The organism is Pseudomonas sp. BN606 (assembly GCF_029873115.1).
In the GTDB taxonomy this organism is placed as follows: Bacteria; Pseudomonadota; Gammaproteobacteria; order Pseudomonadales; family Pseudomonadaceae; genus Metapseudomonas.
In genome coordinates this window covers 112729-170399 of sequence record NZ_SSOF01000078.1, presented here as the reverse complement: position 1 = coordinate 170399, position 57671 = coordinate 112729, and the positions used below count along the sequence as shown (strand labels likewise).

Below are 57671 nucleotides of genomic sequence, written 5' to 3'. Positions count from 1 at the left end.
TGCTCCAACTCGCCGCCGCGTAGCCGGGCACCGGCTCCATGTCGATGTCGTCGGCCAGCAGGTAGTTGCAGCAGTGGGTTTCTTCGTATGCGCTGTCGACGAAGAACTCAGCCTGGAAGCGCTTGCCAACCAATCGTCCCTGCATGTCCACCATGCAGGCCAGCACCGTATCGATCTCGCCGCTGGCTACGGCTTTCTTGAGTTCGTCGAAGCTGAGGAGTGGTTCGCTCATCTGGCGGTCCTTCGATGGGGGGACTGCCGAAAGCTTAGTTCAGGAATGGAAAGTGCAAGGATTACCCGCACCAGGACGGTGCGAACGGTGCAGATCGGGGAACTTATGGGGGTTTTAGCGGCCGTCTCGGACTCGTCACATCACTGTGGGAGCGAATTCATTCGCAAATGCGGACCGAAGGTCTGCCAATCGATTTTGCAGGGGGCGACCGCGTCGCTCTTCGCGAATGAATTCGCTCCTACAGGGGAACGGTTCGGCGCCACTCAAAAAAAACCGGCAGGCGTGAAGGCGCCCGCCGGAAATCGAGGGTTTGGATCAGTGGGAGATGCAGACCGACTTCAGCTCGGTGTACGCCTCGATCACTGCGCGGCCGAACTCGCGGCCCATGCCGGACTGCTTGACGCCGCCGAAGGGCATGTTCGGGTCCAGCAGCACGTGGGCGTTGACCCACACGGTGCCGGCTTCGATACGCGGTACCAGGTTCATCGCCTTGGACAGATCGTTGGTCCAAAGGCTGGCCGCCAGGCCGTAAACGCTGTCGTTGGCCAGTTCGATCATGGCGTCCTCATCGGTGAAGGGGATCACCGACAGCACCGGGCCGAAGACCTCTTCGCGAGACACGGTCATGTCGTGGTTCACGTCAGCCAGCACGGTGGGCTGGACGAAGAAACCCTCGCCTTCCAGGCGCTCGCCGCCGGCCACCACGCGGGCACCTTCCTGGCGGGCCAAGTCGATGTGCTTGAGCACGTTCTGCTGCTGCTTGAACGACACCAGCGGGTTGATCGCCGCTTCCTGGTCCATGCCCGGGCCGATGGAGAGACCTTTCACCGCAGCGGCCAGGCCCTGGACGAATTCCTCGTAGATGGACTGGTGCACGTAGAAGCGCGAGGCCGCGGCGCAAACCTGGCCGTTATTCAGCAGACCGCCGAGCAGCGCGCCCTGCACCGCCTTCTCCACGTCGGCATCGGCCAGCAGGATCATCGGGTTCTTGCCGCCCAGCTCCAGAGCGAAGCGGGTCATGTTCTCCATGCAGGCCACGCCAACGCTCTTGCCTACAGCGGTGGAACCGGTGAAGGACACCTTGCTGATCAGCGGGTGCGACGCCAGGGCGTTGCCCACGGTGCTGCCGCCGCCGGTGACGACGTTGAACACGCCCGCCGGGATGCCCGCCTCGAAGGCCAGTTCGGCCAGGCGCAGGGCGGTCAGCGGGGTTTCGCTGGCGGGCTTGATGACCACGGTGCAGCCGGTGGCGAGCGCCGGCATTGCCTTCCAGGTGGTGATCATCAGCGGGAAGTTCCACGGCACGATGCCGGCGACCACACCCACCGGCTCACGACGAGCGAAGGCCGTGAAACGCGAGCCCGGCGGGATCGGGATCGACACGTCCATGGTCTGGCCTTCGATCTTGGTCGCCCAACCGGCCATGTAGCGCATGAACTCGACGGTAGCGCCGACATCCAGCATGCGCGACATGTTGATCGACTTGCCCTGGCTCAGGGTTTCCAGCTGGGCCAGCTCTTCCGCATTCTCTTCCACGAGGGCGGCAAAACGCAGCAGGATGCGCTCGCGATCGGCCGGACGCAGGCCGGACCAGACGCGAGACTTGAACGCCTTGTGGGCGGACTGCACGGCACGATCCAGGTACTCCAGCGGCACGTCCGGCACGTGGGAGATGGCTTCGCCGGTAGCAGGGTTCAGCACCGGGGTAGTCGGGCCTTCCGGCAGCACCCACTGGCCATCGATGAAGCAACCGTGGCGGCGCTCCAGGAATGCCGCCACCTGCGGCAGGATTTCAACCTTGCTCATGCTCGATCCTCTTTAACCGTGGGCCGGGCGCCTGCCCGGCACCATCATTTCTGTGCACCCAGGAAGCAGCCGACCGCGCGACGATCGTCAGCGCTGGCCATACCGGCATAGGGCATGTAGGTACCGGCGACGAAGCCCTGGGGTTGGGCAATGAACTGCTCCAGGCTGTCCAGCTTCCATTCCACCGCTTTGGTCTTCATCGCCTGGGAGTAGCTGAAACCAGCCAGACTGCCGGACGTGCGTCCGTACAGGCCATGAAGGTTCGGGCCCATCATGGCCGGGCCACCCTGCTTGGCCGAATGGCATACCGAGCAGTCGCTGCCGAATAGCGTCTCGCCCTTCTGCACCTGTTCCGGCGCGCAGTCCGCTGCCAGCACCGATTGGGCCATCAGCAGCGACAGCACGCCGAACAGTAGCCCCTCATTGCGTTTGTGCATCTACTCACCACCTCGATCATCTACAAGCCCGCCCGCGCTGCCACTACGGCACACGCGGAAACAGGGCCGATGTCCGGATTCTCGGCGCTGACGGGATTCGAGGTTTTTTTGTGTGTGCCAGACGTGTTGGCAGGGCTGCCAGGTGTTGGCGGCAGGGAAACCTGTAGATGGGGCGAATTCGTTCGCTATGTCTGCGTTAGCTGTTGCGAGAGATTTACCATCGAGCCAAGAGCGTTGTAGGAACTGGCTTGCCGGCGAAACGCGGCCATTCGCTGGCAAGCCAGCTCCTACGGGCAGTGCAGTTGCTTGCAACACGTCATGCAGACAGAGCCAATTCATTCGCCAGGTAGGACGCAGTCCTGCCCTGCAACCTCTCTGGGGGCAGCTGCGCCGCCCTTGGCGATTGAAATCGCCCCTACAGGGCCACTGCCTCCCCTACAACAACGTTCAAGCCTGGCTGTACTGCTTGCGGTACTCGCTGGGCGACACGCCGAAACGCGCCTTGAAGGCGGTGGAGAAGTAGCTGGAGTCAGTGAAACCCCAGGCGTAGCCAAGGGCGGAGAGTTTCTGCTCGCCACCAGAGTGGCGGAGGCTTTCGGCGCAGAAGTCCAGGCGACGGTTCTTGATGTACTGCGCCACCACCAGGCCCTTCTTGGCGAACATGCGGTAGAGGCCACGTACCGAAACCCCCACTTCGCGAGCGATGGTTTCCGGGCAAAGCTCTTCGGCGCAGATGTTCTCGTCGATGAAGCGCAGGGTCTTGCGGAACAGGCGCTCGTGGGCATCCTGCTCGGCTTCGGCTGAGCTCAGGGCCGGGCGCAGCAGACTGATCATTGCCTCCAGGGTGGCTTCGCTCTCGGGCAGGCTGAGGCTGTCCTGACGGGTCGATTCGATGATCAGCCGATTGGCCATCACCGCCACGGGCGAGCTGGCCGGAATGCGCTGGGCACAGCGCACGCCGGAGAAGCGCAGGCCCTGCTCCACGATGTGGCGCGGCACGATCAGCGACAACTGGCGAGAGTTCTCGTGATAGACGAAGTCACTCGGCAGCGTGGAGTCGATCAGGGTGATGTCGCCGGGTGCCAGCTCGATGCTGTTACCGGCCTGTTCCATACCGGCGCGGCCGGCGAGCTGGAAGGCCAGGTAGAAGTGCTTGCCTTCGCTCTGCGCCACTTCCTTGGGCGTGCGGAACAGGCGCGCTTGGGCCACGTCCACGAAGCTCAGCTTGATGGCGCCGGCCTTGTGCTCGCGGATCGCCCCGGAAAATTCCGAGCCAAGCAACTTGGCCCCGAAACGGCCGCAGACCTGGTTGATGCCTTGCAGCCACTCGTCGAAGCGGTCTGCCCTTACTGATTGTGCACTCATCATGGCTTTCTCAGCCTCACGCTAGGCGTTGTTCTTGTCGTTATCCGGCAGTGCCGGGTTCACCTCGTCCGTGACTGCCGCCCTCCCGGGCGGCTGCTTTACCTCAATCCACCGAATCGCTGATAGAAGCTCTCCCCGGCGTCGGGCAACGGACCATCCGCGGTTTCCAGCGCCGCGTTCAGCCATTCCTCTGCCTTGGCAAAGATGAGTCGGTAGATATTGCGGCACAGTTGGCGCGCCGCGCGGCCTTCCCAATCGCCCGGAAGGAGTTCGTCGGGCAGTTGCGGGTCACGCAGCAGCAATTTGCGGTATTCGTGGATCAGCAAGGTTCGGGCCACAAAGCAGTCGGCCGGCTGCAGGTTCTCCTGCTCCCGCAGGGCTTGCCAGAGCGGGCGGAACAGCTGGATGAACTCGCTGTAGTGCGCGCCCAGCTCATCGATGTTCCAACTCTCGCGAACCTGCATGCGCAGGGCCTTGGAGGCCAGCACGTCCTGGGAGCGGGTTTCGAAAATGATGCTGTCTTCAACGGCGTCCAGTTCCTGCAGGGTCGCAGTCAGATCCACCCGGTCGCAACGCGGATTGGCCAGCACGGTGGGTGAAATCGCACCAAAACCTTGCCATTCCAGCTCTTCGCGCACCTGTTTGCGCTTGTCCTGGGGCAATTGCGACAGCATCACCAGCGACCAGGCACCATCCCAGGCCGGAACACTGGAGCTGTACACCCGCTTGAAGGCCTTCTCGAACCGCCGCCGACCGGTGCCGGTCAGGCTGTAGTAGCTGCGTCGGCCAACCTTTTCTGCACTCAGCCAGCCTTCCTTGGTCAGGCGGAAGATCGAGGTACGGATCAGCCGTTCGTTGATACCCATGGGCTCCAGCAACTGGATCAGGCTGCCCAGCCAGACAGTACCGCCGTGGGGCTCGATGGCATCGCCGTAGAGGGTGATGATCAGCGAGCTGGCACGAATGGGCGTCTGCTGCTGGAAGCGGGTGACGAGTTGGTCCAAGGGCACGAGCGAAGTCATGGGCATACTGGAAACGGAAAAGATGCCGAATATACCCGCAGGCTCATCGGCATGACCATCGGGGAACACCCCCGGTGTGCGAAGACCGCACTCATTGCGACGAAGTACCTTTCGGACGCAGGCCACGATCGGTTATGCGGGCGCGATCAGCCTCCACCTCGGACAACGGCTCGCAAGCCACCATATTCTCCAGGCAACGCCGGGCCAGCAGCTGGTACTCCCGGGTACCGGCCTGCTTCCAGGTCACTTCCTCGTCGCTGAGGCTGCGCTTGACCTGCGCCGGCGCGCCCATCACCAGCGACTGAGCCTCACAGCTGAAACCGGCCTTGACGAAGGCGGTGGCGGAAACGAAGGAGCGCGCACCAATCCGCGCGCCGTCCATCACTACCGCGTTCATCCCCACCAGGGCGTCTTCACCGATGCGGCAACCGTGCAGCACGGCACCGTGGCCGATATGGCCATTGCGCTCGACCACCGTGTCGCTCTCGGGGAAGCCATGCATCACGCAGGTGTCCTGGATGTTGGCGCCCTCCTCCAGGATGATCCGGCCGAAATCGCCACGCAGGCTGGCCAGGGGCCCGACGTAGCAACCCGGGCCGATGATCACATCGCCGATCAGCACCGCGCTGGGATGCACGTAGGCGGTGGGATGCACCACCGGGGTCAATCCGTCGAGGCTGTAGCAAGTCATCGCAGGGCTCCTTCTTCCTATAGGCTCACGCCGCACCGTGGCGACGGCTCTGCACGGTAACGAAGCGACGGGAAACGAAAGCACCGTCGGTGATAGAGGCGTTGGCCGCCGGATTGCCACCGCTGGCATGGAAATCGCTGAAGGCCGCGGACTGGTTGACGAACACGCCGCCATCGAAGTTGACCGACAGGGCTACGGCAACCTCCTGGGACAGCTGCTCTGCCTGGTCCAGAACGTCCTCGTCGGTGGAGTACACACCCAGGGTCAGGGCGCCCTTCTCGGCGATCACCTCACCGGCCAGACGCAGACTGTGCGCGGTGTCGTCGGTGGCGATGACAAAGGCGATGGGGCCGAAACGCTCCTCGGAATAGGCTTCGCGGTCAGCGGCCTCCACCTTCAGCAGCAGCGGCGTGTGGATGCGCGCGCCAGGGAACTGCGGATGCTCGCGAGATTCGCTATCGAGCAGCACCTCGCCCAGTTGGCGGCAAGCCTGTATGCGCTGGGCGGTGGCTTGGGACTGGATGGCACCGATCACCGCGCAAGCACGCTCGTTGTCGGCGAGGAAGCTCTTCACAGCACCGGCCAGTGCCTGGGCGACCTCATCGAAGCTCAGTTGCTCGTCACCGTTACGGATACCGCCCCGGGGTACATAGATAGCCTGGGTGGTGGTGCACATCTGCCCGGAATAGAGGCTGAGGGAGAAAGCCAGGTTGCGCGCCACGGCCTTGATGTCGCGCACGCTATCGATGATCACGCTGTTGATGCCAGCCTTCTCGGTGAACACCTGGGCCTGGCGGGCGTTATCTTCCAGCCAGTTGCCGAAAGTGATGGAACCGGTGAAGTCCACCAGTTTCACGCGCGGGTCCAGGGCCAGTTTCTGACTGACCGGAGCGTCAGGCGTATCCACCACCAGGCTCACCAACGCGGGATCGAAGCCCAGTTCGGCCAGCACGTCCTGGGCGACCTTGACGCTCATGGCCACCGGCAGGATGGAACCGGGGTGTGCCTTCACCAGCACCGGATTGCCGGTGGCAAGGCTGGCGAACAGGCCAGGATAGGTGTTCCAGGTGGGGAATGTCGAGCAGGCGATCACCAGCGACAGGCCGCGCGGGACGATGTGCCAGCGCTTGTCGAGCACCAGCGGGTCCTGCTTGCCCTGAGGTTTGGTCCAACGCGCTGCTTCCGGCACCTCGGCCATGGCTCGCCAGGCGTAGGCCAGCACTTCCAGACCACGGTCCTGGGCGTGAGGGCCGCCAGCCTGGAAGGCCATCATGTAGGCCTGGCCGCTGGTGTGCATGACGGCATGGGCCAGTGTCGGGCTGAGGGCGTTCAGCCGCTGGAGGATTTCCAGGCAAGCGCCAACCCGCGCCTTCGGCCCGGTATCACGCCAAGCCGGCAGCGCCGCCTGCAGCCGCGACAGCAGCTCGTCCGCGTCGTACTGGTCGTAAGTCACACCCAGGTCGAAGCCATAGGGCGAACGCTCGGCGCCTGCTCGACCAACCGATTGCGGACCTGCCAGGACGAAATGCTGGCCAAGCAGTGACTCGAAGGCAGCCTGGGCATCTTTTACCGACTCTTCCGGGTACTGCTTGAGGCTTTCCGGGAAGGGCGACCAGTAGCCGCGCTCGCTGATGGCCTGGACGGCGCGCTCAAGGGTGCCGCGATGATGCTCGAACAGCTCGAGGGCGGCGGCGCGGGCGGTGGTCGACATAGAAAAACTCCTCAACTGGGCAGATGAAGCCACAAGGTGGCGCAAAGCGATTCGCTAGATACTGAATTTTGTATCACATCACTCTGCAACATAGAAGCTCAAGCACCTGTATCAGATGACGACCGGTAATCGGTACGTATCACGCGCCCTTAAACAATGATAAACCCGAGTAACCACGGCCTTTCCATGCACATGACCGGGCCTTTCAATCTGTTCTTTTGTAGTAAAGACAGAAGATATGAGACACATAAATCATATCTCCAATTCTTGTTTTGTATCGCTTTGTGGTTATACTCCGGCCAAAGTCGCCCCGCCCTCAGCGCGGCAGACACAGGAAGGGACCCCACCCGAACCCACTAATAAGAGCGGCTCGCCAAAGGGCCGCGCGTGCACCTGAGGAAGAGTCGAAATGCCTCGTACCCTTGCTGTCCTGCCGCCTGAGCAGGGTGTCCGCCTGATCACCCTGCAGCGCCCGGAAGCGCTCAACGCGCTCAACACCGAGCTGTTGGGTGAGCTGGCCGCCGAACTGGATGCCGCCGAGCAGGACGCCGAGACCCGCGTCGTGGTCATCACCGGCAGCCGCAAGGCCTTTGCCGCCGGCGCCGATATCAAGGAAATGGCCGAGCGCGACCTGGTGGGCATCCTCAATGACCCGCGCCTGGCCTACTGGCAACGCATCACCCGTTTCAGCAAGCCGCTGATCGCCGCCATCAATGGCTTCTGCCTGGGCGGCGGCTGCGAACTGGCCATGCACGCAGACATCCTGATCGCCGGCGAAGACGCCCGCTTCGGCCAGCCGGAAATCAACCTGGGGATCATGCCCGGCGCCGGTGGCACCCAGCGCCTGCTGCGCGCGGTCGGCAAATCCCTGGCCATGCAGATGGTGCTCACCGGCGAAGCCATCGACGCCCGGCATGCCCAGCGCGCCGGCCTGGTCAGCGAAGTGACCCAACCCGAATTCACCGTCGAGCGCGCCATCGCCATCGGCCGCGTCATCGCTCAGAAGGCGCCTCTGGCGGTGCGTCTCGCCAAGGAAGCGCTGCTCAAGGCCGAAGACACCGACCTCGCCAGCGGCCTGCGCTTCGAGCGCCACGCCTTCACCCTGCTGGCCGGCACCCGCGACCGCGACGAAGGCATCCGTGCCTTCCAGGAAAAGCGCCGCCCCGAATTCACCGGCCAGTAAGCACTGACCGTCCGCCCCTTCGAACTCCGTAGAGCGCCAAAGCCATGAACTTAGAGCACATCCTGTTTTCCATCGAGGCTGGCGTCGCCACCCTCAGCCTCAACCGCCCGGAGCAACTGAACAGCTTCAACGCCAAGATGCATGGCGAAGTCCGCGAAGCCCTCAAGCAGGTGCGCCAGAACCCCGAGGTCCGCGTCCTCCTGCTGACTGGCGAAGGCCGCGGTTTCTGCGCCGGCCAGGACCTGGGCGACCGCAATGTGGCCCCCGGTGCTGCCGCACCGGACCTGGGCGAGTCCATCGAGAAGTTCTACAACCCGCTGATCCGCGCCCTGCGCGACCTGCCGCTGCCGGTAATCTGCGCCGTCAACGGCGTGGCCGCCGGTGCTGGCGCCAACATTCCGCTGGCCTGCGACCTGGTCCTGGCTGGCCGTTCCGCCAGCTTCATCCAGGCCTTCTGCAAGATCGGCCTGATTCCGGATTCCGGCGGTACCTGGACCCTCCCGCGCCTGGTCGGCATGGCCCGCGCCAAGGCCCTGACCCTGCTGGGCGACCGCCTGACCGCCGAGCAGGCCGAACAGTGGGGCCTGATCTACCGCGTGGTGGACGACGCCGCCCTGCGCGAGGAAGCCCAGAAGCTCGCCCGTCACCTGGCCACCCAGCCGACCTACGGCCTGGCCCTGATCAAGCGCAGCCTCAACGCGAGCCTGAACAACAGCTTCGACGAGCAACTGGACCTCGAACGCGACCTGCAGCGCCTTGCTGGCCGCAGCGAGGACTACCGCGAAGGCGTCAGCGCCTTCATGGAAAAGCGCACCCCGGCCTTCAAAGGACGCTGAGCCCATGCCCGCCCTTCATACTTCCGCCACCGTCGCCGTGATCGGCGCCGGCGCCATGGGTGCCGGTATCGCCCAGGTCGCCGCCCAGGCTGGCCATCCGGTCAAGCTCTATGACAACCGCCCTGGCGCTTCCGCCCAGGCCATCGACGGCATCGACCGCCAGCTCGGCCGCCTGGTGGAGAAGAACAAGCTCTCTGCCGAAAATCGCGCCGCTATCGTCGCCCGCCTGCAACCGGTGGAAGCCATCGAGGCCCTGGCCGATTCCAGCCTGGTGATCGAGGCGATCGTAGAGAACCTGGAGGTCAAGCGTGGCCTGCTGCGCCAGCTCGAAGCGCTGTGCAGCAGCGACTGCATCCTCGCAAGCAACACTTCTTCCCTGTCCATCACCAGCCTGGCCGCCGGCCTCAAGCATCCGGGCCGGGTCGTCGGCATGCATTTCTTCAACCCGGCACCGCTGATGGCGCTGGTGGAGATCGTCTCTGGCCTGGCCAGCGACCGCGACCTCGCCGAAGGCCTGTACGAAACCGCCAGGGCCTGGGGCAAGCAGCCGGTACATACCCGCTCCACCCCCGGGTTCATCGTCAACCGCGTGGCGCGTCCCTTCTATGCCGAAAGCCTGCGCCTTTTGCAGGAAGGCGCCGCCGACTGCGCCACACTCGACGCATTGATGCGTGACGCGGGCGGCTTCCGCATGGGCGCCTTCGAACTGACCGACCTGATCGGCCATGACGTCAACTACGCCGTCACCTGCTCGGTGTTCGACGCCTACTACGGCGACTTCCGCTTCCAGCCCTCGCTGATCCAGAAGGAACTGGTGGACGCCGGCCGTCTGGGCCGCAAGAGCGGTCACGGTTTCTACAGCTATGCCGAAGGCGCCGAACGTCCGCAGCCGGCCGAGCTGACCAGCGACGCCAGCGTGGAGTCCTGCGTGGTGGAAGGCAGCCTGGGGGTTGCCGAGCCCCTGGTACAGCGCCTGGTGGACGCCGGCGTGAAGGTGGTCCGCCGCGACGGCAAGGGCCTGCTGCGGGTAGGTGACGCAGTAATCGCCCTGTCCGACGGCCGTCTCGCCAGCCAGCGTTCCCGTGAAGACGGCCTCATCAACCTGGTGCTGATCGACCTCGCGCTGGATTACAGCAAGGCCAGCCGCCTTGGCATCGCCTGCGCCACGAGCACGTCCGGAGAGGCTCGCGACCAGGCGGTCGCGCTGCTGCAGCGCGCCGGCCTGAAGGTCAGCCAACTCAACGACATTCCGGGCCTCGCCGTGCTGCGCACCGTGGCCATGCTCGCCAACGAAGGTGCCGATGCCGTGCTGCAGGGCGTGGGTTCGGCTGGCGACATCGACCTGGCCATGCGTGCCGGCGTGAACTATCCGCAAGGGCCGCTGGCCTGGGCCGATGCCATCGGCCTGACGGAAGTCCTGCGCACCCTGGAAAACCTCCAGACCGCCTATGGCGAAGAGCGCTACCGCCCTTCCCTGCTGCTGCGTCGCCAGGTTGCCGAAGGGAGGAACTTCCGTGACTAACCACGAAGCCCTTTCCCTTGCCGAAGCCTGCGGCAGCGCACTGTTCGAGCGCGATTCTGCCAGCCAGGCCATGGGCATGCGCCTGCTCTCGGTCGCACCGGGCCAGGCCCGCGTCGGCATGAGCGTGCGCGACGACATGGTCCAGGGCCACGGCACCTGCCACGGCGGCTACCTGTTTGCCCTGGCCGACTCGGCCTTCGCGTTCGCCTGCAACACCTATAACGAAGCCACCGTGGCCATCGGTTGCAGCATCGACTACGTAGCCCCGGCGCGCCTCGGCGACACCCTCACCGCCCAGGCCGTCGAGCAAAGCCGCAGCGGCCGCACCGGCAACTACGACGTACGCATCGAAAACCAGAACGGACAACTGATCGCCCTCTTCCACGGCAAGTCCTACAAAGTGCGCGGCTCGGTACTCGCGCAGGAGACCCCTGATGAATGACGCCCTGATTATCGACGCCGTACGTACGCCTATCGGCCGCTACGCCGGTGCCCTGTCCGCGGTGCGTGCCGATGACCTCGGCGCCGTGCCCATGCGCGCGCTGATGCAGCGCCATCCCGAACTGGACTGGAGCGCCATCGACGACGTGATCTACGGCTGCGCCAACCAGGCCGGCGAAGACAACCGCAACGTCGCACGCATGTCCGCCCTGCTCGCCGGCCTGCCGGTGACCGTACCCGGCACCACCCTGAACCGCCTCTGCGGCTCCGGCCTGGACGCCATCGGCAACGCCGCCCGTGCCCTGCGCTGCGGTGAAACCGGCCTGATGATCGCCGGCGGCGTGGAATCCATGTCGCGTGCACCCTTCGTGATGGGCAAGGCGGAAAGTGCCTTCTCTCGCCAGGCGGACATCTTCGACACCACCATCGGCTGGCGCTTCGTCAACCCGTTGATGAAGAGCCAGTTCGGCATCGACTCCATGCCGGAGACCGCCGAGAACGTGGCCGAGCAATTCAACGTTTCCCGCGAGGACCAGGACGCTTTCGCCCTGCGTAGCCAGCAGCGCGCCGCCGCAGCCCAGGCCAATGGTCGACTGGCGAAAGAAATCGTCCCGGTGGAAATTCCCCAGCGCAAAGGCCCGCCGAAGATCGTCGAGCAGGATGAGCATCCGCGCGGCGACACCACCCTGGAACAGCTGGCCAAGCTGGGCACGCCGTTCCGTCAGGGCGGCAGCATCACCGCCGGCAATGCCTCGGGTGTGAACGACGGCGCCTGCGCCCTGCTGCTGGCCAGCAGTGCCGCGGCCGAACGCCACGGCCTCAAGGCCCGCGCCCGCGTGGTGGGCATGGCGACCGCCGGCGTCGAGCCGCGCATCATGGGCATCGGCCCGGTACCGGCGACCCGCAAGGTGCTGGAACTGACTGGCCTGTCGCTGGCCGAAATGGACGTGATCGAGCTCAACGAAGCCTTCGCAGCCCAGGGCCTCGCCGTTCTGCGTGAGCTGGGCGTGGCCGACAACGATCCGCGCGTGAACCCCAACGGCGGCGCCATCGCACTCGGCCACCCGCTGGGCATGAGCGGCGCACGCCTGGTCACCACCGCCCTGCACGAACTGGAAGAACGCCAGGGCCGCTACGCCCTCTGCACCATGTGCATCGGCGTGGGTCAGGGCATCGCCCTGATCATTGAAAGGCTCTGAAACGCAAGAACCGAGATCTGAAAAACGGGTGAGGAGTATCCTCTTCCTCAGCACTCAGAAGCCTACGGCTTCGCGCACAAAAATAATTCGAGTGAACCATGAACATGATTGCCAATACCGCCTTGCTTGACCCGATGGAAACCGCCAGCGTCGACCAGTTGCGCCAGCACCAGCTGGAACGCCTGCGCTGGAGCCTCAAGCACGCCTACGAAAACGTTCCGCTGTACCGCCAACGCTTCGATGAGAAAGGCGTACACCCGGACGACCTGAAATCCCTGGAAGACCTGGCGAAATTCCCCTTCACCGGCAAGAACGACCTGCGCGACAACTACCCCTACGGCATGTTCGCCGTGCCGCAGAGCGAGATCGTGCGCATCCACGCTTCCAGCGGCACCACTGGCAAGCCCACGGTGGTCGGCTACACCCAGAACGACATCGACACCTGGGCCAACGTGGTCGCGCGCTCGATCCGCGCGGCCGGCGGTCGCAAGGGTGACAAGGTGCATATTTCCTACGGCTACGGCCTGTTCACCGGCGGCCTGGGCGCCCACTACGGCGCCGAGCGCCTGGGCTGCACTGTGATCCCGATGTCCGGTGGCCAGACCGAGAAGCAGGTCCAGCTGATCCGTGACTTCCAACCGGACATCATCATGGTCACCCCGTCGTACATGCTGAACCTGGCCGACGAGATCGAGCGCCAGGGCATCGACCCGCACAAGCTGGCCCTGCGCCTCGGCATCTTCGGCGCCGAACCCTGGACCGCCGAACTGCGCCGCGCCATCGAAGAACGCATGGGCATTACCGCCCTGGACATCTACGGCCTGTCGGAAATCATGGGCCCCGGGGTCGCCATGGAATGCGCGGAAACCAAAGACGGCCCGACCATCTGGGAAGACCACTTCTACCCCGAGATCATCGACCCGGTGACCGGAGAAGTAGTGCCGGACGGCCAGATGGGCGAGCTGGTGTTCACCTCGCTGTCCAAGGAAGCGCTGCCGATGATCCGTTATCGCACCCGCGACCTGACCCGCCTGCTGCCGGGCACCGCCCGCCCCATGCGGCGCATGGACAAGATCACCGGCCGCAGCGACGACATGCTGATCATCCGCGGCGTGAACGTGTTCCCGACCCAGATCGAAGAACAGGTGCTGAAGGTCAAGCAACTCTCCGAGAACTACGAGATCCACCTGTTCCGCAACGGCAACCTGGACAGCATCGAGGTGCATGTCGAGCTCAAGCACGAGCACGAGCACCTCGGCGAGTCGCAACAGCAGGTGCTGTGCAACGAGCTCTCCAAGTACATCAAGACCTACATCGGCATCAGCTCGCGCATCGTCCTGCGCCCCTGCTATTCACTGAAACGCTCCGAAGGCAAGGCCTGCCACGTGTACGACAATCGCAACAAGTAACCCTCGCGAAATGAAAAAGCCCCGCTTCGGCGGGGCTTTTTCATGGGCAGGAACAATCGGCGAAAGACGCATTTCTTTCCGCCAGCCCAAAGACATCACAGCGCATTGACCGCTGGTCGGCGCAAGCACCACTCGATTGGCGAGTCTGTCGAACCGGCACTATCTAGATCGACTCATTAGTGAATCGGGCGCGTGATCCCTGCGTGTACCGGATGCGACAGACAACTTTTTTTCACACCATCCAGAAAGGAGAATGGATATGAGCTACGTAGATGGGTTCCTGGTACGCGTTCCCACCGCCAGCCGTGAGGCCTACCGCAAGGTGGCCGAGATGGCTGCTGGCGTCTTCAAGGAATGCGGCGCCCTCAGCGTCGTCGAGTGCTGGGGTAACGACGTACCCGAGGGCAAGGTGACCTCCTTCCCCATGGCAGTGAAATTGAAGGAAGGTGAAACCGTGGTCTTCTCCTGGATCAACTGGCCGTCCAAGCAGGTCAGGGACGAAGGCATGAAGAAAGCGATGGAAGACCCGCGCATGAAACCCGACCCGAGCACCATGCCTTTCGATGGGCAGCGGATGATCTTTGGCGGTTTCGAGGTGTTGGTAAGCGCGTGATGAGCTGTTGGACGGGGGCAGCTGTGCTGCCCTTTCGCGAATGAATTCGCTCCCACAAAAAACAGCGGCGACGTGCTTGAACTGTGGGAGCGATTTCAATCGCGATGCAGGTCGAAGACCTGCCTGATAGCTCAGGCCAAACCCCGTGCACGAACCTTGTAGGGGCTATTTCAATCGCCAGGCGCCACTTGCCCCTACTTGAGTACACCCAGGAGCTTCCACAGGCGGCGGGATTCGGCATCGGCCGTGATCAACTCATCCAGCAGAGTGCTCAGCGGCTGGTTGCCCCATTCCACCGCGCGGCGGATCACATAGGGCACCGGGCTGTGTGGCTCTGTGCGGGCGAGGTAGTCGGCGATCAGAGCCAATTGGCGGTAGGCCTCTTCGCGGCTACCCGGTGTGCCGCTGAAGCTGGGCGCGACCTCCGCGGCGGCGGCAATCGGAGCTGCCGAGGATTCGGAGGCTGGCTCCATGGCAGGCGGCGTCTGGGATTGCATGGGGGCGAACTCCTGCATGAGCGAGCGGATGGCGTTCAGGGTCTGGTGCAAAGGAGCGAAGCTGGGAGCCAGGTCACCCAGCCAGCCGTCGCTCCAGGCATCCAGGCGACCGAGTTCCGCCAGGCTCGCCTCCGCGCCCTGACGCACGCGCAGGAAACTCGCCGGTGACATCTGCCTGAGCGTTTCATCGAGCTTGCGCTGCTCCAGCCGTGCCGCCTCGGCGGCGACCTTATCCGCCTTGCTGTCGCTGGCCTGCACCTGCCGTTGCTGGAGTTGCTGCCAGCCGTGCAGAGTCAGGTGGGCGAGATCGGAATGCTCGGCACCGAACAGCGCGCATCGGGTCAGTACGATTTCGCTGTAGCGACGCACCATCCACTCCAGCGGCGCCACGCGCCAGGAACGGTCGCCGTCCTCCGGTTGCGGGTGCAGATCGTCGGGGTAGCGCTCACAGAGTCCGGCGAGCAACCCCAGCGCCGGCGCCAGGCCGTCGAGTCCGCTGCGCAGGAGCCAGGCCTCGCCCAACCAGGCAGCCAGCATCAGGTCCTTGCTGCGTTCACGGAGCAGCTCGCTGGCCAGGTGCTCCACAGCAGCCCAGTCACCTCGCTTGAGGTCCGCTTGCCAGACTCCCGCGGGCAGGCTGGCGTCGTCCTCCCGGCGCAGCTCTCGCAGACGGTCCCAGGCGGGGTCGTAGCGCAGGCTGGGACCGCAGGGTTCGGTATCGGAAATGGGGTCCAGCAGCTCGCTGGCCGGGCTATCGGTCATCGGCAGGTTCATGGCGTCGCCTCGGTGCTGACCAGGGAAGCGCTGTGGCTATTGATGAAGGGCGAGCGCGGAGCCTTCACCGGCAGGGGCTGAATCGACAGCGGCAGCTTGCCCCCCTGCGTCATCAGCGACAGGCGCATGAACATCAACGCCTGCTGGTTGCCGCTCGGAGTACCGCGCACCGGCACCTGAAGGGTCAGCGGAAAGTCGGTGTAATCCATGCTCGGCTGCCGTTGCAGCACCACATGGGAGCGCATCAGGCGCAACAACGCCCACGGCCCGCGGTACTCCCACCCGGCCTCCAGATCGGACACCGCCATGCTCGGCTGCAACGGGTCGATGCTCGGTCTCTGGCTGCCGTCCTTGGCCCAGCGCAGCAACAGCTGCACGGGATCGCCGACGTTCCAGTGCAGACGCTGCACTTCGCCGGGGAAGCCGATCTGCTTGTCGCCAGCATGCAGACCCCAGGCGATTACCTGGTCCGCTCCGCGCTCGTCATCGCGGTCGGTGCGCCAGCGCACGTCCAGCTCGACGCCCAGGGAGCCAGAAGGGTCGCGCAGGAACAGCGGGCCAAGCCAGCTACGCGCCTGTTTCAGACGGGCGAGGAAGTCCTCCGCTGCAGGGCGATCGCTGGCGTTGCTCCATTTCAGGCCTTCTTCAGCCTGCGCCAGCCGGCTGTCGATCAGTTCCACCAGGTGCTGCACCCGTGCCGGGTCGGCATCATCGGCCTGAAGGCTGTAGGCGAAGGGGAAGCGGTCAGCGAGGTACTGGTTGAAGTAGTCCGCCAGGTCATTCCAGGCCTGGGCGGCACGCTGCTGCTGCAACTGGCTGCAGCGCTGCGACGCCTGTTCGCGCAGGACATGGGTACGCCGGGACAGATCGCCGACACCGGCGGAAAGGGTGGCGGTGGCCAGCACCTGGGTGCAGGAACCCATGTCCATTTCGACGAAGTCGCGGCTGACCAGTTGCTCGAACAGCGCCGGTGAGCTGGCAGGGTTCTGGGCCTTGTACTTGATCATTTCCTCGCTCAGGGCAGCCAGGCGCGCCACCCGGTCCCGCTCGGAGGAAGACAACCCTGCCTGCTCCTGGAGCCACGTCAGCGCTGGCGCCGCGCCCTCACTGGTGGAAAGGATGACTGCGAACTGCTGGCCCAGGCTGTTCTTCAGGTCCTGCACATCGCTGGAGCGGAAGAGTTGCAGACCGAGATTGCGGCCACCGTCCCATTGGTAGATGTCGAAGCGCTGGGTAAATACCGGTAAGGCATCGATGCTGCCCAAAGCTGAATCGACATCGGCCATGGCCATGCGGGTCAGCTGGCTGCGCAATGCGCCAGCAAGGTCGGTCCGATCGAGCTCGACCAGTGCGTTCAGAACCTGGCCGGCCTGTTCCACCGGAACATCGAAGGCCTTGCTGGCCCCGCCTGGCGGGCGCGGATCGGAAGCGCTGAGGCTGGCCCAGATGGCTCGCGTCGCCGCTTCACCAGCCGCCTTGAGCATGCCTTCGCGATAATCCGGCGGAATCAGTGCCAGCTCCTGGCCGACGAAGGCGCGATAGCTGTCGACGAAGCCCTGCGCCTGGGCCAATGCCCGCGAATCGACGTAGCGCAGTGTCCGCGGATCGGGCTCGGCGGCGTCCCGACGCAGGGCAACCACGACGAAATCGCGCTTGAGCAGCCCTTTGATCGCCTTTGCCAGCGCGCTGATGTGCTCTTGCATCGTCAGCGTGCCGCCCGCCTGACGCTGCAACAGGTTGGAGCGAGTGCCGATGCTGGCGATCCACTGCCCGTGGAAGCCTTTGCGCAGGCGGGCCGCTTCGGCCTCGAGGTTTTGCTCCACCGCGGGGCCCAGCAAACTGTTCTGACGCACAGTTTCCATGTGATTGCGATAACCCGGAACCAGCTCCTCGCCATTGCTGTGGCTCCAGGCGGAGTTGGTCAGGGCGATCAGGTCTTCGAGGGTATCGATCAGGCTGTTGATCTCTTCCAGCTCGGGCAGTGTATTGCCCTGCCCGCCTTGCAGGCTCTCGAGGTGCACCTTGAGGTACCCGGCCGGACGAACGAAGTTGTCGGCCAGGAAGTACTGCGTCAGCCAGAGCTTCATCAGCGCCTGATATTGCTGGCTCAGGGCCTGGCGCTGGGGCTGCAGGTCGAGCGGCGCCAGTCCCGGGCCGCCCAGCCCTCGCAAAACGCGCTCGTAATAGGCGCGGCGGCGCAGGTCGGCCGTGTTCAAGTCCAGCCCGAGCGCGGTGTTGCCCAGTTGCGCCAATGGTTCCAGTACGCCCTTGTCACCGGACAGGATGTCGGCGAACAGCCGGTTCTGTTGCGCCAGGCTGGACACGCCGTAGGCCAGCTTGCGCGCCTTGACATAGTTCGGCCAATCCTCGGGCTGCTCGCCTTCGACGCTGGTGCGTCGATCACCCACGCGGATCGCCAACAGCTTGTCCAGCTCCACTCGCTGCAGCTGTCCCAGGGGGTGCATCGCCTCGCTGCGCGCCATGGACCGGAGGACGTTGTCCATGCGTCCATCGAGGGAGGAAAACCAGGAGGTGGGATAGACCAGCGAGGCGAAATGCCAGCGCGGAGCATCCTGCAGCAGGCGCCAGAAGCCCAGCAGGTTACGCCGCGCCTGCTCCGCGCTGCGCGCCGGGTCCTTCAGCGTCACATGATTGTTCTGCGCAACCTGCAGCACACGCGTCAGCTCGCGGGCGTCACGCTGGCCGTCATGCCACACCCAGAGCATCCCGAGGAGCCAGAAGGCGCCGATGACCGCCGCCGTACCGGCAACTACCTGCTGCCAGCGCTGACGCAGGCGCAAGATGCGCGGCACCGCCTGGGCCAGGCCCTGTTCAGCGAGGAATCGTTGGCGCCAGAGCGAGCGCGTGAACACGCCGCGCGCCGGAGCCAGTTCGCGGGCGGTCAGCTCCCACGATTCGGGATCGCTGGCGAACGCTTGAGCCGAGCTGAGATAGAGCCCCCGCAGCCGCGGTGCCTCGCCCTGGGCATTACCCTGGAATACCGGCTCGAGCAGCGCGCGCAGGTTGCCCCGCAAGCCATCCAGCTGACCCGGCAGACGGTAGAGGTCTTCTCCCAGCTCACCCTTGATAGCCGCTACTTCGAGGATCGCCGCTTGCACGCCCTGGATCACCAGGTCGATGGCGTCATCCAGCCAGTAGCCCTGCCAGCCCGCCTCCAGGGCATAGGGTGATGCCCAACCCAGGGCGCGCTCACGGCCTTCTTCCGGCAATGCGGCTACCAATTCCTGAAACCCCGGCATTTCCTCGAGGCCAGTGACCAGCACATGTACCGGTAGGCTCAGGCCCAGACGCTGCAGCATTTCGCCGAAGCGGCGACGCGCGGCGATGGCATCGGCTGCCAACTGCGCATCGTCCAGCAGGCGCGCCAGCGGGATGGTCCAGATCACACCATCCAGGGGCCGCTGGCCACGCAAGCGCAGCAACATGCCGAGCAGTCGACGCCATGCGAAGGCCGGAACGGTTCCACCCTCCTCCGGCAGAAACAGGCCTTGGGGCACTACCAGCAGACAGCCGTCGGGGTCGAGCCACCAGCGACCAAACCAGGCAGCCCGCCCAGCCGGCGCCAATTGCCAGTCCAGGCACAACTGGCCGCCTTCACGCGGGTCGCCCACCAGCAATAGCCAGGGAGTCTGATAACGATCCTGGCTGCCCTGGTCGTGTTCCATCTTGCGCACGGCGGCATAGAAGCTGCGGATGGCCGCGCCGGACTGGGTGCGCAACCACCACCAAAGCGCCGCGAGGGCGGCCAGCAGCAGGAGCAGCGCCAGGACTATCAGGGCAATGGCGAAGCCGCTCATTCCGACTGCTCCCCGTCATCCAGCGTGGCGGCCAGGTGCAGGACGGGTTCCAGTTCGGACTGGATGTCGCTCCACAGCCACTGCCCAAGGGCTGTCAGCAGCAGCGCAAAACCTGCAATCGCCAATCCCAGGCGCAGGCCATCCGGCAAAGCCCGACGCAGGGGCCGGCTCAGCGGCTCGGCGCGCAGTGGGCGCTCGAGGCTCTGCAGTGCGCCTTGAGCGACGGGCTCGCGCTGCCAGGCGAAGGTGAACAACGCCTGCCGCCAGCGTTCGTGCATGGCCTGACCACGCTCACCGCGCAGCTGGCCGTGGAAGCCCAGCACCAGGCATTGCAGGTAGACATTGGCCAGGTCGCGGGTGGCCGGAATACGCTCCTTGAGCAGGTTGCGAATGGCCGTGGGCACGCGCTCGCCGGCATTGCGCGACCCATAGAGCCGCGCCTCCAGCGGGCGTTCCTGCCAGGCGATCTGGCCAGCCCAACTGCCGAACAACAGGGTTTCATCCAGCAGCGCCACGAAGGCGTAGACCATCGCCTTGACCTGGGCCGCCGCCGGCTCGCCGACACTGGCAAACGCGCTGCGCCAGAGGCGGCGAACGATGCGCGTGGCAGTCTCGGCCGTGCGCTCCACCAGTTGGCCGTCGCTGTCGTCGGCATCTTCCAGCTCGTCCCAGGCATCACGCCATTCCAACCAGGCCTGGCGAAAAGCGAGGCTCAGGGGTGCCTCGCCGAACTCCGGCGGATACAGGGCCACACTCCTTTCCGGCATTTGCGCGTCCTTGGCTGGTCAGGCGAATTCGTGTGCGTTGGCGACGAACAGCACCACTTGCCAGGGCCCTACCAGCGCAGCCTGGCCGGGCACCACGATGCAGAGTTTCTGCTCGGGATCGAACCACTCTCCGGCAGCCTGGACCACGAACAGACGGGTGTCCTCACCCACACTGTAGGCAACCTGCTCGCCTCGGCTCATGGATTGGTGCGCCAGCCCACTCATGCGCTGGCGAGCAAGAGTCGGCACCTGACCCTGGGCGGCGATGATGGCCTGTCCCAGCCAGTAGGAAGCAGCCTGCTCCCCAGCGCCAGCCGGCATGCGCAGGCCGATTACCAGGCGCTGACGACGGGACTGGAGGTCCGGCAGTTGAATGGCGAAGCCCTGCTCCACCTGTTCGAAGACCAGGCAGCGATAACCGACCCGCACACGGGTCAGGGCGCTCTCCAGCCAGTCGAGTACTTCGTCGTAGCCGCGCTTTAGGTCGAGGTAATCCAGCGGCGCGAAGGCCGGAACGCCGGCCACCGGGTCCAGCGCGCACCAGGCGCCAGCCATGCCCACGAGCAGGCCATGCAAGCGGTCAGGGGCGGCGATCCGGCTGTTCAGCGCCGCCTCCACTTCCGGCAACCGCGCCCAGAGTGCGGCGAGCTGCCGGCGAATCTCCACCATGTCGCCATGGTTGCCCGCCTGCTCCGCCTGACGCAGGCGTCCGCCGAGGAACAGACACTTCTCCCGCGTGCGGGCACAGAGGGCGGCAACCGCACGACCGAGCACGGATTCGGGAAGGACTCGCGGGGTTGGCGCCACATAGGACTGGCGAACGAAACCACCACCCTCCTTGGCGATCCGCAGGAGCGGCAGGCAGACCGAATCGGCACGACCGATCTCAGTCACCAGTCGCGCAGCCGGACGCCAGACCAGGATGGGTTCGGGGTGTTCGCCGCTGGCCAGGTCAGGCACGGCCTCGCCCACCGCCGATTGCAGGCGCCCACGCAGCGGCAGCACCTGGCCGCCTCGCCCGAGCGGGTTGACGGCCAGGAACACGGTGACGGTTGAAGTCGCGGACTGGGCGATGGCGGTGCTGAGGTCCAGCTCCAGCACTACGCCCTCGCCGGGCTTGATGCTGACCGGCAAACCGTCGGGCAGGATGGCTTCGAGGGTGAGCACGCGCACCAGGCCTGCGCTCAATGCAGCGGGGTCGAGTTCGAGTTGGGAGATGCCCCAGAACCAGGGATTGCCGGCTTGGGCGAAATGGGCGGCAAGGACTTCCGCGCGCAACCCTTGCAGCTGGAAATGCTGGGGCAGCAACTGCATGCCCTCGTGCCAGCACACCGCGTCAGGCAGAACTTTCATACCACTCCCCTTCGACGTCCAACGTTGTCGCGAGCTCGACGCCCTGCTGCTTCAGGGGCCTTTCGTCACTGCTCGTTCTCGCTCAGCAAGCGCATTTCCCTGCTATCGAACCGGAGCCAGGCACGGCTCTGCTCATCCAGTCTCAGGCGGTGAGCACCGGGTGTGTTATAGCCGGCAAAGACCAAAAGTCCAGCCGCGCTATCACCCGCCAGAGGAAACTCGCGAGCCTCCATGAATTGCCCGGGAACCAGCTCCAGGCTCCAGACGGAAAACTGCTGACGGTAGTCGCGGCGAAACTGCTCGCGATCGGCGAACCACTGCCGTGCGGTGATGCCGGAAAGCACCTTGAGCAACTCGGGATCGCGCACCGCGATGAAGTCGACGGCGATGGGTGTGTCGTCGTTGGCGCGCTCGGCGACATCCAGGGTCAGTGCGTCGAGTTGGACCTTCGGACCGAGTAGATCGGAGCATCCTCCCAGCAAGATCGCAGCGGCCAGGAACAACAATTTTGAACTGGAAATGAAACGTCCTTGCTTCATGAAGGTCAGACTCTGGTTTGCATTTGCAAATTTATAGACCTGTTCTAGCGTGTGTGAGTAGTTCATCGGACCGATGAACTAGAGGGATCGCCAAGGACAGGCTTGCGTGTAGTTTCCCCCTGTCGCGTCGTGATCCAGCAAGGGAGTGCGATGACAGGACCAGTCCGATGCATTGCGCTCGTGGCAATGCACCGGAGCCCACCAAAATGGCCGAAAGCACGCAGCACAAACTGGATCGGGTACGCCCGCCCCGGGTTCAGATCACCTACGACGTCGAAATCGGCGACGCCATCGAGAAGAAAGAACTGCCGCTGGTCGTGGGCATCCTCGCCGACCTCTCGGGCAAGCCCGAGCAGCCCCTGCCGAAACTCATCGAGCGCCGCTTCACCGAGATCGACCGCGACAACTTCAACCAGGTCCTCTCCTCCATCGCACCGCGCGCCACCCTGCAGGTGGACAACACCATCACCGGTGACGGCAGCAAGCTCAATGTCGAGCTGCGCTTCAAGGACATGGACGACTTCGATCCGGTCAACATCGTCAAGCAGATCACCCCGCTGCGCCGTCTGTTCGAGGCTCGCCAACGCCTGCGCGACCTGCTCACCAAGCTCGACGGCAATGACGATCTCGACAAGCTCCTGCAGGAAGTGGTGAGCAACACCGAAGGCCTGCAAGAGATCAAGTCGGCGCGTCCCGAAGCCGAAATCGCCGCGCCCGAGGGCGAAGGCGAAGCACCGGCCGAACCCCAGGCCTGATCCATAGCCCGACTTCCAGGAGGAATCGCTCATGGCAACAGAAGCCGGTGCGAACAGCGAGAGCACCACGCAGACCCTGACTCTGCTCGACCGAATCGTCGCCGAGGGCCGCATGGCCCACGATGACAGCCAGCAGGATTACGCCCGCGACATGCTCGCGGAATTCGCCACCCAGGTTCTCGACGAAGGCATGGCCATCGACAAGGACACCGTGGCCATGATCAACGATCGCATCAGTCAGATCGACGAACTGATCAGCGCCCAGCTCAACGAAGTCCTGCACCACCCCGAGCTGCAGAAACTGGAAGCGTCCTGGCGTGGCCTGCACCTGCTGGTGCAGAACACCGAAACCAGCTCCCGCCTGAAACTGCGCCTGCTCAACGTCAGCCAGAAAGACCTGCAGACCGACCTGGAAAAGGCCGTCGAGTTCGACCAGAGCGCGCTGTTCAAGAAGATCTACGAAGAGGAATACGGCACCTTCGGCGGCCATCCCTTCAGCCTGCTGGTGGGCGATTACAGCTTCGGTCGGCATCCCCAGGACGTGGCCCTGCTGGAGAAGCTTTCCAATGTCGCCGCCGCCGCTCACGCGCCCTTCATCGCGGCTGCCAACCCGAAACTGTTCGACATGAACAGCTTCACCGAACTGGCCGTACCCCGTGATCTGGCGAAAATCTTCGAGAGCCAGGAGCTGATCAAGTGGCGCAGCTTCCGCGAGAGCGAGGACTCGCGCTACGTTTCCCTGGTGCTGCCGCACTTCCTCCTGCGCCTGCCCTATGGCCCGGACACCCTGCCGGTGGAAGGCATGAACTACGTCGAAGACGTCAACGGCACCGACCATTCCAGGTACCTGTGGGGCAACGCTGCCTGGGCCCTGGCCCAGCGCATCACCGAGGCGTTTGCCAAGTACGGCTGGTGCGCAGCGATCCGTGGCGCCGAAGGCGGCGGTGCGGTGGAAGGTCTACCGGCCCATACCTTCCGCACCAGCTCCGGCGATCTGTCGCTGAAGTGCCCGACCGAGGTGGCGATCACCGACCGCCGCGAGAAGGAACTCAACGACCTCGGCTTCATTGCCCTCTGCCACAAGAAGAACAGCGATCTCGCGGTGTTCTTCGGTGGCCAGACCACCAACAAGGCCAAGGCGTACAACACCAACGAAGCCAACGCCAACGCGCGCATCTCGGCGATGCTGCCGTACGTGCTCGCGGCCTCGCGTTTCGCCCATTACCTGAAGGTGATCATGCGCGACAAAGTGGGCAGCTTCATGACCCGCGACAACGTTCAGACCTACCTGAACAACTGGATCGCCGACTACGTACTGATCAACGACAACGCCCCCCAGGAGATCAAGGCCCAGTACCCGCTGCGCGAAGCACGGGTGGACGTTTCGGAAGTGGCCGGCAAGCCGGGCGCGTACCGGGCGACCGTATTCCTTCGCCCGCACTTCCAGCTGGAGGAACTGACCGCCTCGATCCGTCTTGTGGCCAGCCTGCCGCCGCCGGTAGCCGCCTGACCCGTGCCGCCCGTCGGCCAGTCCGGCGGGCGGGCACCACCCTTTCTTTCGGATTTTCCAGATTCAGGAGTTCCAATCGATGGATGCGATCATTCTCGACCTCGGCGACGACATCAAAGGCGACAGTCTGCTCGAGGGCTATTCCGACAAGATCGAACTGATGTCCTACAGCCACAACGTGGCCATGCAGGTCACCAACGACGTCAGCAACTCAGAACGCACTTCCGGCCGCCCGCACATTGGTGAGTTCACCGTCACCAAGTTCATCGACACCTCCACCCCGTCGCTGAACGAATACTGCTGCGCCGGAAAACCCATCACCACGGCGAAGATCACCATCGGCCGCAACGCCGCCGAAGGTGATGGCAAGGTCCTCCCCTTCATCGTCTACACCCTGGATAACGTGGTGCTGTCCAACGTCAGCGTGAGCGGTGGTGCCGGTGGCAAGCCGGTGGAAACCCTGTCGCTGAACTTCACCAAGATCAAATGGGAGCTCACTGCGCAGAAGGACGACGGCACCAAGGAAGGCACCGCCGCTTCCACCTGGGACCTGGCGGCCAACAAGGTGGTCAAGTAACGACGCTCGGCCATGTCGGAAGCCGGCCTGCTGCCGCCACTGTTCGAGCGTCTTGCCGCCCAGGCGGACGAGGCGCAGGCCTTCGACCGCGAGGCCATGGCGGAATCCGTCCGCCAGGAACTGGCGCGGCTGCTCAACACCCGCCGCGCCAGCGCCAGGAGCGCGCAACCACTGACCATCCTCGACTATGGCATCGGCGACTGGAGTGCACTCCAGGCACGCCGCAGCGATGACCGGCGGCAACTGGTACGGGAAATCCGTGCCGCCGTTCAGCACTTCGAACCGCGCCTGCAACTGACCGAAGTGGAAGCCGAACCGGTCCCCGGCCAACCCCAGCGCCTGCGTCTTCGCCTGGGTGGCAGTCTGCGCAGTGGTCAGCGCAGCTGGCCGGCGGTGTTTGTCATCGACAACAACGACGAGGGCCTCGAGGTAAGCCATGAGCGACTCGATTGACCCGGAGCTGCTGGACTACTACCAGCGCGAACTCACCTGGCTGCGCCACGCCGGCGCCAGTTTCGCCGCACGCTATCCCAAGGTTGCCCGCCGCCTCGAATTGTCTCCCGGCGAATGCCCGGACCCACATGTGGAACGGTTGCTGGAAGGCTTCTCGCTACTGACCGCGCGCCTGCAACGGCGCCTCGACGACGACTACGCAGAGTTCAGCGATGCCCTGCTGGAACAGCTCTACCCGTTGGCCCTGCGCCCCTTGCCCTCCTGCTCCATCGTCCAGTTCGAGCCGGACCCGACCCAGGGTAGCCTGGCCGAAGGCTTCCGGATGCCACGCGACACGCCGCTGTTCGTCACCACCAGCCAGGGCGCCAGCGTGCACCTGCGCACCACGGCAGAGGCGATGCTCTGGCCCGTGCGCATCGGCGGTGCGACGCTGCTGGATGGCGACGAGGCAGTTGCCCTGACCGGACGCCCCGAGGCACGCGCGGCACTGCGCCTGGAACTGCACTGCCTGGGCGAGTTCGATTGGGCGCAACTGCCCATCCGCCAATTGCGCCTGCATCTCGCCGCCTCGCCGGTGACCAACGCCGCGCTCTACGACCTGCTCGGCGCCCACACCCTCGGCATCCATTGCGGCGTACCGGGCGTGCCATTGCTGCCCTGCCCCGGCGAGCCTCAGCTGGTGGGCTTTGCCGACGACCAGGCGTTACTGCCCGAGGAAGATGGCCAGCATCCTGCCCTGCGCCTCCTGGCCGAGTACTTCACCTTCCCGGACAAGTTCGCGTTCTTCGATATCCCGATCCAGCCGCCCAGCACGGGCGGGCGCGATTGCGTGCTGGTGATCGCCTTCGACCGCGCTCCGGCGGGCCGCCTGCACCTGCAGCAGGACGACTTGCGCCTGGGTTGTGCGCCCGTCATCAACCTGTTCCCGCGCACCTCCGAGCCGCTCCGACCGGACGGCACCCGCAGCGAGTATCGCCTGATCGCCGATGCCCACCGCGAAAGCAGCGTGGAGATCCACAGCGTCCGCGCCATGCGGGCTGCATCGCCGCGCGGCGTGATTCCAGTACCGGCCTACTATGGCCATGCCCATGGTGCGAGCGTTCCCGGTGCCCGCCTCTATTGGCATGCCCGCCGGGTACAAGGCATGACCCCCAATCGCCTGGGCACCGACCTTTTGCTGAGCCTGGTGGACACCCGTTTCGATCCATTACAGGACGCCCCCGAGTACAGCCTGACCGCCGAGCTGCTCTGCACCAATCGGCACCTGGCGGAGAATCTGCCGGCTGGCACGCGCCTGGGCTTCGAGCGCCCCGGCCCGGTCGCCCGCGCCAGCCTGCGCAACCCGCCCACCCCGCAGAGCCTGCCGCGCCTGTCCGGCGAATCGCGCTGGCGAATGGTCTCGCAGCTCACGCTCAACCACCTGTCCCTGGTGGAAGGCCCGCAGGCCCTGGAAGCCCTGCAGGAGTTGCTCGACCTGCACAACCTGCGCGACGAAAGTGGCGTCCGCCGGCAGATCGAAGGCATCACCCGACTGACGTGCGAGCGGGTAGTCGCCAGGATCGGCGACGATGCCTGGCGCGGGTGGCGCAATGGGCTGGAAGTGCGCCTCAGCCTCGATCCCCAACACTTCGCCGGCGCCAGCGCCGTGCTCTTCTCCGCCGTACTCGCGCAATTCTTTTCCCTTTACGCGACCGCGAACCGCTTCGTGCGAACCGTGCTGGTCGATGGCGACAAGGAGGTCAGGACGTGGCAACCCCAGGCCGGCATGCCCCTCTCCCTCTGAGCCGGCGCCTGCGCGAAGCGCCGCAGGCGTTCGAGCTCCTGCAGGCACTCCTGCTGCTGGAGCGCGAACGGCCTGGTGCAGACCCCCTTGGCCAGGGCAGCGCCCCCCAGGGTGAAGCCTTGCGCCTGCGCGGCCCGCTGACCCCGACCTTCGCGGCCAGCCAGGTCGAGAAGCTGGAAGAACAGCCCGGCCAGCCACCGACCCTTACCACTCCCGTGTTCGGCCTCGGAGGCCCCGACGGCCCCCTGCCCTACGCCTACCAGGAGTGGTTGCAACAGCGCGCCAAAGAGAAGGATCACGCCCCGGCGGAATTCCTCGACCTGTTCCAGCATCGCCTGCTCAGCCTGTTGTACCGCGCGCTCGGCAAACATCGCCTGGCGCTGGGCTTTCGCGCGCCCGAAGACTCGCCAGCACAGGACCAGTTGCTGGCCCTCTGCGGCCTGCTACCCGGTGCCCTGCAGAATCGCCTGACCCTGCCGGACGCGGCCGTGACCGCACGCACCGCGTTGTTCGCTGGCGGCCGTCGCTCTCTGGCCGGTTTTGCCGCACTGGTGCGTCACCAGTTCAACGTCGCGGTGCGCTACGAGGCCTACCAAGGGGGCTGGCGCGAAATCCCACCGGCCAGCTGCAGCCGCTTGCAACGCGGCGCCCGCAACCTCCGCCTGGGCCGCGATGCCATCGCTGGCACCCGTGTATGGGATGAACACGCCGGTATCCGCCTGATCCTCGGCCCGCTGTCCAGCGACCGTGCACGCGACTTTCTTCCCGCCGGCGCCGACCACGTACAGCTTGCAAGCCTGGCCGCGCTCTACTTCGGCCCAGACCTGGATTGCAGCCTGCGCCTGCTGGTCCGTCCCGGTGCGCCGCTGTGCCTGGACCGCACCCAATCGCCCCGCCTGCGCTGGAGTGGAGGCCTGCAGTTGCACGGCGAAACGCTGCAACGGATCGACACTCGATTGCGCCACTCGGAGGTGACCTGACCATGGAACTCGGCAGCCTGATCGGACGCCTCAACGCGGAAAGTCGCCGGGCCCTGGAACGGGCTGCACAGCGCTGCCTGCAACGTACCCACCACTACGTGGAAATCGAGCACCTGCTGCTGGAGCTGCTGGATATCGAAGGTGGCGACCTGGCCTGCCTGCTGCCGCGTTTCGGCCTGGAGCGCGACACGCTCGCCTCGGAGATCAACCAGGCGCTGGAACTGTTCAAGGCCGGCAATACCCGCACCCCGGCGCTCTCCGCGCAGACCATCGGCGTGCTCGAGGATGCCGTGGTGCATGCCAGCGTGCTGGGCCAACAGAGCATCCGCTCCGGCCTGCTCCTGCTCGCCCTGCTCGACCGCGACGAACGCCGCACCCTGCTGCTCAACAGTGCCTCGTCACTGCTGCGCATTCCGCGCGAAGCCTTGCGCAGCAACCTGCTGGAATGGACCCAGCCCTCCCGCGAGCAACCCGCCGCCGCCCAGGCCGCCAAGGGAAAGCCCGCCCAGCCAGGCGCCCAGGACTCCATCCTCGACCAGTACACCCAGGACCTCACCGCCGATGCCCATGCCGGGCGCATCGATCCCATCGTCGGACGCGACAGCGAGATCCGCCAGAGCATCGACATTCTCCTGCGCCGCCGGCAGAACAACCCGATCCTCGTGGGCGCCCCCGGCGTGGGCAAAACGGCTGTCGTCGAAGGGCTGGCCCTGCGCATTGCCGCCGGCGACGTGCCGCCACCCTTGCAGGACGTCAGCCTGCGGGTGCTCGACCTCGGCCTGCTGCAAGCTGGCGCTGGCGTCAAAGGCGAGTTCGAACAGCGCCTGAAAGGCGTGATCGACGGGGTACGCAATGCTGACAAGCCAGTCATCCTGTTCATCGACGAGGCCCATACCCTGATTGGCGCCGGCGCCGCCGAAGGCCAGAGCGACGCCGCCAACCTGCTCAAGCCGGCCCTGGCCCGTGGGGAACTGCGCACCCTGGCCGCCACCACCTGGCTGGAGTACAAGAAGTACTTCGAGAAGGACCCGGCCCTGGCCCGACGCTTCCAATTGGTGCAAGTGGAAGAGCCGGACGAGACCACGGCCGTGGAAATGCTCCGGGGAGTCGCCGCCAAGCTGGAACAGCACCACGGCGTGCAGGTACTGGATGCCGCCATTCACGACGCAGTGAAGCTTTCCCATCGCTACATCTCGGGTCGACAGCTGCCGGACAAGGCCATCAGCGTGCTCGACACCGCCTGCGCCCGCGTCGCCCTCGGCCAGCACGATGTGCCTCCGCCGCTGGAAAGCCTGCGCCACCGTGAGCAATCCCTGGAAGAAGAGCTGCAACGCCTGCGTCGCGAACAGGCCACCGGCCTCGACCACCGCGAGCGCATTACCGCACTGGAAACTGAATCGCGCGGCAACCTCGTCGCCATCCGCGAGCTGGAAACCCGCTGGGGCGAGGAACGTGAAGCCGTGCGCGAATTGCTGGAGGCCCGCCGGGAACTGCTCGCCCTCAGCGACAGCGTCGACACCAGCAAGCCCAACGAAGAATTGGATGACCGTATCGACCACCTGGCCGCCGAACTGGCGCGCCTGGAAGCTGGCCTCGATGCCATTCGCCAGGACGACCCACTGGTGCCGGAGCAAGTCGATTCCAAGACCGTGGCTTCGGTCATCGCCGGCTGGACCGGCATCCCTATCGGCAAGATGCTCGCCGACGAAGCCCACGCCGTGCGTACCTTGGGCCAGCGCATGGCGCAACGGGTCATGGGCCAGGAAGCTGCCCTCGCCACCATTGCCCAACGCATCCAGGCCTACCGAGCCGGCCTTACCGACCCGGCCAAACCGGTGGGCGTGTTCCTGCTGGTGGGCCCCACCGGCGTCGGCAAGACCGAGACCGCCTACGCCCTGGCCGATGCCCTCTACGGCGGTGAGCGCAACCTCATCAGCATCAACCTCTCCGAGTATCAGGAAGCCCACACCGTCAGCCAGCTCAAGGGCGCCCCGCCCGGCTACGTCGGCTACGGCTCCGGCGGCGTACTGACCGAAGCCGTGCGCCGCCGACCTTACTCGGTGGTGTTGTTGGACGAGATCGAAAAGGCTCACCCGGATGTGCTGGAAGCCTTCTACAACGTCTTCGACAAGGGCGTGATGGAAGACGGAACCGGCCTGGTGGTGGACTTCAAGAACACCGTGATGCTCGCCACCAGCAACGTCGGTGCCGAACTGGTCCTCGACACCCCGCTCGACCAGCTCGCGGGCGACGCTTTCAACGAACGCCTGCGCAAGGTCCTGCTGCAAGCCTTCCGCCCCGCCTTCCTCGCCCGCATGACTGTGGTGCCCTACCGCCCGCTGGACGAAGCGACCCTGGAAGGCATCGTCATCGCCAAGCTGGAGAAGCTCCAGGGTCGCTACAAGGCCGCCACCGGCAAGCAGTTCGACTTCGACCCGGCCATCGTCAAGGCGGTACTCGCCAAGTGCAGCTCGGCGGGAGCGCGGGATATCGAGAACGTACTGATGGCGCAGGTGACGGGGAAATTGGCGGAGTGGGTGTTGGAATGACGGTCTGAATCAGGAGGTGATATATGCCAGTCGCACATGTAAGTGCCGCCGTGGGGACAGCCCATCGAGATATCGTCCGGGAACTTGCAACGGCCTGCATTCTGCAGTTCCAGAGCATCAGGGGACCGGGAAACGGCGTCGGAAACGGGTCCTGCTGCGCAAGCGTCAGATTGACCGCCCCGGGGCCGTGGGGCGCTCCCGATTACCGATTCGGGCAAAGTCAGGCACATCTCCTGGACGCGGACGCAATCAATGTCGGCGGTCTGTTCAATCCCCAACACCATGCAGAAAGACAGGCGCATGCCGCCGGGAATCTTGCTGGTGGATACGTGCCGCATCTGTTCGTCGAACTCCCTCCTTGTGGTGGCCACAACGGCTGTGCCAACTGGTGCGCGGCCAACATCACCAATGTGAACGTCTGGTACCTGTACGCCAATACGCAGGCCATGGTCGCTGCCCATAGCGCTGGCAACTTCGCGCAGTTCACGGCCCTGAACCAGGCCCTGCCATAAGAAGCTGCGGCCGGAACGCCCCGAAGCCAAGCAAGTGCCTGCGCACGACTACAAAGAAGGAACATTCAGATGGCGAACGCAGAAGTCTATGCAAAATGGAGTGGCCAGGCCGATGGCAATCGGCGCTCCGGAGGCTGGAGCGGGCCGCACGGCAGTGCCAGTGCTTCAGGCGCAGGTGGAATAGTTGCACTGAACCAACATGCTGAGCGCCTGGCATGGAAAGCCGCATGGCCCTCACGAATCCGTGCGCATATCCAACAAACCATCGGAAATTTTCCGAACCAGACATATCAGATAAAGATCTGGGTTGATCAACAGGTTTGCCCAACCTGCCAGAAGTGGATGGTCATCGACGTCATCGGCCATCTGAAGCTTCTCCAGCAGTCATATCCCACCCTGAAAGTCGAGCTGTATGCCGAGGTGCTTTTCGCAGGCGTCACGAGAAAAGTACGCGTACAACGAACAACGGTCTGGCCAATCGAAATCGGCAATCAGAGCACCTACCAGAACCTGCCCGTTATTTATAACTGACAGAAAAAGCCGATGATCCGCCGGGGCTGACCTACATGAACATCATGAGTTGGAACATCAAGCAATTTAACTACAACCCCCAAAAGGACAAGTCCGAGCAACTGGCTCGCATGGTTCAGATAGCGGAAATCGTTTCGAGCCGGAACATCGACATCCTGACCGTCCTTGAAGTACGTCCGTCCGTAAAGAGCCCGATATTCGGCGAGTCCTATGACGATAGTCAGGGAGCGCTTGCGATTGCTCAGTTGAAGGAAATCCTGGGAGAGCAGTGGCAGTACAGCTTGTCTGGCGGGAATGCATACAAGGAAAGCAACAAGGGTGAACTGTATGCGTTTCTATGGCGTTCCGACCGGGCAGTGCCCTTGAGTGAGCCATCACTTACCAACACCAATGCACAGCAGAAGATCCTGCCGTTCAAGAACCGTGTGCCGGCCATGATGCTGTTCGGGGAGAACGGCACAGAGAACATCGTCGCCGTGATGGTCTACCACGCACCCAACCCGAGCGAAATGAGCGACAAGGAAATTGGCTACATAAAGCAACTTGCCCATGTTCAAGAGTTTCCGACGGTACTCTGCGGCGACTTCAACATGAACACCCACGATGTATTCACCATCTTGCAGCCGGAATTCAATCTGGCGGTCACCAATGAAACCAGCCTGAGGGTCAAGCCTACCGGCACTGACAATCCCTATGACGCCATTTTCTATCACGGCCTGACACTGCAGTCCGCTGGTGGGGATAACCTGCTGACGACGGTACAGAACGCTCTGGACATGACAATCAGTACGACCCAGGAGATAAAGTCCATCAAGCACTACACATCGGACCACGCGCCGGTATGGGCGCAGTTTTCCCTCACCTGACGAGAACACGGCCACTAAATGGATTTCACACTTACGGTCGGAGGGATCGACAATTTCACGGCTGATCTCTGTTCAGGCTCAGAGAATCTGCAGGACTTTTTCGGTCTGACACTGTTCGGTCACAGCGCCACCCCTGTAACCCTTTCCAGCACCATCGCCACCCACCTCACCACCACCCTCCACATCGACGCCAAGCAACGCCCCCTCGACGCCCTGGTGGCTGAAATCCACCAGCTCCCCGCCGACGCCACCGCCGAGCGATACCAACTGGTGCTGCGCCCCTGGCTCTGGTGGTTGACCCTGGCCAGCAATAATCGTGTGTTCCAGAACAAGACCACCAGCGACATCGTCACCGGCATCTTCACGGCCCACGGTTTCACCGATTTCAAGCTGTCCCTCAGCGGCAGTTACAGCCCGCGCGAGTATTGCGTGCAGTACGGCGAAACCGATTTCGCCTTCGTCTCGCGGCTACTGGAGGAGGAAGGCATCTTCTGGTTCTTCACCCACGAGGACGGCAAACACACCCTGGTGCTCGGTGACAGCAACGACGCCTTTGCGCAGATACCCAACGGGCCGACCGTGCCCTATCTGGGCCAGGGGATCGGCGTGCGCGAACTGCATGGAGTGCGCTCCGGGCAGCTATGCCTGCAAGCGGTGGCCGGGATCTACAGCGCCACCGACTACGAGTTCACCACCCCCACGACTTCGCTCTATAGCCAGGCCGAAGCGGTGGCAGGACCGCGATCGATTTACGAACATCCGGGCGGCTATACCGCCAAGGCCCGAGGCGACGCGCTGTCCAAGCAGCGGGTGGATGAGCTGCGTAGCCAGGAGAAGCGCTTCATCGGCGAGAGCGACTGCCGCTGGCTGGTGCCGGGACACTGGTTCACCTTGAGCGGGCACGACGATACGTCGCTCAACATCGACTGGGTGGTGACTTCGGTGACCCACGAGGCCAGCCACGAGCATTACCGCAATCGCTTCGAAGCCATTCCCAAGGCCAACCACTACCGCCCCCCGCGTGCCACGCCCAAGCCGCGGATGCATACGCAGACGGCGGTGGTGGTGGGCAAGAGCGGCGAGGAAATCTGGACCGACCAGTATGGCCGCATCAAGATCCAGTTCCCCTGGGACCGCGATGGCAAGAATGATGAAACCTCTTCCTGCTGGGTGCGGGTGGTGCTGCCCTGGAGTGGCAAGGGCTTCGGCATGCAGTTCATCCCGCGTATCGGGCAGGAAGTGATCGTCACTTTCATCGATGGCGACCCGGACCGCCCACTGGTGACCGGCTGCGTCTACAACGGCGACAACACCCTTCCCTATGCCCTGCCGGACAACCAGACCCAGTCCGGCATCAAGACCAACTCCTCCAAGGGCGGCGGCGGTTTCAACGAATTGCGCTTCGAAGACAAGAAGGATGCCGAGGAGGTGTTCCTCCAGGCGCAGAAGGACATGAAGGTCAACGTGCTCAACGACAGCACCGCCACCATCGGCCATGACGAAACCCTCACGGTGCAGAACGCCCGCACCCGGACGGTGAAGGAAGGCGACGAGACCATCACCCTGGAGAAGGGCAAGCGCAGCGTCACCATCCAGACCGGTAGCGACACCCTGGATGTGAAGGACAGTCGCACTGTGAAGGTTGGTGCCGACCAGACCCACAGCACAGGCGGCAATTACAGCCACAAGGTGACTGGCAACTACGAACTTACGGTAGACGGCAACCTGACCATCAAGGTCAGCGGCACGCTCACCTTGCAGAGCGGCGGCAGCCTGACAATCAAGAGCGATGCCGACCTCGCCGCACAGGCCGGGACCTCCATCACCCAGAAGGCCGGCACGTCCCTGACCAACCAGGCGGGCACGTCGTTGGACAACAAGGCCGGCACGACCTTGACCAACGACGCCGGCATCAGCCTGACCAACAAGGCCAGCGCCGAGCAGACGGTGGACGGCGGCGGCATGCTGACCATCAAAGGCGGTCTGGTGAAGGTGAACTGAGCATGGCGCAATCCGGCAAGCTCGACCTCATCCGTGGCGACAGCCGTATGCAGGGCAATCTGCAGGACGGTGGCCTGGAAGGGCCAGTGCGTATCGAGGAGGCCGGTCGCCCCCAGGCGCAGCTCGGCTACAGCCAGGGCGAGCTGAACGGCCCGAGCACCCTCTTCCACCCCAACGGCAGGGTTTCGGCGCAGATGCCCTACCTGCGCGGCAAGCTGCATGGCGTGGCGACCTTCCATGCGCCAGAAGGCTGGCTGCAACGCAAGGTGAGCTATCGCCACGGGCTGATGCATGGCGAAGCCACTAGCTATTACCCGGATGGCAGCGTTGCGGAGATCGAACAGTATCGCGATGGCGTACGCGACGGTCCTTACCAGCGCTTCCACGGTAATGGCCAAGTGGCCCTGCGTAGTCGCTACCTGAAAGGCCAGATGCTGGAACCGGGTCAATCCTTCGCCGAAGACGGCCGGCCGCTGGACGCCGATGGCAAGCCCATATCGCGGCTGCTCTGGTGGTGGAAGCGCTGGACCGAACCCGCCGAAGCCTGACGCCCATCCCTGTAGGAGCGAGCTTGCTCGCGAACCAGGCCGACCATTCGCCGGCAAGCCGGCTCCTACATGCACCTGCCACAGCCTGTAGGAGCGAGCTTGCTCGCGAACCGGTCCAGCCATTCGCCGGCCAGCCGGCTCCTACATGCACCTGCCACAGCCTGTAGGAGCGAGCTTGCTCGCGAACCGGGCCGACCATTCGCCGGCAAGCCGGCTCCTACATGCACCTGCCACAGCCTGTAGGAGCGAGCTTGCTCGCGAACCGGGCTCGCGCCGGCTTAGGGAATCAGCATCTGCACCTGGCCAGGCATCTGGATCTTGATCACCCCCGCCCAGCTACACATCAGCGTGCTGTTGGCATCCAGCGCCGGCATGTTGCCCAGCAGCACGGTCGGTGCGCCGCCCGGAATCCAGGGCGCCGCCGTGGCCGGTATGCAGGGCATCGGGGTCAATACGCCAAGAGCGGCGGCGGTGGCGGCGGCCACGGTGGGATTGGCCAGGCTCTGACACATACCGAAGGTAGGGATGTTCACCAGCGGGATGTGATCCATGATGTTCGCCGCCGGCATTCCGCCCGTCATCGTCCGGTTCACCGGCAGAACATTCAGCACCGTCGGCGCCACGCCAAAACTGCATTGCAGCGTCGCACCGCTGCACACCTGCGGACATCCCATGTTCCACCCTCCTCCGTTCGTCGCCTGAAACTCTAGACGACCCTCTCGATTGTCGCCCGGCGCAACAACCAATCACATTACAACCAACAGCTAGATCCTTCCTGTATCACATCACTTGATACAGGATCGCACCTCGTCCTTGTGGGAGCGAATTCATTCGCGATTATCGGCCGCACGCGCTCTGGAATGGGACTCCAGCCCATTATCACTGACCTATCGCGAATGAACTCGCCCCCACAGATAACGCATCGCTGCCAGGCGGCTTATGCCTGAAGCCCACCCTTGTCCTTCCGCGAAGCGATACAAAAACCATATTCGATACACATTTTAGTGTTTGATATTTGTTTTCGTATCATTTAAAAATAGCGCCATGGCCAAGCCACCCCACGAACCCTGCATGGCTGGAGAACGGCATGTACGCACAATTGGTTGAGACCGGCGTGAAGCGCGTGAAAGCGCTGGAGGAGATGTCCCCCGAAGAACGCGCCTTCCAGGAGAAGATCGACGCGGAGATCAAGATCGAGGCGAAGAACTGGATGCCGGACGCTTACCGGCAGACCCTGATCCGCCAGATTTCCCAGCACGCCCACTCCGAGATCGTCGGCATGCTGCCCGAAGGCAACTGGGTGACGCGCGCCCCGACCCTGAAGCGCAAGCTGCAACTGATGGCCAAGATCCAGGACGAAGCCGGTCACGGCCTCTACCTGTACAGCGCCATGGAAACCCTGGGTGCCGACCGCGACGCAGAGATCGCCAAGCTGCACAGCGGCAAGGCCAAGTACTCCAGCATCTTCAATTACCCGACCCTGAGCTGGGCCGATATGGGCGCCGTGGGCTGGCTGGTGGATGGCGCCGCCATCGTCAACCAGGTGGTGCTGCAGCGGACCTCTTACGGCCCCTACTCCCGCGCCATGATCCGCATCTGCAAGGAAGAGTCCTTCCACCAGCGCCAGGGCTACGAAATCCTCCTGCACATGATGCGTCACGGCACCCAGGCCCAGAAGGACATGGTCCAGGACGCCATCAACCGCCTCTGGTGGCCGTCGCTGATGATGTTCGGACCGAGCGACGCCGACTCCCCCAACAGCGCCCAGTCCATGGCCTGGAAGATCAAGCGCCAGAGCAACGACGAGCTGCGCCAGCGCTTCATCGACCAGACCGTGCCGCAACTGGAACTGCTCGGCTGCACCGCCCCGGACCCGCACCTGAAGTGGAACGAGGAACGCGGTCACTACGACTTCGGCGACATCCAGTGGGAAGAGTTCTACGAAGTGCTCAAGGGTAATGGCCCGTGCAACGTCGAACGCGTCGCCACCCGCCGCAAGGCCATCGAAGACGGCGCCTGGGTCCGCGAAGCCGCAGTTGCCCACGCCCGCAAACAACAACAGAAACGCGACGCAGCCTGAGTCGTCTCGAGGAGAAGAACAAATGTCCGAGTGGACCCTTTTTGAAGTCTTCGTGCGCAGCAAGCACGGCCTGAACCACAAACACGTCGGCAGCGTGCATGCCGCCGATGCGCGCATGGCCATCGAGAACGCCCGCGAGCTGTACACCCGCCGCAACGAAGGCGTGAGCCTCTGGGTGGTGCCGTCCGCGCTGATCACCGCCTCCTCGCCGGACGAGAAAGAGCCGCTGTTCGACCCGTCCCAGGACAAGGTCTACCGCCACGCCAGCTTCTACGAACTGCCAGCCGAAGTCGGCCACATGTGAGGCCGCTGCCATGACCGAACGCGAAGACCTCATCCAATACCTGCTGCGCCTCGGCGACAGCGCCCTGATCCAGGGCCAGCGCCTGTGCGAATGGTGCGGCCACGCCCCCGCACTGGAAGAAGAGCTGGCGCTGATGAATGTCGGCCTTGACCTGGTGGGCCAGGCTCGCAACTGGCTGGATTACGCTGCGGAGCTGCTGGACGACGGCCGTGACGCCGACCACCTGGCCTTCCGCCGCGACGAGCGCGCCTACCGCAACCTGCTGCTGGTGGAACAGCCAAACGGCGACTATGCCGTGACCATCACCAAGCAGTTCTTCTATGACGCCTGGCACTTCCAGGTCCTGCATGGCCTCTCGCAGTCCAGCGACGAGCGGGTCGCCGGCATCGCCGCCAAGGCACTGAAGGAAGTCACCTATCACCTGCGCCGCTCCAGCGAATGGGTCGAACGCCTGGGCGACGGCACCGAGGAAAGCCACGAGCGCATGCTGGCGGCCATCGGTGACATCTGGCGCTTCACCATCGAACTGGTGAACGGCGACGACGTGGAGCAGCGCCTGTTCGAGGCTGGTATCGCGCCGAACCCGGCTGAGATCGCCGCAGCCTGGAAGTCCAAGGTTGCCGACATCTTCGCCAGCGCCACCCTGCCCCTGCCGGAGCCGGCCAGCTATTTCTACCTGTCCGGTCGCAAGGGCCTGCACACCGAGCACCTCGGCCTGCTGCTGGCAGAAATGCAAATACTCCAGCGGACCTACCCCGATGCGTCCTGGTGAGCTGATCGCCAGCGACCGTGGCGCCAGGGCCGGCGCGCCAGATGATCTGGCGCGCGCCTGGTCGGTATTGGGCGAGGTGATGGACCCGGAAGTGCCGGTGGTCAGCGTGGTCGACCTCGGCATCGTCCGCGGCCTCGACTGGCAGGACGGTCACCTGCATGTGGTCGTCACCCCGACCTACTCCGGCTGCCCTGCAACCGAGGTGATCGAGCAGGACATCGAGCAGGCTCTGGAAGGTGCCGGTTTTTCCGCACCGAAGCTGGAGCGTCGCCTGACGCCTGCCTGGACCACCGACTGGATCAGCACTGACGGCCGCGAGCGCCTGCGTGCCTATGGCATTGCGCCACCGGCCGGCAGCACCAGCAAGCGCAGCCTGATGGGCGACGCCGGTGATGTCTGCTGCCCGCAGTGCGGTAGCGCCCACACCGAGTTGCTCAGCCAGTTCGGCTCCACCGCGTGCAAGGCCTTGTATCGCTGCATCGATTGCCGCGAGCCCTTCGACTATTTCAAGTGCATCTGAGTGGCTTGCCACCGGAGACGACCAAGATGAGCAAGTTCCACAGCCTTACGATCAAAGAAGTCCGCCCGGAAACCCGCGATGCGGTCTCCATCGCCTTCGATATTCCCGCCGACCTGACCGAGGCGTTCCGCTTCACCCAGGGCCAGCATCTGGTGATGCGCACCCAGATGGACGGCGAGGAAGTGCGCCGTTCCTACTCCATTTGCACTGGCGTCAACGACGGCGAGCTGCGGGTGGCGATCAAGCGTGTGGCCGGCGGCCGTTTCTCCGCCTTTGCCAATGAAAGCCTGAAAGCCGGCCACAGCCTGGAAGTGATGCCGCCCTCCGGCCACTTCTTCGTCGAGCTCGATGCCGCGCGCCACGGCAACTACCTGGCAGTGGCGGCCGGCAGCGGCATCACGCCGATCCTGTCGATCATCAAGACCACCCTGGAAAGCGAGCCGAACAGCCGCTTCACGCTGATCTACGGCAACCGTTCCAGCGCTTCCGCTCTGTTCCGCGAGCAGCTGGAAGACCTGAAGAACAGCTACCTGCAGCGCCTCAACCTGATCTTCGTGTTCAGCCGCGAGCAGCAGGACGTGGACCTCTACAACGGCAGGATCGACGCCGACAAATGCGGCCAGCTGTTCTCCCGCTGGATCGACGTCAAGGCCCTGGATGCTGCCTTCATCTGCGGCCCCCAGGCCATGACCGAGACGGTGCGTGACCAGCTCAAGGCCAACGGCATGCCCACCGAGCGCATCCACTTCGAGCTGTTCGCCGCTGCTGGCAGCAACGCCAAACGCGAAGCCCGTGAAGCCGCCCGCACCACCGACAGTGCTGTCAGCCAGGTCACCGTCATCGCCGATGGCCGTGAAATGACCTTCGAACTGTCGCGCAACAGCGTCAGCGTGCTCGACGCCGGCAACGCCCAGGGTATGGAACTGCCCTACTCCTGCAAGGCCGGCGTGTGCTCCACCTGCAAGTGCAAGGTGGTCGAGGGTGAGGTGGAGATGGACAGCAACTTCGCCCTGGAGGACTACGAAGTGGCCGCTGGTTACGTGTTGTCCTGCCAGACCTTCCCGATCAGCGAAAAAGTAGTCCTCGACTTCGACCAGCTGTAAGCAACACCCGTAGGAGCGAGCTTGCTCGCGAAGCTGTTTGGCAGAAACCGTTCGCCAGCAAGCTGGCTCCTAAAAAAAAACTAGAAAAGCAGTACCCGCGTTACCCCGTTCAACACAAGCAGCCTTGCCGTCGGCCGTTGAATGGGCGCCTCGACAATCACAAAAAGAGAGAGCAACCATGACCCCGCAAGACCTCGATCGCATCCGGGAGAACCCGGACTTCATCCAGCTGGTCCGCCGCAAGCAGCGCCTGACCTGGTCCCTGACCGCTGCCATGCTGGTGATCTACTACGGCTTCGTGCTGCTGGTGGCCTTCGCACCCGGCGTGCTCGGCCAGTCCCTCAATGGCGGCGTTACCAGCGTGGGTATGCTGGTGGGCGTGGTCATCATCCTGCTTTCCTTCGCGCTCACAGGCATCTATGTGAAGCGCACCAACAGCGTCCTCGACCCGCTGAACGACAAGCTCAAGCAGGAGTGCGGCCAATGAAAGCGCTCGCCTCCCTGCTGCTCATTGCCGGCCTCGCGGCCTCCCAAGGCGCCTTTGCAGCCGACGCCGCAGCCCGCCCGCTGAACTGGAACGCCATCTACATGTTCCTGGCGTTCGTGCTCTTCACTCTCGGCATCACCCGCTGGGCCGCCCTGCGCACCCGCTCGGCCGCCGACTTCTACACCGCCGGAGGCGGCCTCACCGGTTTCCAGAACGGCCTGGCCATCGCTGGCGACATGATCAGCGCGGCATCGTTCCTCGGCATCTCCGCCATGATGTTCATGAACGGCTACGACGGCCTGTTGTACGCCCTGGGCGTGCTCGCCGGATGGCCGATCATCCTGTTCCTGATCGCCGAACGCCTGCGCAACCTCGGTAAGTACACCTTCGCCGACGTGGTGTCCTATCGCCTTGAGCAAAGCCCGATTCGCATCACCGCAGCCTTCGGCACCCTGACCGTGGCGCTGATGTACCTGGTGGCGCAGATGGTCGGCGCCGGCAAGCTGATCGAGTTGCTGTTCGGTCTTTCGTACTCCCAGGCAGTGATGCTGGTGGGCGTGCTGATGGTCTGCTACGTGACCTTCGGCGGCATGCTGGCCACCACCTGGGTTCAGATCATCAAGGCCGTGTTGCTGCTCTCCGGCACCACCTTCATGGCCTTCATGGTGCTCAAGCACTTCGGCTTCAGCACCGAAGCCATGTTCTCCGCCGCCGCCTCGGTCCATGCCAAGGGCACGGCCATCATGGCGCCGGGCGGGTTGCTGTCGAACCCCATCGACGCCATTTCCCTGGGGCTGGGCATGATGTTCGGCACCGCCGGCCTGCCGCACATCCTGATGCGCTTCTTCACAGTGAGCGACGCCAAGGAAGCCCGCAAATCGGTGTTCTACGCCACCGGTTTCATCGGCTACTTCTACCTGCTGCTGATCGTGGTCGGCTTCGGTTCCATCGTCATGGTCGGTACAAATCCCGAGTTCCGCGACGCAGCTGGCACCATAATCGGCGGCGGCAACATGGTAGCCGTGCACCTGTCCCACGCCGTCGGCGGCAGCCTGTTCCTCGGCTTCATCTCCGCCGTGGGCTTCGCCACCATCCTGGCGGTGGTTGCCGGACTGGCCCTTTCCGGCGCCTCGGCGGTTTCCCACGACCTGTACGCCTGCGTGATCCGCAAGGGCAAGGCCAGCGAGCGTGAAGAAATGCGCGTGTCGCGCATCGCCACCCTCTGCATTGGCGTTCTGGCGGTAATCCTCGGCCTGCTGTTCGAATCGCAGAACATCGCCTTCCTCTCCGGCCTGGTGCTGGCCATCGCCGCCTCGGTCAACTTCCCGGTGCTGTTCCTCTCCATGTTCTGGAAAGGCCTGACCACCCGTGGCGCCGTTGCCGGCAGCGTGGCTGGCCTGATGTCCGCCATCGTCCTGCTGGTGCTGAGCCCCGCTGTCTGGGTCAACGTGCTGCATCACGACAAGGCGTTGTTCCCGTATTCCAACCCGGCGCTGTTCTCCATGGGCCTGGCCTTCTTCAGTGCCTGGCTGCTCTCGGTGACCGATGCCTCCGAGCGCGCCAAGGAAGAACGTGGTCGTTACCTGGCCCAGTTCATCCGCTCCATGACCGGTATCGGCGCAGCCGCCGCCAGCCGCCACTGAGCCCTGAACAACCGGACGATGGATACAAGAACAATGACCCAAAGCCGTACCACTGCGCCGCTCCTTGCGGCGCTCACCCTGCCCTTTGCCACCTCGGCGCTGGCGGGTTTCATCGAAGACAGCAAGGGCAGCCTGGAGCTGCGCAACCACTACATCAATCGCGACTTCCGCCAGGACGGTGCCGCACAGTCCAAGGCCGAAGAATGGGGCCAGGGCTTTACCGCGCGCCTCGAATCCGGCTTCACCGAGGGCACGGTCGGCGTCGGCCTCGATGCCATCGGCGAACTGGGTGTGAAACTGGATTCCAGCCGCGACCGACGCGGCACTGGCTTGCTGCCGTTCGACCCGGTAACGAAAGAGCCGGTGGATGATTACAGCGAGCTGGGTCTGACCGCCAAGCTGCGCGCTTCGAAAAGCGTGTTGCGCCTGGGCACCCTGCAGCCGCTGCTGCCGGTGGCCACCTATAACGACACCCGCCTGCTTTCCTCCACCTTCCAGGGCGGCATGCTGACCAGCCAGGAGCTGGCCGGCCTGACCTTCAACAGCGGCCGCCTGACCCGTACCAACCTGCGCGACTCCTCCGGCCGCGACGACATCGGCTTTGGTGCCGCCACCAGCGACGCCTTCGACTTCGCCGGCGGCAGCTACGCCATCAACCCGCAACTGGCGCTCAGCTACTACTACGGCCTGCTGGACGATATCTATCGCCAGCAGTTCGTCGGCCTGGTGCACACCATGCCATTGCCAGGCGGCTTCAACCTGAAGAGCGACATCCGCTACTTCGACAGCCGCGGCGATGGCGTAGAGCGCGCCGGTGAAATCGACAACCGCAACTTCAATGGCATGTTCAGCCTGGGCAAGGGCGCCCACCGGATCAGTGCAGCCTTCCAGCGCATGTCCGGCGACAGCGCCTTCCCCTTCCTCAATGGCGGCGACCCGTATGTGGTCAACCTGGTGACCTTCAACACCTTCACCCGCGCCGAGGAAGATGCCTGGCAACTGCGTTACGACTACGACTTCGCCGCTCTCGGCATCCCGGGGCTGACGTTCATGACCCGCTATGTCGACGGCAGCAACGTCAAGACCGCGACCGGCGACGACGGTGAGGAATGGGAACGCGACAGCGACCTCGCCTACGTCATCCAGAGCGGCCCTGCGAAGGGCCTCAGCCTGCGCTGGCGCAATGTCACCTTCAGGTCCGGCAATGGCCTGACCACCGATATCGATGAAAACCGCCTGATCCTCGGCTACACCCTGGCCCTCTGGTAAGGCACCCGAAACCGTAGGAGCGAGCTTGCTCGCGGATAGCTGCGATTCGCGAGCAAGCTCGCTCCTGCAAACGAAACCCACATCGGAGCCCATCGCTCCGTCCCCCTCACGGAGAAATCCTCATGAGTAACGCCCCCACGCTGCAAAGCTTCATCGGCGGTCGCTGGATCGGCCAGCAAGGCGCCCAGGCACTGCGCAGTGCCATCGACGGCAGCACGATCGCCCGCGCCCACGAGGAATCCCTGGACTTCTCCGAAGCCATCGAACATGGCCGCAAACGCGGTATCGCCAGCCTCATGGCCCTCGATTTCCAACAGCGCGCGGCGCGCCTCAAGGCCCTGGCGCTGTACCTGACCGAGCACAAGGAACAGCTCTACGCGCTGTCGCGCCACAGCGGCGCTACCCGTGCCGACAGCTGGATCGACATCGAGGGTGGGGCCTCCACCCTGTTCAGCTACGCCGGTGTCGGCGCTCGCGAACTGCCGTCCGGCAACATCGTCCATGAAGGCCCGGCAATGCCGCTGGGCAAGCAGGGCACCTTCGCCGGCACCCACATCCTGGTGCCGCGCGGCGGCCTGGCCGTGCACATCAACGCATTCAACTTCCCGATCTGGGGAATGCTGGAGAAGTTCGCCCCGAGCTTCCTCGCCGGCATGCCCTGCATCGTCAAACCCGCTACCGCCACCAGCTACCTGACCGAAGCCGCCGTGCGCCTGATGAATGAATCCGGCTTGCTTCCCGAAGGCAGCCTGCAGCTGATCATTGGCAGCACCGGCGACTTGCTGGACCGCCTGCAAGGCCAGGACGTGGTGACCTTCACCGGCTCGGCCGACACCGCCGCCAAGCTGCGCGTGAATGCCAACCTGATTCGCAACTCCATCCCCTTCAATGCCGAAGCGGACTCGCTCAACTGCGCCATCCTCGCTCCGGAAATCACCCCTGACGATCCGGAGTTCGACCTCTTCGTCAAGGAAGTCGCCCGCGAGATGACGGTGAAGGCTGGCCAGAAGTGCACCGCCATTCGCCGTGCCATCGTCCCCGCCAAGCACATCGACGCCGTAGCCGAGCGTCTGCGCGAGCGTCTGTCCAAGGTCGTGATCGGCGACCCCGCCGTAGAGGGCGTGAAGATGGGCGCGCTGGCGTCCCATGCCCAGCAGGCCGACGTGGCCGAGCGCCTGGACGCCCTGCTGGCCAGCAGCGACTTGCTGTTCGGTGCCCGCGACGGCTTCGCCCCGCGCGGTGAAGGCGTGAACGAAGGCGCCTTCTTCGCGCCCACCCTGCTGCGCGCTCGTGATCCGCACGCCGAAGGCGGCGCCCACGACATCGAGGCGTTCGGCCCGGTGAGCACCCTGATGGCCTACGACGACATCGACGAAGCCATCGCCCTGGCCGCCCGTGGCAAGGGCAGCCTGGTGGCCAGCCTGGTCACCAAGGACCCACTCGTCGCTGCCCATGTGGTACCGCAAGCTGCCGCCTTGCACGGTCGCCTGCACATCCTCGACCGCGAATCCGCCGCCGAATCCACCGGCCACGGTTCGCCGCTGCCGGTGCTCAAGCACGGCGGCCCCGGCCGTGCCGGCGGCGGTGAGGAACTTGGCGGCCTGCGCGCAGTGAAGCACTACCTGCAACGCGCCGCCGTCCAGGGTTCGCCCACCATGCTGGCCGCCGTCACCGGCGAATACGTACGTGGCGCCAAGGTGGTCGAAACCGAAGTACACCCGTTCCGTCGCTACTTCGATGAACTGCAAATCGGCGAATCCCTGCTGACCCACCGTCGCACCGTCACCGAAGCCGACATCGTCAACTTCGGCTGCCTGTCGGGCGACCACTTCTACATGCACTTCGACGAGCTGGCCGCCAAGGAATCCCAGTTCGGCAAGCGCATCGCCCACGGCTATTTCGTGCTCTCCGCCGCCGCCGGCCTGTTCGTCTCCCCGGCCCCTGGCCCGGTGCTGGCCAACTACGGTTTGGACAGCCTGCGATTCATCACCCCGGTGGGCATCGGCGACACCATCCAGGCGCGCCTGACCTGCAAGCGCAAGATCGACCAGGGCAAGAAGAGCCCCAAGGGCGAGCCGCAAGGCGTGGTGGCGTGGGATGTGGAGGTCACCAACCAGAACGGCGAGCTGGTGGCCAGCTACGACATCCTGACCCTGGTGCTGAAGCGCCCGGAAGCTGCATGAACCGAGTCGCTGCGTGAGTTTACGACCGGCCTTAGGGCCGGTTTTTTTTGCCTGCTCGGACGATTCGCTTTCTGCAGGGGCGATTTCAATCGCCAAGCGGACCGCAGGTCCGCCAGTCCAAGCCAGCGGGGCAGCTGCGCCGCCCTTGGCGAATGAATTCGCCCCCACAACAAGCGCCACGCCGGCGGTCCACGCCGATTCTGGCACGCAGCCTCAAGCCCTTGGCAAGCAGGCACAAGGCCAGTGCACGGCAACTCCTTAGTATCCGGTCGCAGAAACGCTCCGCTGCCAATACCAAGAAGAAGGAAGCCTTGCCATGTCCCGGTCAAACCTGTTCCGACTTTCCACCCTGGCGCTGCTGGTGGGTGCCGCTACCCAGGCGGGTGCCTATGAGCTCTACGCCGACGAAGACACTCACCTGAACGCCACCCTGGAGGCCGTGTACGGCTTCTTCCACAGCCAGGAAAACTACGCCATCGCTGGCTCGAAGAGCGAGGGGTCGTCGTCCTGGCGCGAGGGCTATGCCAAGTACGGCATCAGCTTCGACCAGGGTCTGGCAGGGGCCGGCACCAGCTATGGCGCCTTCAACATGCTCAGCTCCGGCACCTGGGGTGACGGCGACGCGGCTGGCTTCACTGATGGCTCCGAGCGCACCACCAAGATCGAAGATGCCTATCTCGGCTGGCGCTCCGGCCTGTTGTTCGAGGCTCTGGGCGAAGGCGGTGTGGACTTCTCCTTCGGCCGCCAGAACATCATGATCGGCGACGGTTTCCTCATCAATGGCGATGCCCTCAACCTCGGCAAGGGCCTTGCCGACGGCGAATTCAACCGTGGCGGCGCGTACTGGCTGGCGGCACGCAAGGCATTCGACCAGACCGCCATACTGCGTCTCGGCGGCAAGGATGGCCTGCGCGGCGACCTGATGTGGCTCAAGTCCGACAACCGCGCCCAGGCCAAGCCCGAACTGCTGGTGGGCAACCTGGAGCACGTATCCGAGGCCGGTACCCTGGGCCTGACCGCCATCGATATCCGCGATATCGATGAAGAGTTCGCCTCGCCCTTCCAGGCCGAACGCGACGGCATGAAGACCTACAGCGTGCGCGGCCAGGGCAATGCCGGCGTAGAGAACCTGTTCCTCTCCGGCGAGTACGCCTGGCAGGACAAGAAGAACGTCGACGACGAGGACGCCTGGTACCTGGAAGCCGGCTGGACCTTCTCCGATGTGGCCTGGAGCCCGAGCGTGAACTACCGCTACAGCCGCTTCTCGGAAGGTTACGACCCACTGTTCACCGGCTTCAGCCGTGGCTACGGCACCTGGTTCCAGGGCGAGGTGGCGGGTAACTATGCCGGCCCGTTCAACTCCAACACCCAGGTTCATCACGTTGCCTTCAAGGTGACGCCGCTGGAGAACCTGAGCCTTGGCGCGCTGTGGTTCGACTTCAACACCCTGGACCGCGACCTCGGCAACTTCGATGGCCGCGAGGTGGACCTCTACGCCGAATGGGCGGTGACTGAAAACCTGATCGTCATGCCGGTGGTCGGCCTCTACAAGCCTGACCGCAGCGCGGACGAAGGCGGCACTCAGCTCGGCGGCAACGACAGCAACCTCTACAGCCAACTGGTGTTTGTCACCATCTTCTGAACCAATCCGGGGCGGCAGCGCCCCGGTTTCCCCAGGCGACCGCGCCCATGACCAGCCCCAGCCTCAGCATCCAAAGCAAGATCACCCTGCTAGCGAGCCTCTGCCTGATCCTGGTGGTGGGGCTGCTGGTCGGCCTGTCGCTCTACCAGACTCGCGCCAGCACCGAGCGGGTCAAGGATTCCAGCGGGCGCATGTTGGCCAAGGCGGCACGCCTCAATCTGCAGGCCCAGGGCAAGGTCCAGGCCCTGCAGATCCAGCGCAGCTTCACCCGCACCCACGAATATGGCCTCGGCCTGGCGCGACACCTGCTTTACCTGCGCGAGCGTGCCACCCGTGGCGAGATCAGCGCAGAAACGCTGCGCGCCGAACTGGTCGGTGAACTGCGCAAGGCCGTCGAGCAACGCCCCGAGCTGCTCGGCCTGTTCCTGATTTTCCAGCCCGATGCACTGGATGGTCGCGACGCCGAATTCCACGGCCGCAATGAGCTGGGCAGCAACGATGCCGGTCGCTTCGCGTTGTACTGGCTGCAAGCGAAACCGGGCGAGCTGCAAGCCGTACCGGGCGATGAGAAACTGCTGGCGGATACCTCCCCCGGCCCCAGCGGCGCACCCTTCAACGCTTTCTTCACCTGCCCGCGCGACAGTGGGCAGCTGTGCTTGCTGGAGCCGTATTTCGACGAGTCCTCGGGCGCCCGCAAACTGGTCACCAGCATCGCTTTTCCGTTGCTGGAGAACGGCAAGGTGCTGGCCGTGATCGGCCTCGACATCAGCCTCGACAGCCTGCAACAGGATGCAGCGGCCAGCAGTCGCGAGCTCTACGAGGGCAACGGCCACATCAGCATCGTCAGCCCGTCGGGCGTGGTCGCCGGCCACAGCGAGGATGCAGGCCAACTCGGCAAGCGTCTGCAGGCAGTGCTGCCGGACCAGGCCACCGAAGTCCTGGATTTCCTCGGCCGCAGCAAGCCCCACGCGTTCATCGACAAGGGGCAGATCAGCGTGCTCGAGCCCCTCTCCCCCATCGCCGGCGCCAAGCCGTGGGGCGTGTTGCTGGGCGTGCCGCAGCGGGTGCTGCTGGCTCCCGCCGAAGCGCTGAAAGTGCAGATGGATGACGAGCGCCTGCAAAGCTCGGCGCTGGAGTTCATCCTCGGCTCAGTGGCAGCCCTGCTGGGGGTCGCCATGATCTGGCTGGCCGCCCGCGGCGTGACCCGCCCGCTGCTGCGCCTGGCTGGCATGCTGGAGGACATCGCTGAAGGTGAAGGTGACCTCACCCGCCGCCTGACCTACGCCCGGCGTGACGAATTGGGTCGCCTGGCGCTCGCCTTCAATCGCTTCCTCGACAAGCTGCAACCGGTGATCGCCAAGGTCCAGGGTTCGGTTCGCGACGCCCGCGACACCGCCGACCAGTCCGCACTTATCGCCCGCCAGACAAGCGAAGGCATGCAGCAGCAGTTCCGCGAGATCGACCAGGTGGCCACCGCCCTTCACGAGATGTCCGCCACGGCCAATGCATCGGCACAAAGCGCGGCCCAGGCCGCCGATGCCGCGCGCAACGCCGACCAGGCCAGCCGTGAGGGCCTGGAGGTGATCACCCGCACAACCAGCGCCATTCACGCCCAGGCGCGGGACATGAGCGAGGCCATGGCTCAGCTCCAGACGCTGGCCCAGAGCAGCGAGCAGATCGGCTCGGTGCTGGAGGTGATCCTCTCCATCGCCGGGCAGACCAACCTGCTCGCCTTGAACGCCGCCATCGAGGCGGCACGTGCCGGTGACGCCGGGCGCGGTTTCGCCGTGGTGGCCGATGAGGTGCGCAGCCTGGCGCGACGCACCCAGGACTCCGTGGAAGAGATCCGCCAGGTGATCGACAACCTGCAGAACGGCACCCGTGACGTAACCCAAGCGATGCAGGGCAGCCACGGCCTGGCCCAGGAGAACGTAAGCCAGGTGCAGCAGGCAGTGACCGCGTTGGAGCGCATCAGCGACGCCGTCAACCTGATCACCGAGATGAACCTGCAGATCGCCAGTGCCGCCGAAGAACAAAGCAGCGTCGCAGATGAGATCAATCGCAACGTCGAGGCCATCCGCGACGTGACCGAATCGCTGTCCGGCCAGGCCGAGCAGTCGGCCCAGGTCAGTCGCCAGCTCAACGAACTGGCCAACCATCAGCAGGGGCTGATGCAGCAGTTTCGCGCCTAGGGGTCCACAAGACTCAGGAGCGTCATCAGGCGGCTTCGCCGCCACTCCCCGTCGCCACCGGCCTGAAGGGTTACCCGCCCCGACTGGTCGGTGGCTCCTGTCACAACTTCTGCGTGGGTGTGACCGCGCCATAGCCGGGCCGCGTCATGGAAGAAAACCTCCCTGCACGCAGAAGTCTCCATGCACCCACTTCGCAAAGCCCTGCATAACGAGTTGCACTCGCGGCCGTCGATCTATTTTCGTGATCCGGCCAACGTCTATCACTTCGCCTTCGCCGACGCCGAGGACGTCTGCGACGCCCTGGTCGAGCACCTGAACCAGACTGCCGATGCTTCACTGGCCACCAATGGCTCCCAGGGTTTGCTGCGACTGGGCGAAGACACCCTGAAATGGGAACGCCATACCGAGTTCTTCACCCTCACCCTGGTGGTGCCACGCAAGGCGGGCGACGACTTCTGGCCGGCCCTGCCGGCAGCGCTGGAGAGCCTGGTGGCCGACTACCGCCATCTGCTGATCAACGCCGACCAGGTGCTGGTGGAGTCGGAGACGAACTGGGCGGGCGACACCTCCGCCTATGGGTTCAAGGACCCATCAGGCTCCACCCTGGGCGGCGGCGATGCCATCGCCTGGTCGGACTTCCGCCTGAGCGAAGACGGCGTGAACCGCATCCTGCTGGTCAACCGCCGGCTCAACGCCTATCGCCTGGGCCGGATGATCCGCCGCCTGCTGGAAATCGAGACCTACCGAATGATGGCTTCGCTCACCCTGCCGGTGGCCCAGGCGGTGAGCGGGCAGTTGAAAGAATACGACAAGGAACTGGCCAGGCTTTCCGACCGTAACGCCGAGAGCAAGGGCAGCGCCAAGGAGCTGTCGACGGATATTGCCGCCCTCTCCGCCCGTATCGTGCGCAGCACCGCCCGGACCCGCCAGCGCTTCAGCGCCACGGAGGCCTACGCGCAGATCGTCTTCGAGCGCATCAACGAGCTCCGTGAATCCCATATCGATGATTGCCAGCGCCTGGGGGTGTTCATCGAACGACGCTTCCGCCCCACCGTGCGCTACTGCGCCGCCACTGACCAGCGCCTGGTACGCCTGGGCCAGAGCGTGGCCAACCTCGGCGACCTGCTGCAGGCACGCGTCCAGGTGGAAGTGGAAGAACAGAACTCGGAGATCCTGCGCAGTCTGAACGCCCGCGCCGATACCCAGATCAAGATCCAGAAGGCGGTGGAAGGCCTGTCGATCATCGCCATCAGCTACTACCTGCTGAGCCTGTTCAAGCTGTTCTACGGCGGCTTGCACACGCTCGGCCTGGATATGTCACCGAAGGCGGCGATCCTTGTGATGACACCGGTCGTGGCGTTGATACTCGGCGTGATAGTCCTGCGGATCAGGAAGGCGAAGGGGCATTGACCCCGTTGACGAAGGTCACCGCAGAGCTGTAGGGGCGATTTCAATCGCCAAGGGTGGCGAAGCTGCCCCCTGCAAGTCCGATGGGCAGACCTGCGGCCTGCTTGGCGAATGAATTCGTCCCTACAAATGTGTACCGACGCCTCGGTACATCCACCAGCGGACCTCGGAACGGGCACCTGCGGTGGATCGGTGAAGCGTGATCCACCCACACATCAAGGCCGATTTCGGCGGCCGCAGAAATCGCAGTCAAAAAAAGACCCGGCAAATTGCCGGGTCAATAACCGTGATTAGCCTGATGAGGAGATAATCTGATGAGTCCGAAACTGGGCTTGTCAGCTTATCCAGCTGGCCGCGAGGCCAGTTGTTGTAATAATAATGATTCTCATTTTTCAGTCAAGCGATAGTCGCTACCGAATGTGAACTACTTCTATTTGACGACAAGCGGCCTCCGCTCCCCTTTCTGCTCACTCCAGATCCAGGCCTGCCTCGGCCAGCGTTCGGCGATAGCAATCACGCAGTGAATCCAGGTGGCTCCATACCTGCCCCGCGCACTCGTCCAGGGCGATATGGCTTCCGGCGCGGCAGCGATTTTCCAGCTCGCAGCCCTGATAGAAGGCATTCACCACCTCGACCATGGGCTCGCGCTGGTTTTCCATCAGCACCGCGGCGTGCGCCAATACCACATGACGACCATCGTCGCGCCGGCGTCGCCAGCGCTGGGCGGTGCCGACCAGCTTGCGCGATTCCAGGGTGACGTTGTAACGGCCGTCACAGAAAGCGCCATCCACCTCACCCAGCCCGCCTTCGAGTCCCATGCCGGCCAGCCAGTCGAGCATCGGCTGGCAGAGCCGCAGGTAGGCGTTCTCGATCCTGGTCAGCTCGCTCTCACGGGGTGGCAAGGCATAGACAAGCGCCACATTGAGCACCGCCGGTGATTGCGGCACGGGCTCGCCACCGCTGTCGCGCAACGCGACCGGCCAGCCCAGCGCCTGGCAATCAGCCCCGGCGGCGGCGAATCCGGCCAGTCGGCTCATGCGCTGCGGCATCACCAACGCTGCCTCCCGTGGTCGCCACAGGAGCAACCCGCATTCCCCTTCCCCTTGCTGGATGCGCTCCAGCAGCCGGCGTTCCTCGTCCAACCCTTCGGCTACCGCGTAGCGTGGAACCTGGTGCATCTCTCCTCCCACAAGTGTCAACTTTCCACCAGCAACCAAGCGCCAAGGCTTTGCCGCTCTAAGTCACTAATACATTTGTACTTTTATACCGTTCGTATCCGTACTTCAGCCGCCAGTCCGCCAGAGGCGGTTTTCACCCAGATGAATGATGGCACCGCGGAATTGCCTCCTCTAAGTTTGTTTCAACCTGTTTCATAAGCGCGATACAAGCTTCGACCGGCAATCACTACAGAGCCAACAAGGCCGACCGGTACGAGGTGCTTCTGAGGCGGACAGAGCGATCGAAAGTTCACCGTCAATCAAGCTGTGGAGGACCGCAGCCGTGAATATCTCTCGCTTGCTGTTCAGGGGCACTCCGCTTGTCGCCAGCAATGTCACAGGTGACAGCAACCAACAACCACTCGCCAACACCAACCGCCGTTCATTCCTCAAATGGTCCGCAGCCGCCAGCGCCCTGCCCTTGCTCCTCACCGAACGTGACAGTCACGCCAAGGACAGCGACACCTCCGATGTCGCCAGCCCGAAAACCACTCCGTGGAAGGAATTCCTGCCCAACCAGATGAGTCCGCTGAACCCGGTCAGCGTGCTGCATGGAGCGGACGGCGTGCAGGTGGTTCCGCCTTCCGTCACCGCCGACGCCGAGCACGGGGAATGTGGCCGCAAACCACACCAGCGCTATGACCAACTGGGCATCGATCCGACGATGTATGAAATCAACGTGGTGGAGCGCCCGTGGAAGGCGCACCCGGACCTGCCGGAAACCAAGGTCTGGAGCTACCGCGCCGCCGACTCCACCCCGGATAGCTTCAGCCCGATCATCTTCGCCCGCTATGGTCAGCCGGTACTCTGCCGCTTCCACTGCAAGTTGCCCAAGGACCATGTCGGCGTCGGCGTCCCGTACATCTCGGTGCACCTGCACAATCTGCACTGCCCTTCGGAAAGTGACGGTTTTCCCGGTGATTTCTTCAGTGCCCAGAAGCAGGGCCTGACCATGGACTTCAAGGGCGAGTACAAGGACCACTTCTACCCCAACGTATACGCCGGCCTGGACGAGATGCAGAACGGCATCGGCGACTACCGCGAAGCGCTCGGCACGTTGTGGTTCCACGACCACACCTGGCAAGCCACCTCGCAGAACGTGGTGCGCGGGATGTTCGGCTTCTACGTCATCTTCGACCACCTGGACTCCGGCAACGAGAAAGACCCGAGCCCGGAAGCGCTGCGCCTGCCCAGCTATCCGTACGACTACATGCTGAGCTTCAACGACATGCGCTTCGATTCGAAGGGTCAGCTCGTCTTCGACCGTTTCAGTCCGGACGGCACGCTGGGCGACAAGATCCTGGTCAACGGCAAGATCGAGCCAGTGCTGCGCGTCGCGCGGCGCAAGTACCGACTGCGCCTGCTCAACGCCGGCCCGTCGCGCTTCTACGAGTTCTACCTGAACGACAGCAAGGGCAAGGCGCAGACCTTCACCTACATCGCCAATGACGGCAACCTGCTGCCCGCGCCCATCCGCAACATGGGCAAGGTTCATCTGGGCGTCGCTGAGCGCGCGGACCTGGTGGTGGATTTCTCCAAGTACCCCGTCGGCACCGAGCTGTTCCTTACCAACCGCCTGATCCAGGACACCACCAAGGGACCGGACAAGGTAGACGGTTCCGGCACCAAGGTGCTCAAGCTGCTGGTGGACCGTGACCCGCCGGAGCAGGACCTGAGCCAGGTGCCTGATGTCCTGCGGCCGCTACGCCCACTGTGCGACGAGGAAATCGAACGGGCCAAGGTGCGCCGCTGGGTGTTCGACCGCAAGGGCGGCGAATGGGCGGTCAATGGCAAGCCGGAGAATATCCTCGACACCAGCGCCAAGATCGACAAGGGCGAGTGCGAGATCTGGGAGCTGGTCAACGAAAGTGGCAGCTGGCAGCACCCGGTGCATATTCACTTCGAGGAAGGTCGCATCCTCAGCAAGACGGTCAACGGTGTGCCGGTGGCCATTCCGGAACACGAGCGAGGACGCAAGGACGTCTATGTGCTCGGCAAGAACGAGGCGGTTCGGGTGTTCCTGCGCTTCCGCGACTTCACCGGCAAGTACGTCATGCACTGCCACAACGTGATCCACGAGGACCACGGCATGATGATGCGCTGGGACATCGAGGACGACACGCCGCCCGAACCGCCAGCCGGGTGCAACGTCAGCTGAGCCATAGCCAACCCTTGATCGTTACTGGAGATGCCAGATGAACACTCGCAGAAATCTGCTGTTCGGCGCCGGTGTGGCTGCCACAGGCCTGGCCGCGCTGGGCGCCGGCCTGGTAGATCGCAACTGGGCCGCCCCGGAACCCGAGTACGCCGAGGGCGACAGCTTCGGCGCCCGCTACTTCCCTAACCTCACCCTCTACACCCACCTCGGTAAGCGCGTGAAGCTCTATGACGATCTCATGCGCGACAAGGTGGTGACCTTCAACATGATGTACACGATGTGCGGCGGCCTCTGCCCCACCATGACCGCCAACCTGCGCGGCACCCAGAAGCTCCTGGGCGACCGGGCCGGGAAGAATGTCTTCATGTACTCCATCACCCTGCAGCCGGAGCTGGATACGCCGGAGATCCTCAGGGAATACGCCGAGTCCCACCGTGTCGGTCCGGGCTGGCTATTCCTCACCGGCGACCCGGCGGACCTGGAGAAGCTGCGCCGCAAGCTCGGCTTCTTCGACCCGGACCCGGTAGTCGATGCCGACCGCACCACCCATATCCGCATGGTGCGCATCGGCAACGACCGCTTCGATCAATGGACCATGGCCTCGGCCCGCTCACAGCCTGAGCAGTTGGTGGCGGCGATCAACATGGTGGACCGGTCGGTGGATTTCACCTCGCACAATGGGAAGGATGCGAGCCTGCCGGCTTGAGGCCCGGACCGGCCGAGGATTGACTTGTGGGAGCGATTTCAATCGCGATGCAGTACGCAGTACTGCCGGGAATACCAGGGCGGCTAAACCGCCCTATTCGCGAATGAATTCGCTCCCACAGGCGAGGAGCCGTGCACCGCTCAGCGCACCCGCCCCAGATTCACCACCAATGGCCAGCTCACCCGGCGGGTGCTCGCCGGGTCGCCCCAGGCCTGCGTGAATCGTTCGCGTAGCGGGTCGAGCGGGTTGTTGCCGTGGGCGTTCTGGTAGGTCGCCAGGGCCGACCAGCTTTCCAGGTAGCCCAGAAGCCGCGCCAGGTCCCATTGGGCATCCAGGTTGAAGGGCGGCACCTCGATGCGCTCGAAAGGGAACGGCAGGGTGCGATAACCCTGCTCCACGTGCTTGCGCTCCTCGGCCCAGTAACTGCCGAGGATGTCGCTGTAGAAGTGACTGACCAGCGCATCCACTTCGGGCGTGATCGTCGTGAGGTTGTAGGAAATCACCGCAAGCAACCCGCCCGGCCGGCTGACCCTGCGGACTTCGGCATAGAAGCGTTCCAGGTCGAACCAGTGCAGCGCTTGCGCCACCAGGGTCAGGGAAACGCTGGCGTTGGCCAGCGAAGTCTGCTCCGCCGGCTCGCAGCGGTAGTCGATATTGGCGGCCTGCTCGGCCTTGGTCAGTTGCTGTGCGCTCACATCGGTTCCCACAACCCGCTGAAAATGCCGCGCAAGGTCAACGGTCGCCTGACCGGAACCGCAGCCGCAATCCCAAGCCAGGGAAAGGTCCGGTGCCTGCTGGCTGAGCCAAGCGATCAGCGCGGGGTCGTAGGTGGGGCGACTGGCGCGGTAAGCGTCGGAATTTCTGGTGAAGAGTGCGCTTGTGTCGGACATGGCAGGAAATCCGCTTCGGGTCGCAGGGATTGCCAGCATAGCGCGGGTGGAGCCGTGAGGCTGGCGTTGTAGGGGTGAACTCATTGGCCAAGGGCAACGCAGTTGCCGCCGAGACTCCACTCGGCAGACCTTCGGCCTGCTTGGCGATTGAAATCGCCCCTACAGAGGGAGAGGGGGCAGTGCGTGCCTCATTTCACGATGGCCAGTTCGAACGAACCCTGGTCACTGTGCTCATGCACCTGCATGCCCGCTTCGCTCAAGGCAAGGTCCTGCAGGGGGCGCTTGAAGGGTTTGTTGTCCAGGGTCTGCACGCTGCGGTCTTCGTCTGTGGTCAGCAGCAGTACGTAGCGTTCGCCCTGATTGGCGCGGACCTGCACCGTGCCTTCGATGAAGGCATAGCGGTACCAGGTTTCGCCGTGGAGCTGATAGACCGCATCGCTCACCAGCCGCGTCGGCCGTTTGGCTTCGTCGAGGAACAGCAGCGAGGGATAGACCACCTGGCGATTGGCGAAGCTGCGGATTCGCAGCCCGTAGCTATGCTGGGAGCGCGGCAGCTTGAGGGCGCTGTAGTAGCTGCGCCCCATGGGAAAGTCGAAGCTGGGCGAGAGGTTGTTCAGCTCCTCGTAGCGCGGCTCTTCTACTGAAACCTCGGTGAAGGCGGCGTCCGCCAACTGACCGCAGCAGCGCTCCACCAGGCTCTGGTAAAGCGCCTCACCCTGCTCTTCGCTGCCCTCCAGCAAGGCCTTCATGGCGGCCGTGGGCTGGCCATCGAGGGATGGCAACAAAGCGGCCTTGCGCTTGAATTCCATCTCGCGGGCTTCGGTATAGGCAATGGGGCCGGGAGGCGCGTCATCCGCTTCCGACTCCTTGCCCCGGGCAGGCACCGGCGAGTTGTGTGTGCGGCCCTGCTCATCGACCCAGGTGAAGTACGCTGGGCCCTGTTCCGGCCGGGAGTAGCCGCGGCCTTCGAGGACCGCCGAGTCGACGTACTCCTCGGAGCGCTGGCCGTTGGGCAGCACGAAATCGCGATGGCCCGAATCCACCTGCCCCGCCGCGTAGAAACTGTTCTGCAGATTGCCGCTGGCATCCACCCAGGTGAAATAGCGCCGCTTGCTCTCGCCTGCCTTGGCGCTGCCGGGCCACAGTGCGTCGTCGCCATCCTTCAGGCGTGCCTGGTCGCTCTGCACGACTCGCCTGGCCGCCTGGCGCTGCTGCTCGCTGTAGCGGCTGTCGACGAAGGTGTTGTGGACGCGGCCCTGATCGTCGATCCAGGTCAGGTAGCGGCCACTGCTGGCGTGAGCGGTGCCGGCGAGAGTCATGGCGATAAGCAGGATGGGCACTTTCATCAGAAGGTCGTCTGGTAGGTCAGGGCCAGGATGTACGCCTTCACTGAAGTCGAGACGTTTTGTCCGGCGTAAGGGTTGTAGACCAGGTTGTCGATACCGGTGCAGTTGAGGCTGCAGCTGGTGTCGGCCTTGGTGCTCTGCCTGGTGGTGAAGTAGTTGAAGCCGATGTCGATGTTGGTGTCCTTGTCCCAGCGATAACCCAGGCCCAGGCCATAGAGGTGGGCATCACCGATGGGTGCGAGCACGTCGGCCTTGTCGTCCGGAATGGCCGAGGGACGCCACTCGTAGCCGGCGCGCACGGCCAGGCGATCGGTCCACTGGTACTGCACGCCGAGCGCCCAGCTCCAGGTATCGCGGTAGCCACGGTCGAGGATGATGCTGTGGCTGGTGGCATTGCCGCCGCCGAAGTTCTTGGCGATGCGCAGCAGGTCCAGCTCGCGGTCGAACTCGATCTCGAACTCGTTCCAGTCGC

At 64.2% G+C, this 57671-nt stretch carries 50 protein-coding genes (2 of these 50 only partly in view); 33 read left to right on the top strand and 17 right to left on the bottom strand.

Features of this window, described 5'->3' with window-relative positions:
- The 7 genes from E8E75_RS21130 to paaN all read right to left on the bottom strand — a co-directional run.
- A protein-coding gene (locus E8E75_RS21130; RefSeq protein WP_120651406.1) for a glutamine synthetase family protein crosses the window boundary here: on the bottom strand, positions 1 to 232 show its 5' end (the start). The gene continues 1142 nt to the left of window position 1, outside the view; the window shows 232 of its 1374 coding nt (coding positions 1–232); it begins with the start codon at positions 230 to 232; the stop codon falls past the left edge of the window.
- A gap of 315 nt (positions 233 to 547) precedes the next feature.
- A complete protein-coding gene (locus E8E75_RS21125) occupies positions 548 to 2038 on the bottom strand; it encodes an aldehyde dehydrogenase family protein (protein ID WP_120651407.1) in 1491 nt (496 codons plus the stop codon).
- Between the two features lie 44 nt (positions 2039 to 2082).
- Positions 2083 to 2475 carry a c-type cytochrome gene (locus tag E8E75_RS21120; protein WP_153920333.1) on the bottom strand — a complete coding sequence of 131 codons (393 nt, stop codon included), beginning with the start codon at positions 2473 to 2475 and terminating at the stop codon, positions 2083 to 2085.
- A 447-nt stretch (positions 2476 to 2922) separates the two neighbouring features.
- Entirely contained in the window at positions 2923 to 3843 is a 921-nt protein-coding gene (gene feaR / locus E8E75_RS21115) for a transcriptional regulator FeaR (protein WP_120651409.1), read from the bottom strand.
- A 95-nt stretch (positions 3844 to 3938) separates the two neighbouring features.
- Complete coding sequence (gene paaX / locus E8E75_RS21110) at positions 3939 to 4862, bottom strand: phenylacetic acid degradation operon negative regulatory protein PaaX (RefSeq protein ID WP_153920331.1); 924 nt, start codon at positions 4860 to 4862, stop codon at positions 3939 to 3941.
- A gap of 91 nt (positions 4863 to 4953) precedes the next feature.
- Positions 4954 to 5553, bottom strand: a complete 600-nt coding sequence (gene paaY, locus E8E75_RS21105) for a phenylacetic acid degradation protein PaaY (protein ID WP_120651410.1) — start codon at positions 5551 to 5553, stop codon at positions 4954 to 4956.
- Positions 5554 to 5578: 25 nt separating this feature from the next.
- Positions 5579 to 7264: a phenylacetic acid degradation protein PaaN gene (gene paaN, locus E8E75_RS21100; protein ID WP_153920329.1), complete on the bottom strand. Its 1686-nt coding sequence runs from the start codon at positions 7262 to 7264 to the stop codon at positions 5579 to 5581.
- Between the two features lie 409 nt (positions 7265 to 7673).
- Between paaN and paaF the strand changes: the two genes are divergently transcribed.
- The 7 genes from paaF to E8E75_RS21065 all read left to right on the top strand — a co-directional run bounded on the left by paaF (position 7674) and on the right by E8E75_RS21065 (position 14467).
- Entirely contained in the window at positions 7674 to 8447 is a 774-nt protein-coding gene (paaF, locus tag E8E75_RS21095; protein WP_120651412.1) for a 2,3-dehydroadipyl-CoA hydratase PaaF, read from the top strand.
- Positions 8448 to 8491: 44 nt separating this feature from the next.
- On the top strand, positions 8492 to 9283 hold the full coding sequence (gene paaG, locus E8E75_RS21090) for a 2-(1,2-epoxy-1,2-dihydrophenyl)acetyl-CoA isomerase PaaG (protein ID WP_153920327.1): 792 nt from the start codon (positions 8492 to 8494) through the stop codon (positions 9281 to 9283).
- A 4-nt stretch (positions 9284 to 9287) separates the two neighbouring features.
- Complete coding sequence (gene paaH, locus E8E75_RS21085; RefSeq protein WP_153920325.1) at positions 9288 to 10805, top strand: 3-hydroxyacyl-CoA dehydrogenase PaaH; 1518 nt, start codon at positions 9288 to 9290, stop codon at positions 10803 to 10805.
- Positions 10798 to 11247: a hydroxyphenylacetyl-CoA thioesterase PaaI gene (gene paaI / locus E8E75_RS21080; protein WP_120651415.1), complete on the top strand. Its 450-nt coding sequence runs from the start codon at positions 10798 to 10800 to the stop codon at positions 11245 to 11247. The genes paaH and paaI overlap by 8 nt, the downstream gene beginning before the upstream one ends.
- On the top strand, positions 11240 to 12445 hold the full coding sequence (pcaF, locus tag E8E75_RS21075) for a 3-oxoadipyl-CoA thiolase (protein WP_153920323.1): 1206 nt from the start codon (positions 11240 to 11242) through the stop codon (positions 12443 to 12445). The genes paaI and pcaF overlap by 8 nt, the downstream gene beginning before the upstream one ends.
- 98 nt (positions 12446 to 12543) lie before the next feature.
- The gene (gene paaK / locus E8E75_RS21070) at positions 12544 to 13854 is read left to right on the top strand and encodes a phenylacetate--CoA ligase PaaK (protein WP_153920321.1); all 1311 of its coding nucleotides are present in this window, start codon (positions 12544 to 12546) and stop codon (positions 13852 to 13854) included.
- Between the two features lie 259 nt (positions 13855 to 14113).
- The gene (locus E8E75_RS21065; protein WP_280359744.1) at positions 14114 to 14467 is read left to right on the top strand and encodes a DUF1428 domain-containing protein; all 354 of its coding nucleotides are present in this window, start codon (positions 14114 to 14116) and stop codon (positions 14465 to 14467) included.
- A 194-nt stretch (positions 14468 to 14661) separates the two neighbouring features.
- Here the strand turns inward: E8E75_RS21065 and tssA are convergent, their stop codons facing one another.
- The 5 genes from tssA to E8E75_RS21040 form a co-directional block, all read right to left on the bottom strand.
- Complete coding sequence (gene tssA, locus E8E75_RS21060; protein WP_120651419.1) at positions 14662 to 15738, bottom strand: type VI secretion system protein TssA; 1077 nt, start codon at positions 15736 to 15738, stop codon at positions 14662 to 14664.
- A complete protein-coding gene (locus E8E75_RS21055) occupies positions 15735 to 19556 on the bottom strand; it encodes a type VI secretion protein IcmF/TssM N-terminal domain-containing protein (protein ID WP_153920317.1) in 3822 nt (1273 codons plus the stop codon). Before E8E75_RS21055 ends, tssA begins: the two co-directional genes overlap by 4 nt.
- On the bottom strand, positions 19553 to 20323 hold the full coding sequence (locus tag E8E75_RS21050) for a DotU/TssL family secretion system protein (protein WP_120651421.1): 771 nt from the start codon (positions 20321 to 20323) through the stop codon (positions 19553 to 19555). The genes E8E75_RS21055 and E8E75_RS21050 overlap by 4 nt, the downstream gene beginning before the upstream one ends.
- Positions 20324 to 20341: 18 nt before the next feature.
- On the bottom strand, positions 20342 to 21676 hold the full coding sequence (gene tssK / locus E8E75_RS21045) for a type VI secretion system baseplate subunit TssK (RefSeq protein ID WP_153920315.1): 1335 nt from the start codon (positions 21674 to 21676) through the stop codon (positions 20342 to 20344).
- A gap of 65 nt (positions 21677 to 21741) precedes the next feature.
- Entirely contained in the window at positions 21742 to 22215 is a 474-nt protein-coding gene (locus tag E8E75_RS21040) for a type VI secretion protein (RefSeq protein WP_120651423.1), read from the bottom strand.
- Between the two features lie 206 nt (positions 22216 to 22421).
- Between E8E75_RS21040 and tssB the strand changes: the two genes are divergently transcribed.
- The 12 genes from tssB to E8E75_RS20980 all read left to right on the top strand — a co-directional run bounded on the left by tssB (position 22422) and on the right by E8E75_RS20980 (position 35280).
- A complete protein-coding gene (gene tssB / locus E8E75_RS21035) occupies positions 22422 to 22970 on the top strand; it encodes a type VI secretion system contractile sheath small subunit (RefSeq protein ID WP_153920313.1) in 549 nt (182 codons plus the stop codon).
- A 31-nt stretch (positions 22971 to 23001) separates the two neighbouring features.
- Positions 23002 to 24480: a type VI secretion system contractile sheath large subunit gene (tssC, locus tag E8E75_RS21030; protein WP_120651424.1), complete on the top strand. Its 1479-nt coding sequence runs from the start codon at positions 23002 to 23004 to the stop codon at positions 24478 to 24480.
- A 79-nt stretch (positions 24481 to 24559) separates the two neighbouring features.
- Positions 24560 to 25057: an Hcp family type VI secretion system effector gene (locus E8E75_RS21025; RefSeq protein WP_120651425.1), complete on the top strand. Its 498-nt coding sequence runs from the start codon at positions 24560 to 24562 to the stop codon at positions 25055 to 25057.
- A 12-nt stretch (positions 25058 to 25069) separates the two neighbouring features.
- Positions 25070 to 25510 carry a type VI secretion system baseplate subunit TssE gene (gene tssE, locus E8E75_RS21020; protein ID WP_120651426.1) on the top strand — a complete coding sequence of 147 codons (441 nt, stop codon included), beginning with the start codon at positions 25070 to 25072 and terminating at the stop codon, positions 25508 to 25510.
- Positions 25494 to 27293, top strand: coding sequence for a type VI secretion system baseplate subunit TssF (gene tssF, locus E8E75_RS21015; RefSeq protein ID WP_120651427.1), 1800 nt, complete (start codon positions 25494 to 25496; stop codon positions 27291 to 27293). The genes tssE and tssF overlap by 17 nt, the downstream gene beginning before the upstream one ends.
- On the top strand, positions 27257 to 28273 hold the full coding sequence (gene tssG / locus E8E75_RS21010; protein ID WP_120651428.1) for a type VI secretion system baseplate subunit TssG: 1017 nt from the start codon (positions 27257 to 27259) through the stop codon (positions 28271 to 28273). Before tssF ends, tssG begins: the two co-directional genes overlap by 37 nt.
- Positions 28274 to 28275: 2 nt before the next feature.
- A complete protein-coding gene (gene tssH / locus E8E75_RS21005; protein ID WP_153920310.1) occupies positions 28276 to 30822 on the top strand; it encodes a type VI secretion system ATPase TssH in 2547 nt (848 codons plus the stop codon).
- Positions 30823 to 31151: 329 nt separating this feature from the next.
- Positions 31152 to 31334 carry a hypothetical protein gene (locus E8E75_RS21000; protein WP_153920308.1) on the top strand — a complete coding sequence of 61 codons (183 nt, stop codon included), beginning with the start codon at positions 31152 to 31154 and terminating at the stop codon, positions 31332 to 31334.
- A 69-nt stretch (positions 31335 to 31403) separates the two neighbouring features.
- Positions 31404 to 31865, top strand: a complete 462-nt coding sequence (locus tag E8E75_RS20995; protein WP_120651431.1) for a hypothetical protein — start codon at positions 31404 to 31406, stop codon at positions 31863 to 31865.
- 35 nt (positions 31866 to 31900) lie between these two features.
- Positions 31901 to 32731, top strand: a complete 831-nt coding sequence (locus tag E8E75_RS20990; RefSeq protein WP_120651432.1) for an endonuclease/exonuclease/phosphatase family protein — start codon at positions 31901 to 31903, stop codon at positions 32729 to 32731.
- A gap of 18 nt (positions 32732 to 32749) precedes the next feature.
- Complete coding sequence (tssI, locus tag E8E75_RS20985; protein ID WP_153920306.1) at positions 32750 to 34732, top strand: type VI secretion system tip protein VgrG; 1983 nt, start codon at positions 32750 to 32752, stop codon at positions 34730 to 34732.
- 2 nt (positions 34733 to 34734) lie between these two features.
- Positions 34735 to 35280, top strand: coding sequence for a toxin-antitoxin system YwqK family antitoxin (locus E8E75_RS20980; protein ID WP_120651434.1), 546 nt, complete (start codon positions 34735 to 34737; stop codon positions 35278 to 35280).
- Positions 35281 to 35558: 278 nt separating this feature from the next.
- Here E8E75_RS20980 and E8E75_RS20975 read toward each other — a convergent pair whose 3' ends face one another.
- A complete protein-coding gene (locus E8E75_RS20975) occupies positions 35559 to 35954 on the bottom strand; it encodes a DUF4280 domain-containing protein (protein WP_120651435.1) in 396 nt (131 codons plus the stop codon).
- Between the two features lie 413 nt (positions 35955 to 36367).
- Here E8E75_RS20975 and paaA point away from each other — a divergent pair, with 413 nt between their 5' ends.
- The 12 genes from paaA (at position 36368) to E8E75_RS20915 (ending at position 50885) form a co-directional block, all read left to right on the top strand.
- The gene (gene paaA, locus E8E75_RS20970; RefSeq protein ID WP_120651436.1) at positions 36368 to 37360 is read left to right on the top strand and encodes a 1,2-phenylacetyl-CoA epoxidase subunit PaaA; all 993 of its coding nucleotides are present in this window, start codon (positions 36368 to 36370) and stop codon (positions 37358 to 37360) included.
- 22 nt (positions 37361 to 37382) lie between these two features.
- The gene (gene paaB, locus E8E75_RS20965) at positions 37383 to 37664 is read left to right on the top strand and encodes a 1,2-phenylacetyl-CoA epoxidase subunit PaaB (protein ID WP_016493150.1); all 282 of its coding nucleotides are present in this window, start codon (positions 37383 to 37385) and stop codon (positions 37662 to 37664) included.
- Between the two features lie 10 nt (positions 37665 to 37674).
- The gene (gene paaC / locus E8E75_RS20960) at positions 37675 to 38436 is read left to right on the top strand and encodes a 1,2-phenylacetyl-CoA epoxidase subunit PaaC (protein ID WP_120651437.1); all 762 of its coding nucleotides are present in this window, start codon (positions 37675 to 37677) and stop codon (positions 38434 to 38436) included.
- Entirely contained in the window at positions 38423 to 38956 is a 534-nt protein-coding gene (gene paaD / locus E8E75_RS20955) for a 1,2-phenylacetyl-CoA epoxidase subunit PaaD (protein WP_120651438.1), read from the top strand. The genes paaC and paaD overlap by 14 nt, the downstream gene beginning before the upstream one ends.
- Positions 38957 to 38982: 26 nt before the next feature.
- Positions 38983 to 40059, top strand: coding sequence for a 1,2-phenylacetyl-CoA epoxidase subunit PaaE (gene paaE, locus E8E75_RS20950; protein ID WP_153920304.1), 1077 nt, complete (start codon positions 38983 to 38985; stop codon positions 40057 to 40059).
- Between the two features lie 178 nt (positions 40060 to 40237).
- A complete protein-coding gene (locus E8E75_RS20945; RefSeq protein WP_120651440.1) occupies positions 40238 to 40546 on the top strand; it encodes a DUF485 domain-containing protein in 309 nt (102 codons plus the stop codon).
- The gene (locus tag E8E75_RS20940) at positions 40543 to 42189 is read left to right on the top strand and encodes a cation acetate symporter (protein WP_280359738.1); all 1647 of its coding nucleotides are present in this window, start codon (positions 40543 to 40545) and stop codon (positions 42187 to 42189) included. Before E8E75_RS20945 ends, E8E75_RS20940 begins: the two co-directional genes overlap by 4 nt.
- Positions 42190 to 42222: 33 nt before the next feature.
- Positions 42223 to 43458 (top strand): OprD family porin, encoded by a 1236-nt coding sequence (locus E8E75_RS20935; RefSeq protein ID WP_153920302.1) that lies wholly within the window; start codon positions 42223 to 42225, stop codon positions 43456 to 43458.
- Between the two features lie 122 nt (positions 43459 to 43580).
- Entirely contained in the window at positions 43581 to 45641 is a 2061-nt protein-coding gene (paaZ, locus tag E8E75_RS20930; protein WP_153920300.1) for a phenylacetic acid degradation bifunctional protein PaaZ, read from the top strand.
- Between the two features lie 316 nt (positions 45642 to 45957).
- On the top strand, positions 45958 to 47283 hold the full coding sequence (locus E8E75_RS20925; RefSeq protein WP_153920298.1) for a hypothetical protein: 1326 nt from the start codon (positions 45958 to 45960) through the stop codon (positions 47281 to 47283).
- Positions 47284 to 47330: 47 nt separating this feature from the next.
- On the top strand, positions 47331 to 49475 hold the full coding sequence (locus E8E75_RS20920; RefSeq protein ID WP_120651445.1) for a methyl-accepting chemotaxis protein: 2145 nt from the start codon (positions 47331 to 47333) through the stop codon (positions 49473 to 49475).
- 180 nt (positions 49476 to 49655) lie between these two features.
- Positions 49656 to 50885: a DUF3422 domain-containing protein gene (locus E8E75_RS20915; RefSeq protein WP_153920296.1), complete on the top strand. Its 1230-nt coding sequence runs from the start codon at positions 49656 to 49658 to the stop codon at positions 50883 to 50885.
- A 464-nt stretch (positions 50886 to 51349) separates the two neighbouring features.
- Here the strand turns inward: E8E75_RS20915 and E8E75_RS20910 are convergent, their stop codons facing one another.
- Positions 51350 to 52060: a lipoate--protein ligase family protein gene (locus E8E75_RS20910; protein WP_153920294.1), complete on the bottom strand. Its 711-nt coding sequence runs from the start codon at positions 52058 to 52060 to the stop codon at positions 51350 to 51352.
- A gap of 322 nt (positions 52061 to 52382) precedes the next feature.
- On the opposite strand from E8E75_RS20910, the gene E8E75_RS20905 reads away from it, so the two are divergent.
- Positions 52383 to 54257 (top strand): multicopper oxidase domain-containing protein, encoded by a 1875-nt coding sequence (locus E8E75_RS20905; RefSeq protein WP_280359734.1) that lies wholly within the window; start codon positions 52383 to 52385, stop codon positions 54255 to 54257.
- Between the two features lie 37 nt (positions 54258 to 54294).
- Positions 54295 to 54963 carry an SCO family protein gene (locus tag E8E75_RS20900; protein WP_153920291.1) on the top strand — a complete coding sequence of 223 codons (669 nt, stop codon included), beginning with the start codon at positions 54295 to 54297 and terminating at the stop codon, positions 54961 to 54963.
- Between the two features lie 140 nt (positions 54964 to 55103).
- On the opposite strand, the gene E8E75_RS20895 is transcribed toward E8E75_RS20900, so the two are convergent.
- The 3 genes from E8E75_RS20895 to E8E75_RS20885 form a co-directional block, all read right to left on the bottom strand.
- On the bottom strand, positions 55104 to 55853 hold the full coding sequence (locus tag E8E75_RS20895) for a class I SAM-dependent methyltransferase (protein WP_153920289.1): 750 nt from the start codon (positions 55851 to 55853) through the stop codon (positions 55104 to 55106).
- Between the two features lie 188 nt (positions 55854 to 56041).
- Positions 56042 to 57199: a MalM family protein gene (locus E8E75_RS20890; RefSeq protein WP_153920287.1), complete on the bottom strand. Its 1158-nt coding sequence runs from the start codon at positions 57197 to 57199 to the stop codon at positions 56042 to 56044.
- On the bottom strand, positions 57199 to 57671 hold the 3' portion of the coding sequence (locus E8E75_RS20885; protein ID WP_153920285.1) for an outer membrane protein transport protein. The gene runs 1120 nt beyond the window's last position; the window shows 473 of its 1593 coding nt (coding positions 1121–1593); the start codon falls outside the window, past its right edge; it ends in the stop codon at positions 57199 to 57201. The genes E8E75_RS20890 and E8E75_RS20885 overlap by 1 nt, the downstream gene beginning before the upstream one ends.

Coding starts and splice junctions, on each gene's coding strand:
- E8E75_RS21025 (WP_120651425.1), top strand. CDS start 24,560: ATGGATGCGATCATTCTCGACCTCGGCGACGACATCAAAGGCGACAGT.
- paaZ (WP_153920300.1), top strand. CDS start 43,581: ATGAGTAACGCCCCCACGCTGCAAAGCTTCATCGGCGGTCGCTGGATC.
- E8E75_RS20990 (WP_120651432.1), top strand. CDS start 31,901: ATGAACATCATGAGTTGGAACATCAAGCAATTTAACTACAACCCCCAA.
- paaY (WP_120651410.1), bottom strand. CDS start 5,553: ATGACTTGCTACAGCCTCGACGGATTGACCCCGGTGGTGCATCCCACC.
- E8E75_RS21065 (WP_280359744.1), top strand. CDS start 14,114: ATGAGCTACGTAGATGGGTTCCTGGTACGCGTTCCCACCGCCAGCCGT.
- tssH (WP_153920310.1), top strand. CDS start 28,276: ATGGAACTCGGCAGCCTGATCGGACGCCTCAACGCGGAAAGTCGCCGG.
- E8E75_RS20920 (WP_120651445.1), top strand. CDS start 47,331: ATGACCAGCCCCAGCCTCAGCATCCAAAGCAAGATCACCCTGCTAGCG.
- paaN (WP_153920329.1), bottom strand. CDS start 7,264: ATGTCGACCACCGCCCGCGCCGCCGCCCTCGAGCTGTTCGAGCATCAT.
- paaX (WP_153920331.1), bottom strand. CDS start 4,862: ATGACTTCGCTCGTGCCCTTGGACCAACTCGTCACCCGCTTCCAGCAG.
- tssI (WP_153920306.1), top strand. CDS start 32,750: ATGGATTTCACACTTACGGTCGGAGGGATCGACAATTTCACGGCTGAT.
- tssA (WP_120651419.1), bottom strand. CDS start 15,738: ATGAACCTGCCGATGACCGATAGCCCGGCCAGCGAGCTGCTGGACCCC.
- E8E75_RS21125 (WP_120651407.1), bottom strand. CDS start 2,038: ATGAGCAAGGTTGAAATCCTGCCGCAGGTGGCGGCATTCCTGGAGCGC.
- paaA (WP_120651436.1), top strand. CDS start 36,368: ATGTACGCACAATTGGTTGAGACCGGCGTGAAGCGCGTGAAAGCGCTG.
- paaF (WP_120651412.1), top strand. CDS start 7,674: ATGCCTCGTACCCTTGCTGTCCTGCCGCCTGAGCAGGGTGTCCGCCTG.
- tssB (WP_153920313.1), top strand. CDS start 22,422: ATGGCCGAAAGCACGCAGCACAAACTGGATCGGGTACGCCCGCCCCGG.
- E8E75_RS21120 (WP_153920333.1), bottom strand. CDS start 2,475: ATGCACAAACGCAATGAGGGGCTACTGTTCGGCGTGCTGTCGCTGCTG.
- pcaF (WP_153920323.1), top strand. CDS start 11,240: ATGAATGACGCCCTGATTATCGACGCCGTACGTACGCCTATCGGCCGC.
- tssF (WP_120651427.1), top strand. CDS start 25,494: ATGAGCGACTCGATTGACCCGGAGCTGCTGGACTACTACCAGCGCGAA.
- E8E75_RS20910 (WP_153920294.1), bottom strand. CDS start 52,060: ATGCACCAGGTTCCACGCTACGCGGTAGCCGAAGGGTTGGACGAGGAA.
- E8E75_RS20945 (WP_120651440.1), top strand. CDS start 40,238: ATGACCCCGCAAGACCTCGATCGCATCCGGGAGAACCCGGACTTCATC.
- tssK (WP_153920315.1), bottom strand. CDS start 21,676: ATGAAAGTTCTGCCTGACGCGGTGTGCTGGCACGAGGGCATGCAGTTG.
- paaK (WP_153920321.1), top strand. CDS start 12,544: ATGAACATGATTGCCAATACCGCCTTGCTTGACCCGATGGAAACCGCC.
- E8E75_RS20915 (WP_153920296.1), top strand. CDS start 49,656: ATGCACCCACTTCGCAAAGCCCTGCATAACGAGTTGCACTCGCGGCCG.
- E8E75_RS21050 (WP_120651421.1), bottom strand. CDS start 20,323: ATGCCGGAAAGGAGTGTGGCCCTGTATCCGCCGGAGTTCGGCGAGGCA.
- tssC (WP_120651424.1), top strand. CDS start 23,002: ATGGCAACAGAAGCCGGTGCGAACAGCGAGAGCACCACGCAGACCCTG.
- paaG (WP_153920327.1), top strand. CDS start 8,492: ATGAACTTAGAGCACATCCTGTTTTCCATCGAGGCTGGCGTCGCCACC.
- E8E75_RS20940 (WP_280359738.1), top strand. CDS start 40,543: ATGAAAGCGCTCGCCTCCCTGCTGCTCATTGCCGGCCTCGCGGCCTCC.
- paaD (WP_120651438.1), top strand. CDS start 38,423: ATGCGTCCTGGTGAGCTGATCGCCAGCGACCGTGGCGCCAGGGCCGGC.
- E8E75_RS21055 (WP_153920317.1), bottom strand. CDS start 19,556: ATGAGCGGCTTCGCCATTGCCCTGATAGTCCTGGCGCTGCTCCTGCTG.
- E8E75_RS20895 (WP_153920289.1), bottom strand. CDS start 55,853: ATGTCCGACACAAGCGCACTCTTCACCAGAAATTCCGACGCTTACCGC.
- E8E75_RS20995 (WP_120651431.1), top strand. CDS start 31,404: ATGGCGAACGCAGAAGTCTATGCAAAATGGAGTGGCCAGGCCGATGGC.
- E8E75_RS20975 (WP_120651435.1), bottom strand. CDS start 35,954: ATGGGATGTCCGCAGGTGTGCAGCGGTGCGACGCTGCAATGCAGTTTT.
- paaH (WP_153920325.1), top strand. CDS start 9,288: ATGCCCGCCCTTCATACTTCCGCCACCGTCGCCGTGATCGGCGCCGGC.
- E8E75_RS21040 (WP_120651423.1), bottom strand. CDS start 22,215: ATGAAGCAAGGACGTTTCATTTCCAGTTCAAAATTGTTGTTCCTGGCC.
- paaC (WP_120651437.1), top strand. CDS start 37,675: ATGACCGAACGCGAAGACCTCATCCAATACCTGCTGCGCCTCGGCGAC.
- E8E75_RS20980 (WP_120651434.1), top strand. CDS start 34,735: ATGGCGCAATCCGGCAAGCTCGACCTCATCCGTGGCGACAGCCGTATG.
- paaB (WP_016493150.1), top strand. CDS start 37,383: ATGTCCGAGTGGACCCTTTTTGAAGTCTTCGTGCGCAGCAAGCACGGC.
- feaR (WP_120651409.1), bottom strand. CDS start 3,843: ATGATGAGTGCACAATCAGTAAGGGCAGACCGCTTCGACGAGTGGCTG.
- E8E75_RS20900 (WP_153920291.1), top strand. CDS start 54,295: ATGAACACTCGCAGAAATCTGCTGTTCGGCGCCGGTGTGGCTGCCACA.
- paaE (WP_153920304.1), top strand. CDS start 38,983: ATGAGCAAGTTCCACAGCCTTACGATCAAAGAAGTCCGCCCGGAAACC.
- E8E75_RS20890 (WP_153920287.1), bottom strand. CDS start 57,199: ATGAAAGTGCCCATCCTGCTTATCGCCATGACTCTCGCCGGCACCGCT.
- E8E75_RS20925 (WP_153920298.1), top strand. CDS start 45,958: ATGTCCCGGTCAAACCTGTTCCGACTTTCCACCCTGGCGCTGCTGGTG.
- E8E75_RS20935 (WP_153920302.1), top strand. CDS start 42,223: ATGACCCAAAGCCGTACCACTGCGCCGCTCCTTGCGGCGCTCACCCTG.
- tssE (WP_120651426.1), top strand. CDS start 25,070: ATGTCGGAAGCCGGCCTGCTGCCGCCACTGTTCGAGCGTCTTGCCGCC.